Genomic DNA, 46,474 nt, shown 5'->3' with positions numbered 1-46,474 from the left:
TTCGTGAAAATTCGTGTGTATTCGTGGCTCGCTTATCATCACATCACAGTTCCTTTTCTTTTCCCACGTATGCCCAAAGCAGCTCATTCCCGAACTTCAGCGATAAACAAAAAAAGGCCCCATAAGGGCCCTTTTTCAAACAGTTTAAGCAGAAGCGATTAAGCGCCGGCTTCCAGTAGTTCTTTCAGATTTGCAAAATCCATATCCAACTCACGTTTGGCAATATGTGCTACAACAGGTGATGCCACTTTAAAGAAGCGCCCCACATCAATACTCAGCGTACGTTGAATAGTGGTGGACTCACCATTGTCTTTAAAGTTCATGCTGGCTTCCATCGGGAATGCGCCGGTTGTACTTTTTGCTGACCACGCACTGCCATCGCTACTGCGTGCAGTAACTTCCCATTCCTGCTCAATCACGCGGCCAAGGAATTTCTCTTTAATAAAATAGATTGTACCAACGGTCGGAGATCCTGCTGTCTTCTTCTCTGACTCCAGCACCGAAGACTGCCACATCGGGTCATTGGCATTATCATCAACAAAAGCAATCACATCCGCAATCGGTCGATTGATTTCTACACTGGCTTCTAATTTACTTAACGGCATTTCTCTCTCTCCCTTTTGAATATTCCCTTCATAGTAGCTTCTCAGCTTAGCCCCTAGATATAAGGGCTAAGCTGAGCACTACAAAATCACTCGCGCAATAGTTCAGTGATACCTGTTTTAGAACGGGTCTTTTCATCAACAGTCTTCACAATCACAGCACAATAGAGGTTCGGACCACCTGATTTACCCGGCATAGAGCCGGATACAACAACAGAATATGGTGGTACTTCACCATAACTTATGGTGTCAGTCGCACGATCATAAATGCGGGTAGATTGACCGATATAAACACCCATCGAGAGTACAGCGCCTTCACGAACAATCACGCCTTCAACCACTTCGGAACGTGCTCCGATAAAGCAGTTATCTTCAATAATGGTCGGGGTAGCCTGCAGTGGTTCCAATACACCACCAATACCAACACCACCGGAGAGATGTACATTCTTACCAATCTGAGCACATGAACCTACGGTTGCCCAGGTATCCACCATCGTGCCTTCATCAACATAGGCACCAATATTCACATACGATGGCATCAGCACTACTTTGTTAGCAATATATACGCCTTTACGAACGGTTGCAGAAGGCACTACACGCATGCCACCTTTGCGGAACATATCTTCGCCCCAGTTGGCGAATTTCTGTGGTACTTTATCGTAATAGTTGGTTCCACCACCGGAGATCACCTGATTGTCATGTAATTTAAAATAGAGCAGCACAGCTTTTTTCAGCCACTCATTGGTTACCCATACGCCGTCATCACCTTTTTCAGCAACACGTACGCCACCATCATCCAACAGTTGGATGGTATGCTCCACAGCTTCGCGCACTTCAGCACTGGCAGAATGCAAATCCCATTCCGCTCTGCTGTCCCATGCGTTTTCAATTATTTGTTGTAAATGATTCATGCATTCATCCTTGTCTGCTTTTGTTTGTGGATAGACGATTATATCCTCTCAGGCTCAGCAATCCAGTATGGAGTACCGCCACCTCGGACAATCACATTAAAATATCCTATATATTGTCTTTACTTTGCGTAACTTCGCATCCTCTGCGATGTAAATATTTACGCACGTTCATGCTATTGCCCAGACCCATTCTCCAGACTTATCACTATTTCCAGTGGGCGCTCATGACTAAGAAATTCGATATTAGACATGCTTAAACCATAGGCTCCTGCCAGACCGAATACCGCAATATCACCGACATCAGCAGCTTCAATCGCTACATTATTCGCGAGTTTATCGGCCCCAGTACACAACGGCCCACCGAAATAGACAGATTCCTCTGATACCGACTCCTGCCCATCAAACAATTTCTCACACCCCATACGTACAATTGCCAGAGGATGATTGATTGCCAATGCTGCAGGCCTGCGAAAATGATTGATACCACCGGCACAAATCACCTGTTTTTTTCCACGGGACTCTTTGATATCGAGAATCTCCGTACAGAACCAACCTGAATCTGCCGCCAGATAACGCCCCAACTCCAAGAAGAAGGTACGCCCTTCAAAACCGTACGTTTTAATCAGCTCAGCCAGACCATTCGCATAGGCTTGTGGATCAAAACCATGGCCACTTTCCAGATAATCGACACCGAAACCACCACCGAAATCAATGATATCGCAGATCACACCGGCATAGTCCGCTTCAATCTGTTTGGCCATACCGAATACCAGTTCACAGTTCTTGAGCAGGTCCGCCACATGCAGTACGCCGGATGCGGCATAGACATGCAAACCACGGAAATTCAATGCATCAAGCGCTAAAATTTGCGGCAGCACTGTAGTCAGTTTCTCTTCATCAACGCCGAATTTTTTCGAACCACCGGAGAATGTGGTCTGCGCTTCGTGAATATCAAAATCAGCATTGATACGCAGTAGCACATCCTGAGTTTTACCCAGTTCAGCGGCAATCGCATTCAACCTGTGCGCTTCTGTTAATGATTCGATATGGACAGTACGAATACCTTTCTCAACTGCCCAACGTAGCTCTTCATGTGATTTTCCGGGCCCTGTATAAATCAACTGGTCGGATGTAAAGCCAGCAGCAACCGCTTTTTCAGCTTCACCAAGGCTGGCAATCTCAATACCACGAGCACCGGACTCTTTTGCAGCCGCAAGAAATGCTGCATGCGGATTGGCTTTCATGGCATAAAACACTTCAACACCGGCAGGCATGATGCGTGAAAAACAGGTGATATGACGACGCATAGCACTGGTTTCATACACATAACAGTTTAGCGTGTCACCACCAGCGGCGTGCTGACGCAATGTCTGTTCAACCTCATTCGGAATATTCATCTTAAATCCTCACTGCTTTTAGACGACGGGCAAGTTCAGCTGCTTTTTCAGGCCCGTCAACAAGGGCTGCACGTATATACCCCGCCCCGGGATTCACCCCATCGGCATCATCAGCACTGAGATACGAACCGGGCAACACGATCACCGACTGCTGCTCATATGCAGCCACCGCAAAGGCTTCTTCATCTACCACTGGCAACCACACAAAAAAGGAGCCGGGAGGTATGCCGGCCTCATCCGTACCATAAACATCAAAAAACGCCTTTAAGCTGGCACGGTACACGTCCAGATGTTGCGCCACATGTGTTTCATCTGACCATGCCGCCGCCGCAACGGCTTGCAGGGGCAGCGGAGTAGCCGGGCCAGTGTAACTGCGCATTTTTGCAAAACGTGCAATCAAGCTTGCATCGCCTGCAATAAGACCGGAACGCATGCCCGGCAGCGCCGAACGTTTCGATAAAGAATTCATCACCAGACAACGACTGAAACCTTCACGCCCGGATGACTCGGCCACTTCCAACAGACCAACAGGACGTTCCTGCCAATAAATTTCCGAATAACATTCATCCGATACAATATAAAAATCATGTTTATCAGCCAGTGTCAGCAACTGCTCAAAATATGCGCTATCAGCAATCCAACCGGTCGGGTTTGAAGGTGAACAGACATATACCAGCGCGGTATTGGACCAGGCATCTTCTGGTACAGCATCCAGATCAGGTGCAAAACCTGTTTCAGCCGTGCATGGTAAGAACACCGGATCCCCACCAGCTGTATATGCAGCCCCAAGGTAGATCTGATACATCGGGTTCGGCATCAAGACATTCGGTTTCCTTACCGCTTCCGGATTAATCAATGCATGCGCAATGGCAAATAACGCTTCGCGTGTGCCATTGGCCGAGAGCACTTGCGTGAGTGGATCCACATGCTGCAAAGCAAAACGGCGCTCCAGCCAACTGGCGATCGCCTGGCGCAACGGCAGTCCGCCCACCGTGGATGGGTATTTGGAAAAACCACCCAAATGTTGTGCCAGCGTATCGGCAACAAATGGAGGTAGCGGCAGACGTGGTTCACCGGCTCCAGCATCAATCGAAGTGATATCCGGATTCGTATGGTGTCCGGCAAACAGAACCTTGAGCCGTTCAAATGGATAAGCACCCAACTGATCAAGGCGAACCTGTCGGGATTGTTGATTTCGATTCACTGTATTCGAGCCTACTTCTTTCTTAAATCTACTGCTTGAGCACGGATAAGCTTGCTCCATGGGCCAAAGTTACCGGCAACATCTACAGCGCGGATACGGAAGAGAAATTCAACTGCATCCGTTTTCAAATTAATGATTCTATATGTCTCTTCATTCACCTGCCGGGCAAGTGCTGGCTGTTCATAAAAACGACGCCAGAAACCCGGACACTGGCAATACGGATCCACCTTGGTGCGATCAATTTCATACCCCACACCCTCTGCACTGCCTTTGAGCACAAAGTCCAGGCGCAACACATTACCAACAACCCCGGAACGCAAATCAACGATTTGAGGGGTGACAGCGTCATCTACAATCGCCTGCGGCACTTCTTTGCGCCCACAACCATTTAAAAACACTGCCAGAATCAAACACAGCCATACACTACGACGCACTATTGATAACATATTACTCTCCGCTTCCCATTGTAGAATCAGAAGCAGTTGCTCCTGTCGCCAAACGCTGCTGCCACAGAGCAACCTGCTGCAACACCTGTTGAGGTGCAGTACCGCCTATATGGTCGCGCGCTGCCACGCACGCTTCAACAGAGAGTTCACGTACCATCTCCACATTCAAACGCGCATCAATAGCTGCACAGGCAGCCGCATCCATGGCATGCAACTCAATTTTTTCTCGAATACAATGACCTACTGATTTTCCAACAATTTCATGCGCATCACGGAAAGGAACACCGGCACGCACTAAGGCATCAGCAAGATCTGTCGCAGTAGCAAAACCGGAAGATGCAGCCTTATGTAACACCTCTTTATTCACTTTCATACCCGGCAACATATCGCCAAACACACGCAAACAACCTTCCAGATTATCAAAGGCATCAAACACGGCCGTTTTATCTTCCTGCATATCTTTATTGTAAGCCAACGGTAGACCTTTCACCGTCGTTAAAATTGCCACCAAACCACCAATAATGCGGCCGGACTTACCACGCACCAGTTCCGGCATATCCGGATTTTTCTTCTGCGGCATGATCGATGAACCGGTACAAAATGCATCGGGCAGATCAATAAAACCAAACTGGGCACTCATCCACAAAATCAGTTCTTCAGAAAAACGTGACAGATGAATGGAGCAGATCGAAGCGGCAGCAAGCAGTTCCATAATATAATCACGGTCAGAGACTGCATCCAGAGAGTTGGCCGTTGGCGCATCAAAACCCAACAAATCAGCAGTCATATAACGATCAATAGGGAATGTTGTACCGGCCAGCGCGGCTGAGCCAAGCGGGCACTGATTCATACGCTGACGCGCATCAAGAAAACGCGCCGCATCACGTTCAAACATCTCCACATATGCCAACAGATGATGACCCAGTGTAACAGGCTGTGCTGTTTGCAGATGCGTAAAACCCGGCATAATACTGGCCGCATGCTCTTCAGCCAAAAGCACCAGAACCGATTGAAGATGGCGCAAGCGATCTATCATCCCATCTGTCCGGCGACGCAGATACAGACGGGTATCGGTTGTCACCTGATCATTTCTGGAACGGGCTGTATGTAAGCGTTTACCGGCATCACCAATAAGAGCTGTTAAGCGCGATTCAATATTCATATGCACATCTTCAAGGGCAATGGTAAATTCAAGTTCACCACTTTCTATCTCGCCATACACAACATCGAGACCGCGTAAAATAGCCTTCAAATCTTCAGATGATAAAATCCCCTGCTGACATAGCATTTTGGCATGCGCTTTTGAACCTGCGATATCTTCTGCATACATACGCGCATCAACATCGGTGGAGGCATTAAAGGCTTCTACAAATTCATCAGTCGGGGATTCAAAACGACCGCCCCATGGTTTTTCAGACATGTTTGTCACCTGCTTTTAAAGATTTTGCAACTATAGCTATGCAATGAAGATAACGGAAACGTAACGGCTAATAATGCGGCGGCGGCACTTCTTCATCGGGCCTGGCCAGTCCTGAACCGCTGGCTTGTTTAAGGTGATCACCGAAACGCACCATCTGTTTTTCAAGCTGATCAATCTGCTGCTGCTGACGCACCACCACATCATTCAATTCATTAATCAGATGATCCTGATAAGATATTTTTGTTTCCAGTTCAATCAATCGTTCTTCCATCTGCGCACACTAACCAAGAAAGCACGCTAATGCAGCGTCCGGATAGCAGCGTAGTCGTATTAAAATACTTAAAAGCGTTTACCGCTGAGGACGCAGAAGGTGAATTGTGCTTGCGCAAGAGAGACTCCCCTGGGGGAAAGTTACGCAAAGCAAAATCAAAACATTAATAACGTGAAGAAAGTTTTCTAATACTTTATGGCTGCTTGTTTTTCCTCTGCATATTTTACGGTGAAAAATACTGAATCATGTTCGTAAAACAGGGGGTATTTTAATGCGAATGCAGTGCCCCGGATAGACAGCCCGCAGCCTGCGAATATAGTCCTCACTCCATCAGGAGAGAGATTATGAATGTACTCATTGCTTATCATTCCGATTACGGCAACACACAGAAAATGGCCTCAGCCATCGCAGCAGGCATAAATGTCAGCCAGAGCGGTGCGCAGATAGTGTTAAAGAGTGCTGCAGAGACGGGTTTAGATGATCTTATCCATGCAGACATCATTCTTTTTGGCACGTCTGTGCATATGGGGTCTATGGCCTGGCCGATGAAAAAGCTGATTGATCAGGCTGGAAAGCTATGGATGGATGGTTCACTGGAAGGCAAAGTCGGCGGCGTATTTGCTACCGGTGGCGGTTTTGGTGGTGCCGGAGGCGGCGTTGAGCAGACCATGATTTCTCTCTATTCCAACTTTCTCGAACACGGCATGATCGTGATTGGATTTCCCAAATCATTACCCGGTTATGCCGATGGCGGTCTGCAATGGGGACCTTATGGCCGTACAGGCAATCATGAAGGCATGCCATCAGGCATCAGTGATACAGCCCTCGCCGCCGCACGCAGTTATGGTGCGCATCTTAGTGAAACTGCTGCACGTATTATTGCCGACTAAGTTTTCCAATATCAAATAAAACAGGCCGGAGGATTATCCTCCAGCCTGTTGATTTAAGCCGCTACAGTATTAAGCGGTGTTTAACGTTTCACTTGCATCAACGATGAAAGCATCTGATCGGTAGTCAGAATGGTTTTGGAGTTGGCTTCATAACCACGCTGAATAATGATGAGTTTCACAAATTCCGCCGCCAGATCCACATTGGACTGCTCCAGTGCGAATGGTGAGATGGTGCCCATACCACCGGCTCCAGGCAGACCCAGTACCGGCGTACCTGATGCGATACTTTCCTGTAGCAGGTTATTACCGATATGATTTAACACCGCATCGTTCGGAAAGTTCGCTAGCGCCACCTGATACAGGCCACGACGCTGACCATTGGTGAATACACCAAAGATTTTACCGGATGAATCTGTTTCCAGTTTATCAAGGAAGCCGGATGCAAAACCGTCACGTGTCATCTGACGGGTCGCAAATGAGCCGGCCACCTGCACAGTTGCTTCAAGACCGGTACCTGTAACACCCTGCCCTCCATCGGCTAGGTTTACGGGATAAAGGGTTCCCTGACCTGCAGCATTACCAAAATCCAGAGAGACAGTACTTGGAGCAGCACCGCTCCAGTTGAATGTTAGAGCGGGTGAATTTTCCTGCACCAACTCACCGTTAGGTCCGAACACAATGGATTGTGGACCTACTGCAGCAACAACAGCAGCAACGGCAGCAGTACCACCGGTTGATGCTGCCAATGTACCAGCTGTACCAACCACATCGGTAGCACCATAATTAACACTAACAATCGTACCATCACTTAAGGTGATTGCCTGAGTGCCGCCAGCAGCAAACGTTCCCGTACCACTGACTCCGGCCACACTCGATGTAACAGTAATTAAACCAGCACCATCAGAAGCAATGCTGTAGGTAGCACCCACTGCCGATGCCTGGAAGTTTGTAACCGCAGTACCTGCTGCTGCAGCAGTACTAGCCACTGTGAATGCACCACTGGTCGTATCAGCAACTGCAGCGACTGCAGGCGTTATGGTTGAAGCTGCCGCTGAACCACCGCCAATGGGTGTAGCTACACCAGCTGTACCACCGGCCAGGTCGCCACCATCAACAGAAGCATGCCAGTCCCAAACGGTATTGCCTGCAGAATCCTGGCCAACTTTAGTATACTGCAAACTCGTAGCATGGGTCTGACCAAGAGAATCAAACACATTCACTTCTGTTTTATAATGGAATGTGGCCGGATTATTCGGATCAAACACAGTACCGGTAGCCAACACTGTTGCATTGGAATCCAATGTAACCGCAGCAGTGACTGCAGTGGTTGCCTGCGCCTGAGCTGCCAGATTAGCGAAGGTAATATCACCAACATTACCACTTGCCGTGTTGGTCACTTGATCCACAGGAAACCCTTGAACCACGTTACCCTGTGCATCAATCAAATTAAAATCTTTATCCAGAATGAATGCACCAGCTCGGGTATAAGATAACTGACCTGTGGCCGGATCGCGCATGGCAAAGAGTCCGTTACCATTGATCGCCATATCTGTAGGGCTGGTGGTGTTCTGCAATGACCCCTGCGCAGCATCACGGGTAATCGACCCGATACGCACACCATTACCTACCTGGTTAGCAATATTAGACCTGGATACACCCACTGTTTGTGAAAGCACATCTGAAAAGTTTACATTCTGGCTCTTAAAGCCCAGAGAGTTGACGTTGGAAATATTATCACCAACTACGCGTACAGCCTCACCAAACGATGATAGACCGGAAGCGCCGATATATAGTGCATTATAAATACCCATGATTTACTCCTTATGTTTATTACCGTTTGTGTTCTATTACAAACGGAGTTCTGTGATATTTGCGATGGATGTAGCGACACCACCCACCATTAACTCTGTGCCAGCTGTGTTAAATCGAACCGCATCCACCTGTCCTGTGCGCTGAATCGCATACCCCACTTCAGCACCATTGATATTGAGTGGCGAGAGCTGCACGCTGTAATTCCCTTGAGGTGCAATAGCTCCGGAATCCAAAGTACCGTCCCAAACCATTGAAGTAGCTCCAGCTGGAAGGTTATTAAACTGCATCGTACGAACCGGGTTACCGGCACCATCAAAGACGAAGGCCAACACATCTGTTGCAGGTTCATCCAACACAGCCGTAAAGTTCTGGTTTGTACCATCATACAGTAGCTGGTTTTGATTCACTGTTACTGAATGCCCCAGATAAGAGGCTCCAGTGCCTGGCTGAGCGACTGAAGAAGAAGCACCACCACCGGCAGCAACCATCTGTTCGAGATATTTATTACTCTGTGTCTGTTGCTCTACCATATTAAATTGCGCCAACTGGGATGACATCTGTGTGGCATCCTGAGGTTTCAAAGGGTCCTGATTTTCCATTTGTGCAACCAGTAACTTCAAAAAGATATCTTTCTGACCGATATCGGTCTGTCTGGTTGTAGTTGTCGCTGTAGCCGAGCTCGTGCTGCTGATATTCGTTGCTAACATATAGCTCTCCTAAACCCGGATGCTCAGGCCGGAACCTGTCATCGCCTGTTGTGTCTGTGTTGGCAGGGAACCGTCAACCATCACTTTTTCCAGTTGGTTGGCTCCAGCTTGTGATCGCGCTCCATGGCCATCACCACCTGATGATGCCTGTTGACCCTGTGAATCCATGGAAAAACCGGATAGATCAAAACCCTGCTGTGCCAATGCCGTCCTTAATTGCGGTAATTGCTGTTCAAGTGCTGTACGTGTCATGCTCTGGTCCACAATCATGTGCACCTGCAAATGTTTAGATGCATCACTTTGCAATGAAATTTGTATTTTTCCGAGATTGGCTGGATCAAGTTGAATCTCTAAACGAGTCTGACCATTTTTGGCTGACTGAGCGATATGGTTCATGCTATCAAAGACAGACAAAACCGGTGCCGCTTTGCTGGTCAAATAACTCTGGAAATTCGCATTTGCAGATGAAGATGAGCCTGTTGACTTCACATCGCCCAGCATGGAAGAGGATGCCTGTGTACCTTGACCACCCTTATTATCCGAGAACTGTGAACCTGAATCACCCAACGATGCTTCAGACATTGTGACCTGCACCCCGGATGCAACAGCATTTGCATTGATCTGCTGAGCCTGTTGTGACTGGTGAGCCTGAACTGCTTTAGCATGTTGAAGGTGTGCACCGACAGCAGCTCCCATCACCTCGGCAGGAGTTTTCGCAACACTCTTTTCACCCAATCCCTGTTTAGCCAGGCCGATTAAATCAGCTTTTTTATCTTCTAGACCTGCGCGATCTGTACTATCCGATTTATTCAACGTGGGCTGTGCATTCGCCTCCAGTTGCCCGATACCTGTGAGTGAAGCTGCCTTAACACTCTGCTCAGCCCCTTGACTCTTTTGCGCCAGAGCTGAGATATCAGTAGCAACTTTATCAGAAACCAAGCGTGTTGATTCCGAATCCAAAGCCTGAACCTGCTTGCCCAGCTCTCCATTAAACTGAGACACAGGCATACCATCTGCTTTAGCGGACATGCCCTGAGCCTTCTCGTTCAACACATTATTACCCAGATCAAGCTTATCCGCACCTTTAATGAAGGCCGTTTTGTCAGCTCCCGGCTCAGCACCTTTTTCAGCACCTTGCGTTCCAACTTTTCCATGTGCCTGTCCAGTGACTTGGCCCTCAATCAACAGTGAAACCTTGCCAATTGTATCGCTCTTTTTAGTCTGGGATGCCTGATCAATAATCACATGAGCTGCGAATAAAGGAGTCGCACTTTCATCTATCTTCTCTTTGCCCTCTGCTTTCTCTTTTGTAGCCAAAGCCAATAGAAGTTTACTTTTCGCAGCCAACACAGGATCAGTTTTCTCAGCCAAAGAAAGCAAACCTTTGGCCTTACCCGAATTAGCTGCACTAAGTTGAAGCCCTTTGCCCTTACCAGAGGTTTCAGCATTCTTCTCTAGCATGGCCAGTAATTTAGCAAACAAGCTATTCTTACCGTGCTTCGTGGATTTACCCGAAATGCCGGATAGGCCGGTTCCATTTATTTGTTCTATCATGCCATACCTAAGCAGGAAGAATGCCAAGGATAAAACCATTAAAAATCAAACACTTAACGCATAAAAAACCAAAAAGGAAGGAAATGTTTTCCACCAACAAGGAAAAACTTTCCACCATGGTCATACTTGCCGGGCTATAAACTATGACCATAGTGAGCCCTCATGAATATGATCAGGATATACAACAATGATTGAACTATGGGATCAAATTATCATCTTTTTTCACGCTTATGGCTGGTGGATCGCTATTGCTTCAATCATTATGTTTATCGTCAGTATTGCATCTATGCCATTGATTCTTGCGCGTATTCCAGTCGATTATTTCACCCTACCAGGACACCAGCGCCTGCGTCAGGAGCATCAACAACGCCACCCTGTGCTTCGATTGTTACTCGCCTGTATAAAAAACACGCTTGGTGCACTGCTACTCACGGCAGGTATCATTATGTTATTCACCCCGGGACAGGGTTTACTGAGCATACTGTTCGGTTTAATGATTATGAATTATCCGGGCAAATACCGCTTAGAGTGTGCGATCATTCGGAAACCACTTATTTTTAATACCATCAACACCATGCGTAAAAAGCAGAATTACCCGGCCTTATTGCACCCGGATCTGTAGATCAGAATTAAAGCCCTGCTTCCACTCGAATCAAAGCAACCTTGGCGTTCTTCAATGCCGGATCCCCTGATGGTGATATGATATATTGGAAGGCCGGCTGAATTGCCAACCAATCGGTCAACTGGGCACGATAGGTAATTTCAAACACGGTTTCATTTTTTTTAAATCCCCTATTGGCCAGCAAGTAGGCCTTTGAAAAATCTGCACGTGCCATAGCCACCCCTGCTTCATCATCCCCACGACCTGGAATAAACCCACTGACATGCAGGCCTGCTCCTACATAATTCTTAATGTTTTCAGCACCGCGCTGAGCATAACCCAGTTGCAGAAAAGCGCCCAAAGCACGTTCATCCCACTGCCAAAGCGGCTGATCCACCACCAGATAGGCGCCACTCAAACCGAGTCCACCACCCTGTCTTGGTGCCTTGCTATGACGCCATGCACCCACCTTATAGGCTGCATTTTCATCAACGTATGCTGCTTCAGCAATATAAAGATAACCTTCAGATGCCTTCAGCCCGCGTGTGGCAGGGTCACCATCGTAGCCGGCCACGTGCAACGACACATGCTCTCCGACCTGCAACGCGATGCGTGCCGCCAGACCGGCCTCCGGCCAAAGAGAGGTCGCTACATTGCCGCTGATATCAGGCCCGATACCAAACGATGAGTTGGTAAACAACCCACCATATTCTGTGACATCAAATTCGGAGTTCAGGTCATGGGTGCCAAGCAACAGGGACAGCACCCCATCCATCATACTCTGCTCAAACCATAGCTGCTGCAGGCGCGTACGATTACCATCGGCAATATTGCTTAGCGTCTGAAAATCACCAACCAATGCCGCACTGGGGTCACTGCCGTGATTCACAATAAACTCCACATAGGCTGTGCCACCCGGCCACCAACCCAGTTTTTCCGTATCAACCGTAGTGGTCAGCGTTCCAGCCGCTTCATAGCGCATGCCCTTACGCAAACCGCCACCGCCATTATTACGTACGGCTTCTGCGACATAACTGAGCTCAGCCATCACAGCAGGAGAAATATCCTCTGCTGTAGCTGGTGTTGCCCCCAGATATAATCCACACAACGCAAAAAGACTGACTCTTTTGATATAGCTTTTCATATTATTCTCTATAATCCTTTATCAAATATTGAACTATGACGCGTAATTACTGCTTCAACGGCTTGGCGATTAGTTTCGATGCCAAGCGCTTGCATGGAAGTCACCGGGCTATCTGTCATGCCACATGCCACAATACCGGAAAAATGTGTTAAATCAGGATCAATATTCAGAGCAATGCCGTGATATGTGATCCATTTGCGACATCGCACACCGATGGCAGCAATCTTTTTACCATCCACCCAAACACCAATACCACGTTCATCACGCCCGGCCTGCACACCAAATTCAGCCAGCGTATTAATCATCATCTGCTCCAGACGATGCACATGTTGATGCAAATCCTGATGCCTGCGTAGATCTGCAATGACATAACAGATCAATTGCCCAGGCCCATGATAGGTCACTTCACCACCACGACCGCTGGCATACACATCAATGCGTTCACCACCCACAGTCCGGTGCAATACATCCTGTTCGGAACCGGAGGTGCCAATGGTATATACCGGTGGATGCTGTGTGAAAATGAGACTCGACTCTGCTTTACCGGCTAAAATATCGGCAACCAGTGCTTCCTGTTCTGCAATGGAATCAGGGTAATCTTGACTGTCATGGTGACGTATATGCATCCGCCGAGTTTACCTTCAAGGCTTCGCATTGACCAAGGAAGATCGTAGCTTAGAATCCAGCACCCCTCGAACACACCAGAGGCTAGGAGATGCCAGTTATGAGTAATAAGAGCAAGGACACCGAACTCTCCTTTGAACAAGCACTTGATGGACTCACGGCCCTGGTTGATAAACTTGAATCCGGTGAATTACCGCTAGAAGAGAGCGTGGCTGCATTTGAACAGGGCGTGAAGCTATCCCGCCGTTGCGAATCACTGCTGGATCAGGCCGAACAGCGTTTACAGATTCTGGATAGCGATACAGATCAGTAACATGCAAGCACCTCAATTTCTCTCAACATATGCCAGCGATGTGGATCAAGCTCTTGCATCCATGCTTGATGAACGATCATCCGTGGTCGCCCCTGCTCTGCTTGCTGCCATGCGCTACAGCCTGCTGGCTGGCGGCAAGCGTATTCGTCCCGCCCTACTGCTCGAATGTTATCAGACCTGTGGTGGAAGGGAATCAGGCTTGCCTAGTGTTGAGACAATCATGCCTGCCGCACTGGCCATTGAATGCATTCACACCTATTCATTGATTCACGATGATCTGCCATGCATGGATGACGATGACCTCAGACGCGGCAATCCAACATGTCACAAGCAGTTTGATGAAGCGACCGCTGTTCTTGCCGCAGATGCCTTGCAGGCGTTGGCTTTTGAACTGCTAGCCAGCGCAAATATCGACAGTGACTTACGCTGCAAGCTTATTCATTCATTGGCCCTTGCATCTGGATGCCAGGGGATGGTGGGGGGACAGGTGCTCGATATGCAGGCCGAAAGTGATAGCGAAGGCATGGATCTACTGACTGTAGAACGCATTCATCTGCACAAAACCGGAGCGCTATTGTGCTGGTGTTGTGAAGCCGGTGCACTGTTAGCCAACGCCAGTGAAAAACAATTTCAAGCATGTTCACGCTATGGTAAATCCGTTGGCCTGCTGTTCCAGATTGCCGACGATATTCTCGACACTACAGCCAGTTCGGTTGCATTAGGTAAAAGCGCAGGTAAGGATGAGGCTCAGAACAAAGCAACGTATGTATCTGTACTGGGTTTGCAACGTGCCCGTGAACTGGCCAATGAAATGCACGAACTGGCCATCGCAGCCTGCGAACCCTTGGACAGAACAGATGCAAAAACATCAACAGACTCAACAGCAGCAAACAATAACAAGTCCGATCACCTGCAGGCGCTGGTGCATTACATTCTGGAGCGTGGTCAGTGACATTCCCAATGCTGGAAAAAATTCATAATACAGCTGATCTCAAAGCGATGTATGAAGATCAACTACCAAAGCTTGCCAAAGAGATGCGGCAGTATCTGATTGAAACCCTGGCACCTATTGGCGGCCATCTGGGCGCAGGTCTAGGCGTGGTTGAGCTGAGCATTGCCCTGCACTACATCTTCAATTCACCACAAGACAAAATCGTCTGGGACGTAGGCCATCAGGCATATCCACACAAAATTCTCACCGGCCGTCTCTCCGGTATGCCAACGATTCGTCAATATGGTGGTCTTTGTGGTTTCACCAAACGTTCCGAATCCGAACATGATCCCTTTGGTGCAGGCCACGCATCCACTTCGATTTCTGCTGCATATGGCATGGCCGCCGGGCGCGACCTCAACCATGAAAACAATCACGTCATTGCCGTCATTGGTGATGGTGCGTTAACAGGCGGCATGGCTTTTGAGGCACTCAACCATGCTGGCGCGCGCAACAACCGTCTGCTGGTCATCCTCAACGACAACGAAATGTCGATTGCCCCGAATGTCGGTGCGATGTCCTCTTATCTGGCGCGCATTATTACCGGCAAACCCTATACCCAGGCAAAAGACACAGCCAAACGTATTCTCGATAAACTGCCAGGTGCACTCGATGCAGCCAAGCGGGTTGAAGAACATGTCAAAGGCATGATTACGCCCGGCACCCTGTTTGAAGAGATGGGCTTCAGATATATCGGCCCGATTGATGGCCACGATTTCAATCACCTTTTACCAACACTAACAAATTGCAAAGACCTTGATGGCCCGATCCTGCTTCATACGATCACTAAAAAAGGCTTGGGGTTTTCTCCCGCCGAAGAAGATCCGGAAACATGGCATGGCCTTGGCCCTTACAATATCCAAACGGGCAAACCCAACAAAAGCACCGGCACACCACCAAGTTATACCGAAGTGTTTGCTGAAACGCTGGCTGACTTAGCTGACACCGATGACCGCATTGTTGCCATCACCGCCGCCATGCCGGGCGGCACAGGCCTGACACGTTTTGCCAGACGGCATCCGGAACGTTGCTTTGATGTCGGTATCGCCGAACAACATGCGGTAACCTTTGCCGGTGGTTTGTGCGTGGCTGGAAAACGTCCTTTCGTCGCCATCTACTCCACCTTTTTACAGCGCGCGTTTGATCAGATTATCCACGATATCTGCATTCAGAATCTCCCCGTCACCTTCTGCATGGATCGCGCTGGTATTGTCGGTGCTGATGGCGCCACCCATACCGGTATGTTTGATATCGCATTTCTGCGCAGCCTACCGAATATGACCATCATGGCTCCCAAAGACGAAATGGAACTTAAACACATGCTGTCGACTGCCTTAACTATTGATGGCCCTGTCGCCATTCGCTATCCACGTGGCAATGGTTATGGTGTTAAAATCACTGAACCTGAAGCCTTAAGCATCGGCAAGGCTGAACTCTTAGAAGAAGGATCCGACGGTTTGATCCTGGCTGTTGGTAGCCGTGTTGAAGATGCCCGACAAGCGGTGCAAATCCTGCATGATGAAGATGATCGCGCCTTTACCCTGCTCAATCTTCGTTTTATTAAACCACTTGATGAATCCACAATTCTAGCCCATTTACAGTCAGGTAAACCACTGGTTGTCATCGAAGAAGGTATTCGTCAGGGCGGCATTGGTGAGCAAATTGCAGCCCTTGCCCTCTCATCCGGCTGGAGTGGTCAATTCATCCACATCGCCATGCCAGACAGCTTTCCTACACATGGAACGCAGGCTGAAATTCTACGTGATCTGGAGCTCGATACCGCAGGTATTCTCAAGCAACTGCGTAGCAATTAATTCGTTCTTTATGGCAAAAGCTAAAATCAAAAAAGTGCGATTGGATCACCTACTGGTTTCACGTGATCTGGCCGAATCCAAAGATCGTGCCCAGCGCCTGATTATGGCTGGTCTTGTGTATGTTGCAGGTCAGAAATCAGATAAAGCCGGTAATTTAATCGCTGAAAATGCTGAAATCGAGGTGCGCGAAGTGCTTCGTTATGTCTCACGCGGCGGTCTGAAACTTGAGAAAGCCATCGAGGTATTCCCCTTTAGCGCCGAAGGCATTGTCGGTCTGGATGTCGGCGCCTCCACCGGTGGTTTTACCGATGTACTCCTTCAGAATGGGGCAGAAAAAGTATATGCCGTTGATGTCGGACATAGTCAGCTACACTACAAACTTCAGAACGATGAACGTGTGATTAATCTGGAAAAGACACATGTACGAAAACTGACTGCCACCCTTATCCCGGAACCTGTTGATGCACTGGTGATTGATACCTCATTTATCTCCCTGACCAAGGTACTGCCATGCGCATGGCCATTTGTGAAAGCTGGTGGCTGGTGCGTGGCACTGATCAAACCCCAGTTTGAAGTTGACCCCAAACATCTGGTCAAAGGTGTAGTCCGTGAAGATGAATGGCGTCAGTGGGCCATCGACCGCGTCACCGCCATGGTCGAATCCGAACTGGCTGGTGCAGAAATCATCGGCATCACCGAATCCCCCATCCACGGCCCCAAAGGCAATGTGGAATATCTGCTGGGCCTAAACAAAACCGGCTGAGCTCATAGTCAACCCTAGGAAGCGTTGATTCACTCAGAGCTTCAGCCCATCACCCTAAATAGACCCCATAGCTTATAATGCAGCATATTCCAACAACTCGCCATATATTGCGACTAGGTTCGTTTAATAAACTTATTTCGCCGTAAGTTACGAATTGACAATATATCATCCGCAATATATAACTCGTCATAGATTACGACATATAATAAATATGGCGACTTATTCGTCAAAGGTGACGACTATGAAAATAACAAAGCAGCTTTCAGATGAAGCGATACTGGCTGAAGTAGGCGCCCGCATTACTCACCACCGTCTCAGGCTGCACCTGACTCAGGTCAAACTGGCCGAACTGGCTGGCGTTGGTAAACGCACCCTTGAGCGCGTTGAAGCAGGGGCATCGACACAGATGGTGAGCGTGGTCCGTATTTTTCGAGTACTGGAGCTACTATCGAGTCTGGATATCGCTATCCCGGAGGCTCAAGCAGGACCAATGGACCTGCTCAAACTCAAAGGGAAAACTCGCCGCCGTGCGTCAGCAAAAAAAGACTCGGATCAACCGAACGATACCTGGCAATGGGGTGATGAGTCATGAGTAGCATTGCTGAAGTCAAACTCTGGGGCCGCACTATTGGTGCAGTATCACTAAATGATGGTGATGAGGTCGCCTCCTTTGAATATGACCCTGCCTTTGCCCGCAGTGGCATCGAAATATCTCCGCTCGTCATGCCTCTATCCAACCGAATTTATCAATTTCCGGCATTGTCTAGACAGACATTTCACGGGCTACCTGGATTGCTGGCCGATGCGCTGCCGGACAAATTTGGCAATGCCCTCATTGATGCCTGGTTGGCCACGCAGGGGCGCGAATCATCTTCGTTCAATGCGATTGAACGTCTCTGCTATACCGGTGCAAGGGGCATGGGCGCATTGGAATTTTCTCCTGCACTGGGGCCGAGATACGCACGCAGTCACCGGATAGAGGTAAAGCATTTGGTAACACTTGCTTCAGACATTCTAACCCATCGAAACAGCCTGCAAACCTCATTTTCTGATGATACCAAGGCGAATGCATTGGCCGATATTCTACAGGTGGGCACATCAGCAGGCGGTGCCCGCGCCAAGGCTGTCATCGCCTGGAATCCGATAAGCAATGAAGTACGCTCCGGGCAACTACCTGCAGATAGTGGTTTTGAGTACTGGTTGCTTAAATTTGATGGCGTAAACGGCAACAAGGACAAAGAGCTGGACGACCCTAAAGGCTATGGCGTGATCGAGTACGCCTACTACATCATGGCAAAAAAGTGCGGCATTGATATCAGCGAATGCCGCCTGCTTGAAGAAAACAACAGATCTCACTTTATGACAAAAAGATTTGACCGCTTGGAGAATGGAGAGAAGCTACACATGCAGTCGCTTTGTGCGCTGGCACATTTCGATTTCAATATGGCGGGCGCCTACAGTTATGAGCAGGCACTCCAGACTATTCGCAAACTGAACTTGTCCATGCCTGTGATTGAGGAGCAGTTTCGTAGAATGGTGTTTAATATCGTGGCCCGCAATCAGGACGATCACGTCAAAAACATCGCCTTTCTGATGAATAAATCCGGCCAATGGCGCCTCTCACCAGCCTTTGATATCACTTACAGCTACAATCCGGCAGGCAATTGGACAGCAAAACATCAAATGAGCATGAACGGAAAAAGAGACGCCTTTACGATGGCCGATTTTAAGGCGTGTGCAAAGGTAGCCTCAATGAAACGAGGAAGAGCCGAAAAAATCCTCCAAGAAGTGCAGGCTGTTGTCTCGCAGTGGAAAACCTTTGCGAATGAGGCGGGCGTGCCCGAATTAACTCAAAACCAAATTCAGCAAACGCTTCGCTTGAGCCCATTCTAAATCGAGCGTGAATCGGCTTGGAAAACTAAGGCCTCACCATCCCGCTTGCGCGAAACAAGACGCAAGCCCATACCTCATTCATCTCGCTGACCAAGGTATTGCCGTGTGCATGGCCGTTCGTCAAAACAGGTGGCTGGTCTGTGGCGCTGATCAAACCTCAATTTGAAGTCGACCCTAAACATCTTGATCGTGGTGTAGTGCGTGAAGATAAATGGCGTCAGTGGGCCATAGAACGCGTCACCGCCATGGTAGAATCCGAACTACCTGGTGCCGAGATCATCGGCATCACCGAATCCCCCATCCACAGCCCCAAAGGCAATGTCGAATACCTGCAAACCGCCTAAGCCCGGCACCACATATCCAGTTAATCCACCCAAAATATCTTCTGCTAAACAAGCACTACGTTTGACGCCTCAGAAACCGAAGCCTAATATCGTTTTGTTCAGCAATGGGGAGTGTTAAATAGAATGCAGATCGGGTCCGCAGCTATAGCAAAAATATCAGAAATGATCTGTGGTGATGCACCATTTCAGTTTTTCCCTTATAGAAGCTCATCTTACTTGACCAGGTTCTTTGTCGATTTAGATCTTGATTATGTCCATGACGGATCAACAAGAAGGGTTTGGGTTAGGGAAGCTCTTGATGAATTAAATAACAAACAATCTTCTGATAATATGCCGTCACCCGAAATGATAAAGGTCATAGAATATCTATTACATCCTGACCATTTTCTGTTTGATGATAAAGTTGATCGTGATAAAGCATTAGATGCCATTAGTTCATCACTGAAAACGAACGACCTAACGATATCAGTTCAAGCCAACGGAACTGTTAGACTGCTTCCTGTAAACGGGGAATTTATTTCAACCTCATTTGAAGAAGTCCCGACAGAGCGTGTAATCACATTCAAGCCAAGTGTATTTCAGGTACCTGCAAAAAAGCCAAATGAAAAACTTATATCAGTAATGATGCCATTTAATACTGGTTTTAACGGCACCTACTCTGCAATAACTCAAGTAGCCGAATATATGAGTCTTGAGTGCCTGAGAGCTGATGACATTTGGGATAACTCAACTTTCATACAAGATGTATTTGATTTGATTTTTTGCTCCAAGGTTGTTGTAGTAGATTTTACTGGCAAAAATCCAAACGTAATGTATGAGACAGGCATTGCTCATACTCTTGGCAAAACGGTTATTCCGATTACCCAGTCGCTTGACGATATACCTTCGGATTTAGGACACCATAGAGCATTAAAGTACTACCCAAATGAAGAGGGATTGAGAAATTTAAGTAATGAATTATATAAACGGCTTAAAGTTATTTACCACCAAAACTCGTAACAAGGCGCGCAAGAAAAGACGCGCTGACGCGCGCCACTTGGCTTGGCGTTATGTCGCTATGAAAGCTCGGAGAGTAAATGAAAGAGTCTGAAAATGATTGGCGCATGCACAATATTATTCATGTAGGAGAGGATTGTAGAAATCCATGGACAGGAAAGACTATCCCTAAAGGGACTCAGATTACTTTCGTATCAGTAGTTCCAATAAAAAAGAAAAAGCATTTAACTATTGCCCTTCCTAACGCAACAGCACTATGTCTTAATATTTCTAAACGATCTTGGGCAAAGGCGAAAGAGTTAAGAAAAGATGCCAAAATAGATAGCTCATTAAGATCTGAGGTCAGTTTTGAATCTCATTCAGATGCATTTGATTATATTGAAAGAGTAATGGAATCAGTTGTTATGGCGTTTACTGCTCTGGAAGCATTCGCAAACGAGATCATCCCCGACGACTATGAATATCACAGCCATCGAAAGAGTGAAATCATATTGGAAACTATGAATAAAACTCAAATTGAAAGATGGCTTTCTTTAGATGAAAAGTTAACGTCTATACTACCCGAAATTTTGGAACTTAAATCTCCGAAAGGAAACCAAAGCTGGCAAGGCTACCAAAAGCTTAAAAAAGTACGTGATAGAATTATTCATATGAAAAAGGAAGACCGCCGATCATCAGGCCCAGAAATCCCTACATTGTGGCATGAGTTATTTAAAGTGGGATCTCCATTTGTTCAAGCAAAGGATATTATTGATTATTTTATTAAGGCTGTGGAACCTAGCCCAAGATGGCACAACGAATACCCAAAATAACAAAAGCATCGAGAGGGGCTTCTTCTTCGTCCCACTCCCTTCGTGCAGGTCGTTAAATAATTAGAAACCGCTGAGGAAACCACTCCACTTAAACTCGGTCATTTCCGTGGTCGTGTGAAACTCTGACGGGCATTTTCGACTTGGATTCTGATTACGCAGCCTCCCACATGGTCATTGATCATACCCATCGCCTGCATGAAGGCATAGATGGTGGTCGGGCCGACGAATTTCCAGCCGCGTTTTTTCAGCTCTTTGGAAAGGGCAATCGATGCTGCTGAGGTGGATGCGGTTTGCGGCTCTGCAAGCTGTTTGGGCTCGGGCTCATAAGACCAAACGAAGGCGGCCAGCGAGCCTTCCTGCTTGATAAGTTCCTGCACGCATTGGGCATTATTAATGGTCGCTTCGATCTTGCCACGATGGCGGACAATGCCTGCATCTTGTAGCAGACGTTCGACATCGTGCTCGTTGAAACAGGCGACCTTGTTGAAATCAAAATGGTGGAAGGCGGCACGAAAGTTCTCGCGTTTGGCGAGTATGGTGCGCCAGCTCAGACCCGACTGAAAACTCTCCAGGCAGATCTTCTCGAACAGACGCTGATCATTATCAACCGGAAAGCCCCATTCGCTATCGTGATAGGTAAGAAACTCCGGTACAGCGGCGCACCAGCTACACCGTGCTTGCCCATCAGGGCCATCTATCGTGTCGCTCATATGTCGGCTCCTTGTCTCATGGGTCAGCCAAGCAGGAACTTTAAACGTTCATACTGCTTCGTCCTACAGTTCGATATCCGGCAGGTTATCCGCCACATCCTGAAATGTCCTGCTGCTTATCAGCACTTTGACCACTTCTGGCAATGGTTCGGCGTAAATAGTGGGCAGGTCGGCTTCGCCTTCGCTGATGATCGGAAAAGCGAGCTGTTCGACTGGCGGACCGAACTGAGCATCCACACCCGCCTTATTGCCCCGCGCATCGATACGGAACCAGCCGTGACCTTCCAGCCAGACCGCATTCAGGCCATGCAGGCAGAACGGTGGTTCGTCGTTATCAATGGTCAGCCGCTGATAGCATAACCCTGCCGGAATACCATTGGCCCTGAGCAGGGCGGCCAGCAGGTGGCTTTTGGCATAGCAGTAACCGGTGCCGTGTTGCAATACATCCGATGCAACGCAGGTGACCGGGTTCATTTCATAATCCCGGCTGTGCTTGATCTCATCCCGGACAAATTCAAAGCAGGCTTTGGCTATCTCTTCAACCCCCTCCCTGTTCTTAGCGAGTTCTTTTGCCTTGTCCAAAACTTCAGACTGCTGCCAGTCAATAAAGCGACTCGATTCAAGATAACTACTCATTCCTTTTCCCCTTTACCTGCATGGTTATCAACCATGCCAATCAAAACCTGCTCCAGCATCTGTAACAGTTGCTCAACGTCTTGCTTCTGAACATTCAGGGCAGGCATGAATCTCAGGGTATGTGCTCTGGGTGCATTAATCAGAGCACCCGTCTCAAACATCTGTTTAACTACGTCGACTGCCGAAAACTCTCCGGTATCCATGGCAAGCAGAAGCCCCGACCCTCTGACTTCACCCAGGCCATATTTGGCGGATAATTCATATAAGCCATCGCTCAATAGTGCTCCCATTGTGCTGACATGCTCAAGAAAACCGGGGGCGAGGATAGCATTCAATACCGTTTGTCCAACCGCTGTCACCAGCGGGTTGCCGTTGAATGTGCCGCCCTGATCGCCCGGCTCGAAACAGGCGATCTCCTTTTTAATCGCCATAGCTCCCAGCGGCATACCACCGCCCAGGCCTTTGCCCAGTGTCATGATATCCGGCTCTACACCGCTCTGCTCATAGGCAAACAGTGTTCCTGTCCGCCCCATGCCGGTTTGCACCTCATCAAAGATTAACAGCAGCTTGTGTTCATCAGCCAGTTTTCTTAAAGCCTGCAAATAGGCGAGCGAAGCCGGATGTACGCCGGATTCGCCCTGAACCAGCTCCAGCATTATGGCAGCAGTGTTCTTATTGATGGTACTTTTGATGGCATCAATGTCATTCCGCGGCACTTTAATAAAGCCGGAGGGTTTGGGGCCGTAAAGGTTTTCCCACTCCGCTTTACCGGATGCAGACATCGTGGCCAGTGTCCTGCCGTGGAAACCATTTTCCAGGCTAATAATCTCAAATGCGCCCTGTTTGTGTATAGAGCCCCACTTGCGGGCAAGTTTAATGGCACCTTCATTGGCTTCCGCACCACTGTTGGTGAAGAAGATCTGATCGAAACAGCTGTGTGCCGTCAATGCATCGGATAACTGCACCATCGGTGCATTGAAGAAACCGGGGCCGGCATGGATTAACTTGCCGGCCTGTCTGGTGATGGTTTCAACCAGCATGTCAGGTGAGTGGCCAAGGCAGTTCACCGCCCAGCCCTGGACGAAATCAAGGTAGGTCTTGTCTCTGCTGTCCCAAAGCCATGAGCCTTTACCTTTTACAAAGGTGATATCCGGACGTTTGGCTACGACCATGACTGAAGGGTAGGGATTGATATAATTGTTCATGATGATCTCCATTGCATTTGTAATCTTGAATTCAGGGCATAAAAAAAGGGTCACAGACATTGTCTGTGACCCTTAAGAAACCCGTATCAGAACTGGTTAGTTGTTATTCGTAACCCGGTTCGTTTTCTTTATAGCACAGACTGGTAGACCGTGCGCACGTCGCATAGCAACGGTAGCACAGTTTAAACGAACGCTCATGCGCAGCGATGTCTGTACGAAATTCATGTGCGAATCATTTATGCCAGCGGAGTGAGCGTCAAGTTTTTTTGTATGGAAAGGTTTCTGACTGGGCATTCTTGCCACACCGATTTCAGATGCCATATTTACACTCGACCCGGCTTCACCGACCTGATAACTCGCATAGTTTGATGATACTTTTCCAATTTCTGGTTGTTGCCGAAACAGCAAGTTTGTTTTCCAGAAATGTATTCGACAACTTGCTTTTCCCATAACCGTTCGGGCAATAAAGATATACTTCACTTCCGTGAATCGTCAGCTTTTCCGGTGCCTTTACATACTGTTGTAATGTTTCCTGATTCTCTCTTGAAGGCTCTGACTGCAAGAAGGTGACGAATATTTTCGTACCGTTAGTTTCAATTTTTGCCTCCTCATAGGGGCAATTATCAAAGACTTCTATTAGCTCTTGTTCGGTCCGAATAATAACAGGCACATGAAAACCATATTTAGCTGTGATTGCCTGTTCGATAGTATCTTTTATATCATTCTTATCTATCCCTGATGATTGAAAAATAACATTACCACTTTGAATATACGTAGTGACATCTTCAAAACCCAGAGAGTGATACAGTTTTTTCAGATCAGCCATCAAGACCTTCTTCTGGCCACTTACATTGATTCCCCTGAGTATGGAAATATATTTCATTGGATACTCCTCAAGCCCCTAATGTTCCGCTTAACCTGACCAGCAGAGAAGGGTTTTATATGGGACTATGGGACTGCACATTTTAAGCAGCCCCGCTTGAGATCAGAGTGCTTAGTATTGTTGCTCCAGGTGATCAAGAAGGGCTTCGGCGTTGGCGACAAGCATCTGGTAGGCATCTTCAAAACCATGAGCACCACCGTAATACGGGTCGGGTACATCAGCGATGTCGTCCTTATTTTCGAACTGGCGCATCATCAAAATACGTGATTCCGGCACACCCATGCGCAGCAGGTTACTGCGATTATCAGCATCCATGGCAATCAGCCAGTCCCAGCTATTACAGTTACGGGAGGTGATTTGTTGAGCGCTATGCCGACTTAAATCCAACCCCTTCTCTTGTGCCTTGGCGGCAGAACGTGGATCAGCAGGCTTTCCAATATGCCAGTCACCCGTACCGGCAGATTCAAAGTGATATTGATCTATTGATCGCTGTTCTGCTACGGATTTCACCACCACTTCAGCCAATGGGGAGCGACAAATATTACCCAGACATACAAACAGTACGCGGGTTTTATTTGACTCATGCATGTGCGTTTCTCTCCGCTTGTGACAATTGTAAATAGACCGGCGTTGGGTAAATCGGCAGATCCACCTCATCTGCATTCAAACCTGCAGAAACCAGCTCTGTCTCCATCGCTAGGGCCGCACTTCGATCCAGCGAGAATGGCAGACGTGTCCAGTGCTCTAATGCGACTGGAGGTTCGCCATGACAACAGAAATGAGCTGGCGGCAGTGTTTCAACATCAGCCCATGTCATACAGCTATCAGCATGGAGCTGCTGCTGACGCTGATAACAGCCGGTAAAGGCTTCACCTGCACGGGCATCTTCAAGCACCCAAACAGGCCCATCCACATCTGCCTGACGGGCTGTAATCGCCAACGAAGAGAGATGATAAATCGGTAATTTTAGACCGCTATTGATTCCAGCCAGCGTTGCTGCAGCAATACGCAAGCCCGTGAATGAGCCGGGGCCAGCCCCCAGTGCCAGCGCATGCAACTGATGCCACTCCAGCCCTGCTTTTTTGAGCAACTGTTCAAGCACAGGCACAATAGTGGTTGAACGCGTTTTTCCGCTGGTGTTTTCTGCAGGTTCCGACACATATACACGCCCGTCTTTAATAACAGCAGCAGATATATCTCCACACGCAGTATCAAGGGAGAGAATATTCATTCCATCACTCACACAGATAGGTTTTTAATGCCTCGCGCAGCGCCGGCCCATATGCTTCATGCTGCAAACCAAGGAGTGCATTCGCCACCAAAAAACCTTCAGGATGGCCTGCATCAAACCGCTGACCCTCAAGCACAACACCATGCACTGGCTCTTCCTTTGCAAGTATTGCCATAGCATCTGTCAGCTGAATTTCACCACCTGAGCCCGGTTGAACATCCTTTAATATCTCCATCAAACGCGGCGTAAAAATATAACGCCCCACGATAGCCATATGTGATGGTGCATCTTCAATAGATGGTTTTTCCACCATGTCAGTCAAGCGCAGTAAACCGTGACCTTCCGCCTCATAAGCAACAATACCATACTTGTAAACCTGATCAGCCGGCACCTGAATCAAACCGACCACCGAATGTCCGGTTTTATGATACACCTCAGCCAATTGCTGCATGGCAGGCTTTTCATGCACGATCAATTCATCCGCAAGATGTACACCAAAGGCTTCATCAGCAATCCAGTGCTCCGCACACAGCACCGCATGACCCAAGCCTTTGGCTTGTTTTTGGCGCACATAAACCACTTCGGCCATACGCGCAATACGCGACACTTCTTTGTATAATTTACTTTTTCCTGCTCTTTTAAGGTTCGCTTCAAGCTCAGCAGAAATATCAAAATGATCTTCAATCGCTCGCTTACCACGACCGGTAACCATGATAATATTATCCATGCCTGCAGCCAGCGCTTCTTCAACGCCGTATTGAATCAATGGCTTATCAACGATGGTCAACATTTCCTTAGGGCTAGCTTTTGTCGCGGGCAAAAAACGCGTGCCCATGCCTGCGGCTGGAAAAATAATTTTACGTAATGGTCTCATGATAGATAGCCCCTAAGAAGCAAAAAATGCTCAGCCTCTCTCTCCAATCAAAGCGGATTATAACTTAACGCCGCCGACAGTATAGCATGGTTTTAAATCAAGTGAGACGACCGTATGAATGAAGACCTGAAAGATACATATTTACACCCAGGAAACAGAATACTGTTACCAGGAAGCCGGCTACTGCCCACCAGGCCAGCGCCTTACCATGCCAACCATGTGATACACGCGCATGCAGATATGCACCGTAAACCAACCAGACTATCAAAGCCCATGTCTCTTTAGGATCCCAGGACCAGTAACCACCCCATGCTTCAGCAGCCCAAGCAGCGCCAAGTATAGTTGCCAGCGTAAAGGCCGGAAAACCTACCGCTACAGCTTTATATGCCAGTTGATCCAGCTGCTCCAGACTCGGGAAGACGGCCAACACTTTAGCAGTACCACCTTTGGCTTCCAGCCTGTAACGCACCAGATAAGCCATGCCTGCACCACAGGCTACAGCGAACGAACCATAACCAACAAAGTTCATAGGCACATGAATTTTCATCCAGTATGACTGCAGAGCCGGCACCAATGGTTTAATCAGCCCCTGACCTACAGAATCCAGCCAGATACCAAAGAACACACCCGCAGCAACTATCGACATCACAAACGCACCCATTGCCCGAGCATTATAACGGCGTTCAAACGAGAGATAGACAGCAGCGGTGATAATAAACATGAAAATAAACACTTCGTACAGATTAGAAACCGGAGCATGCCCAATTTCCATATCAAACAGATAGGACTCATGCCAACGTAACAGCAGAGCAGTACCGGCAGCGAAAATACCCAAATAGGCGGTTCCCGTTGCCAAACGGCCTATAAATTCAGCAGGAGCAAACAGATATGCAATATAGGTCACCGCAGAAAAGACCAACAGCATGTTCATCGTCATTACAATGCTTGGTGCCAACAGATTGGACTGATCTTCATAGGTAATAAATTCACGTGCTGGTTCAAATTGAGCTGCGATCACAGCCAATGTAACCATCAATAACATGCCATCAAACCATGGCACAGTATTACCTGCAACTTTACCCTGTAACATGGCCGGTTTCATGGCTGATACAATCATCGCCACACCACTGCCTAACAGCGCGCCTGTTCCGCCCCAGATTAACCCCTGCATACTGAGAATCTGATAAAGGAATGCGTCTTCGTTGTAACCACTCTGCCCATACATAGCCAGTCCTGCTATGCCGAGCGCCAAGCCAATATAGGCGTAAAAACGCATCAGAGCGATGCGACCCCCATTCATACTACTATAAAAAGATATTTCAGCTGTACTGCTAGTCATATAGTTACTCCTTAAATCTTAGGCTTGAAATCTTGATCAAACTGCGTGAACAAATCATTAAACGTTTGTTTAAATGCCATATGATTTCGATTGGTTAAACCTGCAAAAACTACGGTTATTCCATCATTTTCAGGTCGTATCACCAACCACAGTTTACGATGTGGCATATAAAACATAATACACAAGCCAATCACCAGAATACCACTACCAACCCAAACCACATTCATGCCCGGGTCTTTAGCCAACTGTAAACCGGTATAATATACGTGAGTGTAATCATCCAGCATTGGAATATATGGCCATGGAATTTGAGGCAAAGTCTGCATTGCTTCCATGGTGCGTACTGCCATCTCCTGAAAGTTTTCAGGCCGTTCATCACCAAACACATCCTGCATTGCCATTTTAAAGGCTGAGCGCATGCGTTTCGTTTTCTCTTGCGTAACATCCGTAGTGCTGAGATGGCTCATAAACGCATGAAACAGTTTCCACTCTTGCGGGTTGGTTAAATCAAGCCCCAGTCCCACCGACTGAAAATCAGCTTTATCACCGGATAAAGAAACCTGCAACCATGATCCCATATTTTTACCTTTAATATCAAAAAATGGATTCATATACGCTTTAATCTTAGCGGGTTTCAGACCCGGCCCACGAATTTCATAGATCACAGATGGCCCGAGATCTTTAAAGTTTACCGGCTCACCAGGGTTTGCCATATTTTCAACATTATAAGGTTTAAAATCCGTCACCTTAAGCGTTATGCCTGTTTTTTCATCCGTCCAGCTCTTATAGACACTTGTTTTAGCTGTACGTGTCTCCGCCGTTCCATCCATATTATATAGTTTGAACGTGATATCAGAACCGCCATCACCAAAGCTGGCCTGATAGATATAGACATCTTTATACAATAGTGGCTCATTGACAATAATGTCGGTTGTCAGCACTTCTTTACCATCATCAATAATGGTTAAATTACTACGAAACTCTTTAGGTGCACCTGTTGGAAAAAAGTCAATTACAAAAGAGTTACAACGCACCTCAAAAGGCATATCCAACGTCGCTGTATCCGTTCCCTTTAAAAATTCAATCGTATGACCCTTGGCTCCTTCTGGCACAGCCATATTACCACGGAAACCAAACTCCACACTCATCCAGCCACCAATCAAAATAATCAACATTGCTGAATGCACGCTGATATAACCTACTTTTTGAAAACGCCCCTTATCAGCCCGAACATAATGTACGCCGTTCTCTTCAGTCTGTTTGAATTCCCAGCCATACAAGCGGCTACGAAATGTCTCTTGCAAGGAATCAATGGATATATCGGATGTTAACGGCCATTGCTCTTGCAGTTTCATTCGAGCCAGAGCACGTGCACTGATTGTTCCTTTTCGTGCGCGCATCTCTTTTGTAAATTTTGGCACATTGCGCCACAAACAGGATGAAAGTGAAACCATCAGAAAACCAAGTAGCGTAATAAACCACCAGGTATGATACATATCGAACAGACCAAGCGAGCGAAATACCCAATACCATAATGGCCCAAATTGTTGCAGATAATCTGTCTGGTTCTGATTTTGTAACAACACCGTGCCAATAACAGAGGCAATGGCCAATATCATTAGTAAGATAATAGCCAGTGACATCGAACCTAATCGTTGCCACAGTTTTTTTAATAGTTCAGGAAGTGATTGCATGGGCGGCATGTTAGCCATTCAATCCTGCCACGTCATGCTCTAAGCACAGTGCAATGATTACGCCATACACGCATGATTTTTGAGGCTTTTCCCGAACTTTGATCACAGGTAAGTCTGGCACTCAAAAAAGTGGAAAATCGTAGCTCTGTTTTGCGATCAGGTTTATAGGTTTTTTTCTTTTTTCGATTCAAGCTGGACGACAACAATAGACCGCCACAAGCTTTAGCCAGCACTCTGGTTGTCTCAGATGCATCTACACGAATAGCCAAACTGGCGTTTTTATAGCATGCGGAATGCAGTCCGGGTTTGGCCGGAATAATCAATGTCACCGGCCCCGGCCAGCATGAACGCGCCGTTTTACGTAAGACCGGTGAAATATAACGCGCCTGCCGCAAGGCTGTTTCAATAGAATCAGCCAGCAGTAAAAATGGCCCTTGTCGTTGTTTGAAACGCTGAAGTTGTCTAACACCTAGTTTGCTATTTGGATTCGCGGCAATACCCGGTAACGTGGCAGTGGCATGCGCAATACAACCACCCTGCCGGAGTATCCGAGTGATACGCAAAGCACGAAGCCTGTTACGCACACTCACAACATTGGTCAAAACTAGTCTTCTGCGAGAATGGATTCAGCCTGTGCAACACGGTCAGCTTTGAGTTTTTCACTCAATTCCTCATCCGTTTGCGCCAACATTTGCACAGCCAGCAAACCTGCGTTTTTAGAACCATTTATGCCTACAGTGGCAACAGGTAAACCAGGAGGCATCATTACCGTTGCATGCAATGCATCTTCACCCTGCAGCGGACCGGATGCGATCGGCACACCAATCACAGGCTTGACTGTTTTCGAACAAACTACGCCAGCCAAATGCGCCGCCATACCCGCGCCACAGATAAACACCTGACAACCGGCTGCTTCTGCATCCATGACAGCCTGCATTGTTGCTTCCGGTGTCCTGTGCGCAGATCGAATCATCGTTTTATACGCCACACCGAACTCTTCCAGCACTATTTCAGCTTTCTGCATGATGGGGCGATCAGATTTACTACCCATCAAAATCAACACTTTGATGTTTTCCATGTTAAACCTCATATTTCAACGCCGCGGTGTGCAAAGTAAAGACGAAAAAGATCTCCCCTCCTATGCTACTCTCCGGTTACGTTATGTTTTTTTGTTCACTGCACCACTTACTCTGCGACAAGGTGACAAGGCTTGCGCAAGATCAGGTGAATCGCGAAACGCGAAATAAGCACCGACTGCTTAGCTTTTCATTGCACCCTATCGCGCCATATAAGCAACGCCCATTGCTTTTCTTTTTTGAGCTATCGCGCAACATAAGCAACACCCATTGCTTGTTTTTTATTACATACTATCGCGCTGATTAAAGCAGCACCCACTGCTTTAATCAGCTTGCTCTTCCTGTGCTACAGCACGATAGCCAATATCACGACGGTAAAAACCACCCGGCCAATCCAATGATTCCAGTGCCGTGTAGACTTTACGCTGTGCTTCTTTTGCACTCACAGCTACTGCTGTCACACCAAGTACACGTCCACCAGTATTGACAATAGCACCATCTTTTTCAGCTGTGCCGGCATGGAATACCGTAGCACCTGAAGCTTCGACCGCATCCAGACCACCAATAGGCTGACCTTTTTTAAAGTCTGCAGGATAACCTTCAGAAGAAACAACCACGCATAACGCAGTGCCTGCATCCCATTCCAATTCCACGCCATCAAGCCGTTTTTCAGCAGCGGCCAGCAATACTTCGCCAAGGTCAGATTTCAATCGGCTCATCAGTGGCTGACATTCCGGATCACCGAAACGCACATTGAACTCCAATGTTTTCACACCATCTTTTGTCAACATCACGCCAGCATACAAAATACCGATAAATTCCGCGCCCTTCTTCTTAAGTGCTGCAATAATTGGCTTGGCAATGGTTTCCAGCACTTCATCTGCAACAGCATCTGTCACACATGGAGCAGGGCTATAAGCCCCCATACCACCAGTATTCGGACCTTTATCACCGTCCAATAGCGCTTTGTGATCCTGTGAAGATGCCAATGGTAAAATGGTATCGCCTGAAACAATGAACAGACAACTGGCCTCTTCACCCACAAGACACTCTTCAATAATAACCTGTGAACCAGCCTCACCGAATGCATTACCGGCTAACATATCACGCGCTGCGGCAATCGCCTCTTTTTCAGTCTGAGCAACAATCACGCCCTTGCCTGCCGCCAGACCTGAAGCCTTAATTACAATCGGAGCACCCCATGAACGAATGGTCTCCACCGCCTCTTCGACATCCACATGCACTTCAAAACGCGCCGTCGGCACACCCGCTTCATGCATCAAGCGCTTGGAAAATGATTTACTGCCTTCAAGATTTGCTGCTGCTTTATCAGGACCAAACACAGCAAAGCCGGCTTCACGCAATTGGTTACCCAGCCCGGCCACCAATGGTACTTCTGGCCCAACCACAACCAGATCAGGTTTTTCCGTGGTAGCCAAAGCCATCAATCCAACAATATCATCAGCGGCGATATTCACACAGCGTGCTTCCCGGGAAATACCAGGGTTTCCCGGCGCACAGATCACTTCGCCTACCGAATCTGAACGTTTTAATTTCCAACATAAGGCGTGTTCACGACCACCACCACCAACAACTAAAACTTTCATTGTTTCTCCTGATTACTATCCAGTCTGGATGATGCCTGAGAGCATCTCTTACCCGATGGGCGAACCATAACAAGATATTTTAAATTATTAAGCATATGTCATTTATTGAAGAGGGAAACCGTATTAAAACGGTCTGTTTTTCACCGTCATGATTCACTGTAAAGCATGCAAAAGAATCATGACAGAGATCAAAAGATGCACGCCGAAGCATAAAAATAAGGATTGATCTGTCTTCTCTTTACTTTGTGCAGCCTGTGGTAAAAGCTTTTAACGATTTTAATGTCATTATCCTGCAGGGAGCCCTGCTATACCAACAACGGATCAGCACAAAGATACATTATGATTCAAGCGCTGTAAGGATACCACGAATAATATCTGTCGGTGTTGGCGGACAGCCATGGATAATCACATCAACGGGAATAATATCACTCACCGCACCTGCAATAGCATAATTATCACGTCCGAACACACCGCAATTGGCGGCGCAATCACCCATAGCAACCACTAGCGCTGGTTGCGGCATGGCATCGAAAGTCATTTTCAAGGCGGTTTCCATATTGCGAGTCACAGGCCCCGTCACCAACAGCATATCGGCGAAACGCGGACTGGCAGTAAAACAGATGCCGAAACGTTCAATATCATAATAGGCATTGTTAGCGGCATGAATTTCCAGTTCACAACCATTGCAGGATCCGGCATCAACTGCGCGAATGGCCAGTGAACCGGCAAAGCGTTTGCGGATAATCGGCTCAAGCTTCTCACCAACCTGTTCAATATCGTTATTTGCATCGCCCAGTGGCTCGGTGATCGTACCTACTTTGACCAGCTGTTTCAGAATTCTCATCATACGTCGTTACCCGAATAGGAGCAGTTAAAGGATTTATTATTGAGTGGAAAATCGGGCACAGGCACTTCACGCACTGCCAGTTCCAGCCCCAGCCAGTTGATTACAGATGGATCGCGCACGAAATAGCGATCAATAACACCATTTTCACCAAAACGTAGCCAGCAAGCTATCTCACCGCGCCATGCTTCAATGGCAGAAAAACCGGAAACACCCGCTTCAGGCGCATGCCATTGAGTCTGGATATCTCCTTCGGGAAGGTTTTCCAATAACTGGATAATCATACGCGCCGAATCAGATATCTCTTCAAAACGTACCCACACGCGGGTCGCCACATCACCAAGTTTACCCTGTGGAACATTCACATCCAAATCATCATAAGGCGGGTAAGCTTCTTCGATGCGTTCGTCCGGATAGTCACCCGATGCGCGTCCGGCATAACCGAGTAGCCCGATATCGCGGGCATCACTAATACTCACAGACCCCGAGCCTATAACCCGTTCCTGAATCGACGGGTTATCTGCATAAATGGTGCGTAGATGCTCTACCTCGGCAGCCAACTGACGGGTATCATCAATCAGTTCGCTACTTTCCTGCTGGCTCAGATCGATCGTCACGCCGCCAGGGGTAATGGTGTCCATCATCAGTCGATGCCCGAACAGACGAGCATGTTGGCGCGCCATATCCTCACGCAGTCGCAGACACTGATTGTGCATGAAAGAAAAGGCGGCATCATTGCAGATAGCGCCTATATCACCGATATGATTCACCATGCGTTCCCGTTCGCACAAAACACCGCGCAGATAACTAGTCCGTTTAGACACCCTGATATCAGCAGCATATTCACAGGCCTGGGCAAAGGCCCAAGCATGCCCAACAGTGGAATCACCGGAAACGCGTGCAGCCAGCCGTACACCCTGTTCAGCAGTGCGTCCTTGCATAGATTTTTCTATACCTTTATGCACAAAACCCAAACGCTGTTCCATGTTCAAAATCTGTTCACCGACAGCCAGAAAGCGAAACTGACCGGGCTCGATAATGCCCGCATGCACAGGACCTACCGGAATTTCGTAAACGCCTTCGCTATCACTTTGTACAAACGGATATTCTCCCTCCGCCCGCTCCATGCGGGTATTCCGGTCAAAAGAGCGCAGCAACGGGTAGGCATATTCAGGCCAGTGCTCATGTTTGATCCAGCGCCGCTCATCAGGAGTGTTCGTCACCTCAATGCCGAACATGTCCTGTATATGTCGCTCCATGCGGGAGGCTGCAATATAATGCTTGCTGATGGACGGAATTTCACGGCGTGTCTTGCCCAGCAGGGTACGTACAAGCGCATGCCGATGCTCAGGGTGAGCAAAAGACATATAGACGTATGTACCCTCATCCTGTTCATGAAAACCGCCTTCGGTAGCCCATACAGCCACCAGCCGCATCTCCAGTCGACGCGCTGTTTCCGCCGCCTTTTCCCAATCAATAAAACGAATTTCCAGGCAGGGCATTTGTTTAGGATGATGATCAGCCAGGTAATTGGTGTACATACCATGCTCACTCAGCTGTTCGGCAAACCAGGTGTTTACCAGATGCTTCATGCACCACCTCCTGCTGCCGTTGCAGCCATGGTAATCAGCGTAGCTGCCTGATGATACCAGTCAGCTAGAAAGCCCGGAATAGCCAGACCCAATAACAGTGCCAGCGACAGATGGATATAGACCGGTGTCATATTCACATGCACATGTTTGGCATAGTCCGGCGTTTCACCATAGACCATCGGTTGCACAAAGCGGAACAGACCGGCCATAGCTACCAGCAGCCCCAATAACAGCGGTACGGTTGTCCACGGGTAAGATTCGAGCGCGGCAGTAAAGATCAGGAATTCACTGGTAAATACACCGAACGGAGGAAAGCCTGCAATAGCGGCCACGCCGACCAGCAGGCCCCAGCCAATGCCGGGATGATGACGAATCAGGCCACGGATTTCGGCCACCTTCTGCGTACCCATTGCCTGAGCAGCATGCCCGACGGTAAAGAAAATGGCCGATTTCACCAGTGAATGCACGGTCATATGCAGCAATGCAGCAAAGGTAGCCAAAGAGGTACCGATACCGAAGGCAAAGGTCATTAACGCCATATGTTCAATAGATGAAAAGGAAAACATACGCTTGATATCCCGCTGTTTATGCAGGGACAGAGCAGAGACTGCCAGTGACAACAGACCGAAGCCCATCATGATATGGCCCGCCATTTCTGTACCGGTTGAGCCATCCACCAGCATTTTACAACGCACTAGCGCATACAGGGCCAGGTTCAGCAACAGGCCTGAGAGCACAGCCGATACCGGTGTTGGGCCTTCACCATGCGCGTCCGGCAGCCACGCATGCATCGGCGCCAACCCCACTTTCGTGCCGTAACCCACCATCAGAAAACAGAATGCAATACTCATGACGGCCGGATCCAGCTGGGCGGCATGAGCGTATAGAGCTGTCCAATTCAATGCTTCATTGCCATGCCCCAGCACCGCTGATGAGGTGAAAAATACCAGTACTGTACCGAACAGGGCCAGGGCGATGCCCATGCCACACAGGATGAAGTACTTCCATGCCGCAGCAATCGAGGCTGGCGTACGGTACAGCGATACCAATAATACAGTTGCCAGCGTAGCCAGCTCCAGCGATACCCATAGCACACCGATATTATTGGTGGTAAATCCGAGCAGCATGCCGAACTGGAACAGTTGAAACATGCTGTGGTACAGACGTAGACGCATCACATCGACCCGCCCGTTTTCCAGTTCATGTCGCATATAAGGGCCGGAAAAAATGGTAGTGGTCATGCCAACAAAGGCGGTAAGCACCACTAAAAATACATTATAAGCATCCAGATGGAACCAGCCGTCCATGGCGTCTACCGATTTCACACCAAGCACTTCCAATGCCAGCAGAACACTAAATATAAAGGTGGATATGCCTGTTACAACATTGAGCCGAGCGGCCAGACGAGGATTGTTGATCAGGGCCAGCAGCAGACCGCCCAACAGCGGAGAGAGCAAAGTGGCGAGAAACAGATTCATTCGTCATCATCCTTGTGGATCAGGTGTGCATTCATCGTATCCACTTCCAGCGAATCAAAGGTGGTGCGTATCTGGAAAAAGAACAGCCCGAAAATCAGTGCGGCTATCAGTACATCAAAGGCGATACCTATTTCCACGACCAATGGCATACCATTGGTGGCACCGATAGCAGCAAAAAACAGGGCGTTTTCCACGGCCAGAAAGCCAATCACCTGAGTGATGGCTTTTTTGCGTGTAATCATCATCAGCATACCAAGCAGCACACAGGCGGTAGCAATCGCCATCGAGTCTCGCGTCATTAGCAGCGATGTTTTTTCAATCGGCTGAATAATGTGAAATGAAAACAGGGTGACGCCAAGCGCCACCAGCATAGTTAGGGAGCCGTTCATCAGCGGTTCAACTTCACGATGTACATGTAACTGACGAATGACCCGCCTCAACAACCAGGGTAAAAGCATACCCTTCAGAAGCAGGGCCATGAGGGCTGAAATATACAGCTCCTCATTATCGGTACCGTAAGCAACGATAGCGGCAGTGGCGGCCAGCAATAGCCCCTGACCGGCAAACCAGTGTAGTACGGATAACATACGGTGCTGGGCAAGCAGGGCAAAGGATGTGAGTAACATCAGGGCTGCGAAGCCATCAACCAATTGCTGAACGAGTGCGGCACTCATGCGCCCACCTCCAGCATATAATAGGAGAGCAGCCCCAGAAACGAAATCACAAAAGCGCCACTCAGATATTCAGGCACTTCAAACAAGCGTAGCTTGGCCATACTTGTTTCAAACACAGCCAAGACAAACAACAGTCCCGCCACTTTCACCACCCACAGGCCCAGTGCAATTACCACCCCGGTCAGGTCTGCCTGTGCTGTCATCCCCCACGGTATGAACAGATCCACAATCAGGGTAGAGAAAAGTAGTAGTTTTACCATGGCTGCCCACTCCAGCAACGCCAGATGTCGGCCGGAATATTCAAGAATCATCGCCTCATGGATCATGGTTAGTTCCAGATGCGTAGTCGGGTTATCAATCGGAATACGCCCATTTTCCGCCACAGCGATCATCACCATAGCGACCATGGCGAAGGCCAGCGATGGATGCAGGGCAAATGGTGAGTTAAGGGTATGGGTAATCATGGTCGTCAAATTGGTGCTGTGTGCAGATAACGACAGCACAAAGATACTCATCAGCATGGCCGGCTCAGCCAACGCCGAGAATGTCATTTCACGGCTTGCTCCCATGCCGCCGAAGGCCGTGCCGATATCCATACCAGCCAAAGCCAGAAAAAAACGAGCCAGTGCCAACAGTGCTACCAGCGCAATCACATCGGCTGTCAGCGACAAGGGGGTATCCACCAGCAGAGCCGGTACCACACTGGCGGCCATGAGCGTGGCAGTGAATACAATATAGGGTGCAAAACGGAAGACCCATGATGCGTGGTGCGCCATCACCACTTCCTTTTTAAACAGCTTGCGCAGGTTGCGCCAGGGTTGCAGCACCCCTGCACCTCTACGGTTTTGCAGGCGAGCCTTGCAGGTCGAAACGAAGCCGGCCGCCAAGGGCGCAAATAGCAGCAACATCACCGCTTGAATGATTTGAACAGAAGCCGAACTCATATATACACCGCCAACAGAAACAGGATCGTAATAAACGTGTAAGCCAGATAAGCGTGAATGCCGCGCTGATGCTCATGCTGGAGCAATTTTGCGGCATATAGCGTCAGCTTGCCAATAGGTTGATAGAGATATTGCACTGCCATATCACCGATATGCACCGCATAACGCACATTATCAGCCAGCAGCTTATGACGGCTTCGCTCAATATTCAGATCTTCTTCAGGGCGATAAATACCGGCAAAAATGCGGCGTAGTGGTTGTGAAAAACTGGTCGCATTATACTGCATGCGCGCATTCACATGCGGGTTGCCGCAGCTCCACATGACACTGCGGCGAATGGTTCTTCCTTTGGGATGCAACAGCCAGAACGCCAAACCGCCGAGTACCAGCATACCAATCAGAACAATGGGCGCGGAGTAGGAACTGTGTGCAATATCAATCGGTGTCAGCCACAACCAGCCATGTGCATGGATAGAACCTGCCAGAGAAGCATGCAGCAGCAATTCCGGCACGCTATCCATTAACGGAATAAACAGCACCGGTAACAATCCGAGCAACAGGCAAAACACCGCTGGAATAGCCATGCCCACTTTCATCCAGTTATCGACTTCATGGGCCGATGCCGCCACTTCAGTGCGCGCATGGCCAAGAAATACGACGCCGAACACCTTAACAAAACAGGTGGCCGCCAGAGCCCCGGCCAGAGCCAGCATGGCCGCCGAGAAAGGAACAATGGCGGTGAGCAGCGCCCCGCCCAGCTGTGGCGCCATCAGTGCCGTCTGAAAAGTCAGCCATTCCGAAACAAAACCATTGAATGGTGGCAATGCCGATATCGAAAGGCACGCCACCAGAAACAGAGCCGCCGTCCACGGCATACGATGAATCAGGCCACCCATGGATTCCATGTCGCGCGTACCTGTACTGTGCAATACGGCACCTGCTCCCATAAACAACAGGCCTTTGAACAGGGCATGGTTGATTGTGTGGTACAGCGCTGCAACCAGTCCCAGCGCAGCCAGCATCGGATGCCCGAAATGGGCCAACAGCATGCTAAGCCCGAGACCAATCAGGATAATACCGATGTTTTCTATTGAGTGGTAGGCCAGCAAACGTTTTAGATCATGCTGCTGTAAGGCCATCAATACACCGGTTATCGCTGATGAGGAGCCGGCAGCTAGCACCAGTGCGCCCCACCACCACTGAAAATCACCCGGCCCCATCAAGTCCCAACAGACCCGGATAAAGCCGAAAATAGCGACCTTGAGCATAATACCGCTCATCAGTGCCGATACATTGGATGGTGCCACCGGATGCGCCTCCGGCAACCAGCCGTGCAATGGAACGACACCGGCCTTGGTACCAAAGCCGAAGCCAGCGAGCAGAAATGCTGCCGAAGCCCAAAATGGTGATATAGTCGCGTCTCGCATGGCGCTAAATTCAAATGATCCGGCTGCGGCGTAGAGCACAGCAAAACTACCGAGAATCAACAGGCCCGCCAGATGGGCCATCACCAAATAAATATAGCCTGCTTTTCTGTTTTCCAGATTTTCATGCTTGAATGTCACGAGAAAGTAGGATGATACGCTCATCAGTTCCCAGAATAACATGAAGGTGAACGCATCATCGGAGAGCACAACGCCCAGCATACCCAGAACAAACAAAGGCATGAAGATAGCCAGCGGTGTTAAACGGGGTTCATCTCGCAGGTAACCCTGTGAATAGATTGCCACGGGGAATAGCAGTGAGCCAATGACCAGGCAAAAGAAGGAAGCGAGCGCATCCAGACGCACATGCATAGGCAGCCAGGGCAATCCCAATGGCAAGATCAGTGCGTCACCGCCCAGTACCAGCCCGTAAATGCCGGCGATCATGGCCAGCAAGCCTGTGACGGCGAGCAGCAGGCTCAAGCCTGTACGCTGGGCAACCGGTTGTCGCAGAATCAGTGGTGCCAGTGCTGCAACCAGAGCCGTACTGCATGCAGCCAACGCGAGCATGATAGCGGTGTTCATTGCATTCTCTCCTTGCTGATCATCATACTGCCAATCCTGTGACCAGTCCTGCTACAGGCAGACGAGGCTGCGTAACGGATAACTGTGTGCTTAAGGCATTGCCCTGGGTCAGGGGCACAAAATGGTAAGCAGCAATAGACTGTTTGATGGATAGCAGCGCTAGCAGAAACAGAATGGTATAAAAAGTATAGGCCAGATAGGCACGGATATCCTGTTGGTGCAGGCGATCCAGTCGTTTTGCCAGCGATAACACATAATCCGCTACCGGCTGATACAGCCTCTGAACCATCATATCCTGAATATGCACGATATAACGAACCTGTTGCGTCAGTAGTGTGTGGAATGGTCTGGCGATATGGGTCTGTTCTTCGGGCTGATAGATGCCTGAAAATATACGCCGCAAGGGCTGCGTGAAGGCAGTGGCATTGTACTGCATGCGTGCATTCAGATGCGGGTTGCCGCAACTCCACATAACACTGCGGCGTATGGTTCTGCCTTTGGGATGCAATAACCAGAACGTCAGCCCACCGAGTAGCAGCATACCGGCCAATATGATCGGAGCAGAGTACGAAGCGCGCCCTGTGCCTACTGGCGTCAGCCATAACCAGCCGTGTGCATGCACAGAATCGGACAACGAGGTATGCAGCAGTAGCTGGGGAATAGCATCCAGCACAGGAATGACCAGCACCGGAGACAAGCCGAGCAACAGACAGAGCAGTGCCGGAATAGCCATACCCAGTTTCATCCAGTGATCCACCTCATGAGCATGGCTTGCTGCTTCGCTGCGGCTACGACCGAGAAATACCACACCGAAGGCTTTGACAAAACAGGCGGCTGCCAGTGCGCCGGCCAGTGCCAGCATAGCGGCAGAAAACGGAATCATGGTGGAGAGCATCGTGCCACCGAGTTGCGGCGCCATCAGTGCTGATTGGAAAATAAGCCATTCGGAGACAAAACCGTTGAATGGCGGCAGCCCGGCAATAGCGATACAGGCCACCAAAAATAGCGCAGCAGTCCATGGCATACGATGAATCAGTCCGCCCATGACCTCCATATTTCTCGTGCCTGTGCTGTGCAGTACTGCGCCAGCGCCCATGAACAGCAGACCCTTGAACAGTGCATGGTTGATGGCGTGATAGAGGGCACCGATTAACGCCAGCGCAGACAACATCGGGTATTCGAAGCGGGCCAACAACATACCCAGTCCCAGACCAATCAGGATAATGCCTATGTTTTCAATCGAAGAATAAGCAAGCAACCGCTTCAGATCATTCTGTTGCAAAGCCAGCAATACGCCGGTCACTGCCGAGCCGGAGCCTGCAGCCAGTACCAGCATTCCCCACCACCACTGGAAGTCGCCCGGCCCCATCAAATCCCAAACCACACGGATAAAACCGAAGATAGCGACTTTGAGCATGATGCCGCTCATCAGCGCCGATACATTGCTTGGCGCGACCGGATGCGCCTCCGGCAACCAGCCGTGCATGGGAACCATACCAGCCTTGGTACCAAAACCAACGCCTGCCAGTAAAAAGGCAATCGCAGCCCATAGTGGTGAGATAACCGCTTCACGCATAGCTGCAAATTCAAACGATCCGCTGGCAGCATAGAGAATTGCAAAGCTTCCTAGAATTAGCAGACCGGCCAGATGTGCCATCAACAGATAAATATAACCGGCTTTACGGTTTTCAACATGCTGATGTTCGAAGGTTACAAGGAAGTAAGAGGACACACTCATTATTTCCCAGAACAGCATAAACGTGAAGGCATCATCCGAGAGCACCACGCCAAGCATGCCGAGTACGAACAACGGCATAAATACTGTCAGCGGCGCGATGTTTGCCATCCCGCGCAGATAGCCCTGAGAGTAAATGGCTACCGGCAGTAACAGTGATCCTATGAGCAACAGGAAGAATGATGATAACGCATCGATACGCAAATGCATGGGTAACCACGGCAACCCGAGGGGCAGCGTGAATTCACCGCCGCCGACAAGCAGGCCAGCAAGACCAGCCATACAGGCGAGCAGCCCTGTAATAGCCAGAAGCAGGCAAAGCAGAGTGCGCTGCAGGCAGCTTCTGGAACAGCATACAGGAATCATGGTTGCCAATGTGCAAAATACACATGCAGCCAGTGCCGCATTGAGCGACAGCATACTGCTCACCGGGAGCGTACCATCAGCAGTTCACAGCATTCTTCAAAGGGATTACGCCAGTTGTGCGGCTTGCGCGCATCATAATAAACCGACTGGGTTTCATGCACCTCGTACTCGCTGCCATTGTGTTCCAGCACGGCACGGCCCCGACGCGCCCAGACGAACACCTGCGCACTGTTAATACCGTATAGCGATTCATCGAGTTTCCCGGCCGGTTCCAGATGCACAAGCATGGGCTCAAAACCGGCTGGCCGGTGTTGTGCCGTCAGCGGTACAAAGCTACTGCCACCCTTGAGCGGTACAGCGGTACGTTCGTCGAGCGCAAAAATCTCAACATCGGTGTCTTCTACTCTATCGAGAAAAAAGGCAGCCACTGTTCTACCCAATCCATCAGCCAACTTTTCCAATGTAGCAACAGAAGGTGATGCTTGTCCTGACTCAATTTGCGACAACGTTGCAGGACTCACACCCGCAGCATCTGCCAACGCCCGCAGACTTAAACCCTGTTCTTTCCGTAACAACTTTATACGTTCCGCCACATTCACCATGGTTTGAATTGTATTCATTATAACGAACACTCGTCAACTATTATGAACACTTGGGACAGTAACATGGAAAACAGGCACATAAAAAAGGCCCCGGTATAAACCGGAGCCTGAAATATGTTCTCTAGGGAGAAACAGTTGCCCGAAGGAATCAAAAGGGAGGGAGGAGGAGATCCGCTCCGGACAGCACGAACGATGCAGCCATCGCATGAGCCCCTAATGAATCAAATATTAAAATCCTTTTATCGTTCAAACAGGATGATGACTTTTTCGAAGTCATCAAACTGAATAATCATCAGTGTTTAAAGTGACGAATACCAGTGAAAATCATTGCCAAGCCATGTTCATTGGCTGCTGCAATCACTTCATCATCACGGATCGAACCACCCGGCTGAATCACTGCTTTTGCACCTGCATCAGCTAAGGCATCGACACCATCACGGAACGGGAAAAACGCATCCGATGCAACAGCTGACCCCTGAATGGAATCACCACCATGATGTGCTGCGATACGGGTAGAGCTCACGCGGTTCATCTGTCCCGCTCCAACACCTAAGGTCACCCCCTCTTTGACAAAGACAATAGCATTGGATTTCACATGTTTAGCAACAGACCATGCAAACAACATATCGTTCCATTCAGCTTCTGTTGGCGCACGCTTGGTCACCACGGTACAAGCATCACGATCAAGAATGTGTGCATCACGTTCCTGCACTAACAGACCACCACTCACACGTTTGAATTCCAAACCGCCGGTAACCGCTTCAATGGACGGAGCAAACAGCAGGCGCAGGTTTTTGCGTTCTTTCAATATTGCACGCGCTTCATCTGTAAAACCGGGCGCAATCACAACTTCCATAAACGTTTGCGCAATCAATTTCGCGGTCTCCGCTGTGAGTTCACGATTAAACGCTGCAATACCACCAAAAGCAGATACTGAATCAGCTGCACGTGCACGCTCATAGATCTCGGCCTGCGTACCACAACCCATCGCCACACCACATGGGTTGGCATGCTTAACGATCACAACAGCTTCTTCATTCAAATCGCGCACCAGTGCAAAGGCAGCATCAGCATCCGCGATATTATTGTAAGACATCGCTTTACCCTGCAATACTTCACAATCAGCCAATGACAAACCTTCATCTTCGATATCAGCGTAAAAAGCACCATCCTGATGCGGGTTTTCACCGTAGCGCAATGTGTCAGGTGTCTTGATAAACTGACGCGTGAAAATATCAGGGAACTTACGCTTGGAGCTATCCGGGTTCAGAGCTGAGAAATGATTGGCAATTGCGCCATCATAGGCTGCTGTATGCGCAAATGCCTTGGTCGCCAGCGCACGACGTACACCTTCACTTAAAGCATTCGTATCCATCGCATTAATAACCACATCATAATCAGCAGGGTCAACCACAATCGTTACAAACTTATGGTTCTTGGCAGAGGCTCGCACCATGCAAGGGCCACCGATATCGATATTTTCAATCGCATCATCCACAGTGCAGCCTTCTTTGGCCACAGCTTCGCGGAATGGATACAAGTTCACACAAACCAGATCAATTTGCTCAATGCCATGCTCTGCCATGGAGGCCAGATCCCCATCATTATCACGACGCGCCAGGATACCGCCATGCACTTTAGGGTTCAGTGTTTTCACACGACCATCCATCATTTCAGGGAAACCGGTGTAATCAGACACATCACGGCATTCAATACCTGCAGCACGCAACAACTTGGCAGTACCGCCGGTTGATAAAATATTCACACCTCGCTCTACCAGAGCTCTGGCAAAAGCTTCCACGTTGGTTTTGTCTGACACACTAATTAGTGCCTGTTTAATTGATGTCGCGGGGATAGAACTCATTCGGTCACTCCAGATAGATATAAAAGGGAGCGGCAAGCTACCTGTTGCTCATTTGTTGGCAACTGAAAGCAGACAAAACAGATTCAAAGCAACAGCCGCTTCACCCCCCAAATCAGAAGGCAACGTTCTTATTTTCTACTCGGCGAAGAACTTGATGCTCACATTCACATGATTCAGCATTTCTTTGTTTACTGCATCCATGATCTCAGCAATACCGTAACCTCTTTCACATCACCCCATCTCACAGAGAAATAGTATTTCACCATAGCTAAGATAAACTAACAGCTAACTGTTTCGGAAGTTTTTTTCTTCAGTCAGTATAATTCTCAGTCATGCCGATCACGATATCCCGGAAATTATCCCGTAAACTCTTAGGTTCCAATACCTCAACATTGTCACCAAAACCTAAGAGCCACCAACGTAGTTCAGATGTATCCTGTACAGAGGCAGTTATCTTCATTCTCCCATCACTGTGTTCAATAACTGTCTGGTCATCAGATAAAGAGCGTTCTCCAAGATGGAAAGCAGCATCACTTGAAAATAGAACTTTCAGCTTGATAGTTTCACCTATGGCAAAATCCAGCTCTCCTGAATCGATGTATTCATCCAAATTAAAACCACCTGGAATCTGGCATGGAACATCCAGCCGTTGAGCTGTTTTCATCCGATGCAAAGGTAGCAGTTTAATTTCCTCATAATCCCAGTAGGTACATACCAGATAAATCAGACCATCCTTCAAAATGATCCCGAGAGGGTTCAACTCATGCTCTTTCGCACTGCTATCATTCCGTCCGCAATATGAAACCCTGATTTTCCTATTCAACAGCAGTGCATCATATACCGTCCCCTGAACTTCAACCTGAACGGTAGGAGGTGTGAGAAATTGGCCACGACGGAGCACCCGTATTTTATTACGCCAAACCGGTATGCCAGTATCGGTTGGAATCGCATTCAGTACCTTTCCTGCCATGTCAAAATGCGGTTGAAGGTGTTTCAATGACTCTCTTGGTAACATCGTTCCCAGATATTTTTTTGCCAGATAAAAAGCCAGCGCTGTATGCGTGTCCATTCCAGGCACATCCATCACATCAGAGCCGCGCCTCCATGACCAGCCATAAGGCTTATCTCTGTCATCACAGATAAGAGGAAATGTGGCGGACAGCTTGGTCAAATCGCGCTGAATCGTTCGAGCAGTTGTATTAAACCCTTCAGCAGATAAGCGCTGCACCAAATCAGTTGTAGATATCTTGGATGGATGACGTGGAATCAAATGAAGCATATCCCACTGACGCATCAATGTATCATTCATCATTTATCTCCTTCAGGGCATTCTCTTTCATCCGCTTACGATCATAGTCTTTGGGTGACTTCTGCACCTGAGTTGGTGGCAGGCTCTTTTCCCTGACTTTCAAATCACCGGGGCGAATCGTTCCTACGTTGATAGTTTTCATTTTTAGGCATGGGGAACTCTTTGCAGTAAGGCATCGACAATCTTCACCATCGCCAGCGTATCCAGCTTGCAGTATTCCAGCAGATGATCGGAAATCTCCTGCCTTTTTTCAGGATCAGCACTGGCTGCCTGCATCCATGCCAATTGGGCAT

The 46,474-nt window shown here is 48.6% G+C and carries 46 protein-coding genes; 11 read left to right on the top strand and 35 right to left on the bottom strand.

The genetic code is table 11. The features are described 5' to 3' along the window. Nucleotides 1-158: 158 nt before the first annotated feature. From D8Y20_RS10025 to D8Y20_RS09995, 7 genes are all read right to left on the bottom strand, one after another. Complete coding sequence (locus D8Y20_RS10025) at nucleotides 159-605, bottom strand: SRPBCC family protein (RefSeq protein ID WP_121543311.1); 447 nt, start codon at nucleotides 603-605, stop codon at nucleotides 159-161. A gap of 86 nt (nucleotides 606-691) precedes the next feature. Then, nucleotides 692-1,513, bottom strand: a complete 822-nt coding sequence (gene dapD / locus D8Y20_RS10020) for a 2,3,4,5-tetrahydropyridine-2,6-dicarboxylate N-succinyltransferase (protein WP_121543309.1) — start codon at nucleotides 1,511-1,513, stop codon at nucleotides 692-694. Nucleotides 1,514-1,686: 173 nt separating this feature from the next. After that, nucleotides 1,687-2,910, bottom strand: a complete 1,224-nt coding sequence (locus tag D8Y20_RS10015; protein WP_121543307.1) for an alanine racemase — start codon at nucleotides 2,908-2,910, stop codon at nucleotides 1,687-1,689. A gap of 1 nt (nucleotide 2,911) precedes the next feature. After that, nucleotides 2,912-4,114, bottom strand: coding sequence for an aminotransferase class I/II-fold pyridoxal phosphate-dependent enzyme (locus D8Y20_RS10010; protein ID WP_121543305.1), 1,203 nt, complete (start codon nucleotides 4,112-4,114; stop codon nucleotides 2,912-2,914). Nucleotides 4,115-4,125: 11 nt separating this feature from the next. Then, complete coding sequence (locus tag D8Y20_RS10005) at nucleotides 4,126-4,560, bottom strand: hypothetical protein (protein WP_121543303.1); 435 nt, start codon at nucleotides 4,558-4,560, stop codon at nucleotides 4,126-4,128. A gap of 1 nt (nucleotide 4,561) precedes the next feature. Then, the gene (gene argH, locus D8Y20_RS10000; protein WP_121543301.1) at nucleotides 4,562-5,980 is read right to left on the bottom strand and encodes an argininosuccinate lyase; all 1,419 of its coding nucleotides are present in this window, start codon (nucleotides 5,978-5,980) and stop codon (nucleotides 4,562-4,564) included. A 67-nt stretch (nucleotides 5,981-6,047) separates the two neighbouring features. Then, complete coding sequence (locus D8Y20_RS09995) at nucleotides 6,048-6,251, bottom strand: SlyX family protein (RefSeq protein ID WP_121543299.1); 204 nt, start codon at nucleotides 6,249-6,251, stop codon at nucleotides 6,048-6,050. A 344-nt stretch (nucleotides 6,252-6,595) separates the two neighbouring features. On the opposite strand from D8Y20_RS09995, the gene D8Y20_RS09990 reads away from it, so the two are divergent. Then, on the top strand, nucleotides 6,596-7,141 hold the full coding sequence (locus tag D8Y20_RS09990) for an NAD(P)H-dependent oxidoreductase (RefSeq protein ID WP_121543297.1): 546 nt from the start codon (nucleotides 6,596-6,598) through the stop codon (nucleotides 7,139-7,141). 80 nt (nucleotides 7,142-7,221) lie between these two features. On the opposite strand, the gene D8Y20_RS09985 is transcribed toward D8Y20_RS09990, so the two are convergent. Genes D8Y20_RS09985 through D8Y20_RS09975 form a run of 3 tightly spaced genes read right to left on the bottom strand, consistent with a single transcriptional unit; the run spans nucleotide 7,222 to nucleotide 11,214 of the window. Beyond that, nucleotides 7,222-8,952, bottom strand: coding sequence for a flagellar hook protein FlgE (locus D8Y20_RS09985; protein WP_121543295.1), 1,731 nt, complete (start codon nucleotides 8,950-8,952; stop codon nucleotides 7,222-7,224). Between the two features lie 36 nt (nucleotides 8,953-8,988). Next, on the bottom strand, nucleotides 8,989-9,660 hold the full coding sequence (locus tag D8Y20_RS09980; RefSeq protein WP_121543293.1) for a flagellar hook assembly protein FlgD: 672 nt from the start codon (nucleotides 9,658-9,660) through the stop codon (nucleotides 8,989-8,991). Between the two features lie 9 nt (nucleotides 9,661-9,669). Beyond that, the gene (locus tag D8Y20_RS09975) at nucleotides 9,670-11,214 is read right to left on the bottom strand and encodes a flagellar hook-length control protein FliK (protein ID WP_161957618.1); all 1,545 of its coding nucleotides are present in this window, start codon (nucleotides 11,212-11,214) and stop codon (nucleotides 9,670-9,672) included. Nucleotides 11,215-11,401: 187 nt separating this feature from the next. Here D8Y20_RS09975 and D8Y20_RS09970 point away from each other — a divergent pair, with 187 nt between their 5' ends. Then, entirely contained in the window at nucleotides 11,402-11,836 is a 435-nt protein-coding gene (locus tag D8Y20_RS09970; RefSeq protein WP_121543289.1) for a PGPGW domain-containing protein, read from the top strand. 7 nt (nucleotides 11,837-11,843) lie between these two features. On the opposite strand, the gene D8Y20_RS09965 is transcribed toward D8Y20_RS09970, so the two are convergent. Beyond that, nucleotides 11,844-12,959, bottom strand: a complete 1,116-nt coding sequence (locus D8Y20_RS09965) for a carbohydrate porin (protein WP_121543287.1) — start codon at nucleotides 12,957-12,959, stop codon at nucleotides 11,844-11,846. 8 nt (nucleotides 12,960-12,967) lie between these two features. Then, a complete protein-coding gene (gene lipB / locus D8Y20_RS09960; protein WP_121543285.1) occupies nucleotides 12,968-13,585 on the bottom strand; it encodes a lipoyl(octanoyl) transferase LipB in 618 nt (205 codons plus the stop codon). Nucleotides 13,586-13,683: 98 nt separating this feature from the next. On the opposite strand from lipB, the gene xseB reads away from it, so the two are divergent. The 9 genes from xseB (at nucleotide 13,684) to D8Y20_RS09915 (ending at nucleotide 21,509) form a co-directional block, all read left to right on the top strand. Further along, nucleotides 13,684-13,896: an exodeoxyribonuclease VII small subunit gene (xseB, locus tag D8Y20_RS09955; protein WP_121543283.1), complete on the top strand. Its 213-nt coding sequence runs from the start codon at nucleotides 13,684-13,686 to the stop codon at nucleotides 13,894-13,896. A gap of 1 nt (nucleotide 13,897) precedes the next feature. Beyond that, nucleotides 13,898-14,848, top strand: coding sequence for a polyprenyl synthetase family protein (locus tag D8Y20_RS09950; protein ID WP_121543281.1), 951 nt, complete (start codon nucleotides 13,898-13,900; stop codon nucleotides 14,846-14,848). A gap of 8 nt (nucleotides 14,849-14,856) precedes the next feature. Next, entirely contained in the window at nucleotides 14,857-16,701 is a 1,845-nt protein-coding gene (gene dxs, locus D8Y20_RS09945) for a 1-deoxy-D-xylulose-5-phosphate synthase (RefSeq protein WP_370050680.1), read from the top strand. 10 nt (nucleotides 16,702-16,711) lie between these two features. Then, nucleotides 16,712-17,464 carry a TlyA family RNA methyltransferase gene (locus D8Y20_RS09940; RefSeq protein WP_121543277.1) on the top strand — a complete coding sequence of 251 codons (753 nt, stop codon included), beginning with the start codon at nucleotides 16,712-16,714 and terminating at the stop codon, nucleotides 17,462-17,464. A gap of 241 nt (nucleotides 17,465-17,705) precedes the next feature. Next, nucleotides 17,706-18,056: a helix-turn-helix domain-containing protein gene (locus D8Y20_RS09935; protein ID WP_121543275.1), complete on the top strand. Its 351-nt coding sequence runs from the start codon at nucleotides 17,706-17,708 to the stop codon at nucleotides 18,054-18,056. Continuing rightward, nucleotides 18,053-19,357 (top strand): type II toxin-antitoxin system HipA family toxin, encoded by a 1,305-nt coding sequence (locus tag D8Y20_RS09930; RefSeq protein WP_121543273.1) that lies wholly within the window; start codon nucleotides 18,053-18,055, stop codon nucleotides 19,355-19,357. Before D8Y20_RS09935 ends, D8Y20_RS09930 begins: the two co-directional genes overlap by 4 nt. A gap of 98 nt (nucleotides 19,358-19,455) precedes the next feature. Next, complete coding sequence (locus tag D8Y20_RS09925) at nucleotides 19,456-19,701, top strand: hypothetical protein (RefSeq protein WP_236075388.1); 246 nt, start codon at nucleotides 19,456-19,458, stop codon at nucleotides 19,699-19,701. A gap of 123 nt (nucleotides 19,702-19,824) precedes the next feature. Beyond that, entirely contained in the window at nucleotides 19,825-20,700 is an 876-nt protein-coding gene (locus D8Y20_RS09920; protein WP_121543271.1) for a hypothetical protein, read from the top strand. A gap of 77 nt (nucleotides 20,701-20,777) precedes the next feature. Beyond that, the gene (locus D8Y20_RS09915) at nucleotides 20,778-21,509 is read left to right on the top strand and encodes a hypothetical protein (protein ID WP_121543269.1); all 732 of its coding nucleotides are present in this window, start codon (nucleotides 20,778-20,780) and stop codon (nucleotides 21,507-21,509) included. 98 nt (nucleotides 21,510-21,607) lie between these two features. Here D8Y20_RS09915 and D8Y20_RS09910 read toward each other — a convergent pair whose 3' ends face one another. The 23 genes from D8Y20_RS09910 to D8Y20_RS13735 form a co-directional block, all read right to left on the bottom strand. Beyond that, nucleotides 21,608-22,219 carry a DNA-3-methyladenine glycosylase I gene (locus D8Y20_RS09910; RefSeq protein ID WP_121543267.1) on the bottom strand — a complete coding sequence of 204 codons (612 nt, stop codon included), beginning with the start codon at nucleotides 22,217-22,219 and terminating at the stop codon, nucleotides 21,608-21,610. Nucleotides 22,220-22,282: 63 nt separating this feature from the next. Then, entirely contained in the window at nucleotides 22,283-22,855 is a 573-nt protein-coding gene (locus tag D8Y20_RS09905; RefSeq protein ID WP_121543265.1) for a transglutaminase family protein, read from the bottom strand. Further along, the gene (locus D8Y20_RS09900; protein WP_121543263.1) at nucleotides 22,852-24,060 is read right to left on the bottom strand and encodes an acetylornithine transaminase; all 1,209 of its coding nucleotides are present in this window, start codon (nucleotides 24,058-24,060) and stop codon (nucleotides 22,852-22,854) included. The genes D8Y20_RS09905 and D8Y20_RS09900 overlap by 4 nt, the downstream gene beginning before the upstream one ends. A gap of 340 nt (nucleotides 24,061-24,400) precedes the next feature. Beyond that, nucleotides 24,401-24,943, bottom strand: a complete 543-nt coding sequence (locus D8Y20_RS09895) for a DUF1697 domain-containing protein (protein WP_121543261.1) — start codon at nucleotides 24,941-24,943, stop codon at nucleotides 24,401-24,403. Nucleotides 24,944-25,054: 111 nt separating this feature from the next. After that, nucleotides 25,055-25,531, bottom strand: coding sequence for a low molecular weight protein-tyrosine-phosphatase (locus tag D8Y20_RS09890; protein ID WP_121543259.1), 477 nt, complete (start codon nucleotides 25,529-25,531; stop codon nucleotides 25,055-25,057). Then, a complete protein-coding gene (gene tsaB / locus D8Y20_RS09885) occupies nucleotides 25,524-26,174 on the bottom strand; it encodes a tRNA (adenosine(37)-N6)-threonylcarbamoyltransferase complex dimerization subunit type 1 TsaB (protein ID WP_121543257.1) in 651 nt (216 codons plus the stop codon). The genes D8Y20_RS09890 and tsaB overlap by 8 nt, the downstream gene beginning before the upstream one ends. 4 nt (nucleotides 26,175-26,178) lie before the next feature. Beyond that, nucleotides 26,179-27,048, bottom strand: coding sequence for a UTP--glucose-1-phosphate uridylyltransferase GalU (gene galU / locus D8Y20_RS09880; RefSeq protein ID WP_121543255.1), 870 nt, complete (start codon nucleotides 27,046-27,048; stop codon nucleotides 26,179-26,181). A gap of 97 nt (nucleotides 27,049-27,145) precedes the next feature. Beyond that, on the bottom strand, nucleotides 27,146-28,387 hold the full coding sequence (gene ccsB / locus D8Y20_RS09875) for a c-type cytochrome biogenesis protein CcsB (RefSeq protein WP_121543253.1): 1,242 nt from the start codon (nucleotides 28,385-28,387) through the stop codon (nucleotides 27,146-27,148). A gap of 11 nt (nucleotides 28,388-28,398) precedes the next feature. Further along, nucleotides 28,399-30,099 carry a cytochrome c biogenesis protein ResB gene (locus tag D8Y20_RS09870; RefSeq protein WP_121543251.1) on the bottom strand — a complete coding sequence of 567 codons (1,701 nt, stop codon included), beginning with the start codon at nucleotides 30,097-30,099 and terminating at the stop codon, nucleotides 28,399-28,401. A gap of 14 nt (nucleotides 30,100-30,113) precedes the next feature. After that, nucleotides 30,114-30,683, bottom strand: a complete 570-nt coding sequence (locus D8Y20_RS09865) for an L-threonylcarbamoyladenylate synthase (RefSeq protein ID WP_236075387.1) — start codon at nucleotides 30,681-30,683, stop codon at nucleotides 30,114-30,116. Nucleotides 30,684-30,685: 2 nt separating this feature from the next. Further along, nucleotides 30,686-31,159, bottom strand: a complete 474-nt coding sequence (gene purE / locus D8Y20_RS09860; RefSeq protein ID WP_121543249.1) for a 5-(carboxyamino)imidazole ribonucleotide mutase — start codon at nucleotides 31,157-31,159, stop codon at nucleotides 30,686-30,688. Between the two features lie 321 nt (nucleotides 31,160-31,480). After that, nucleotides 31,481-32,764, bottom strand: a complete 1,284-nt coding sequence (gene purD / locus D8Y20_RS09855; protein ID WP_121543247.1) for a phosphoribosylamine--glycine ligase — start codon at nucleotides 32,762-32,764, stop codon at nucleotides 31,481-31,483. 337 nt (nucleotides 32,765-33,101) lie between these two features. After that, on the bottom strand, nucleotides 33,102-33,611 hold the full coding sequence (locus D8Y20_RS09850) for an NADH-quinone oxidoreductase subunit B family protein (RefSeq protein WP_121543244.1): 510 nt from the start codon (nucleotides 33,609-33,611) through the stop codon (nucleotides 33,102-33,104). After that, complete coding sequence (locus tag D8Y20_RS09845) at nucleotides 33,608-35,200, bottom strand: NADH-quinone oxidoreductase subunit C (RefSeq protein ID WP_121543242.1); 1,593 nt, start codon at nucleotides 35,198-35,200, stop codon at nucleotides 33,608-33,610. Before D8Y20_RS09845 ends, D8Y20_RS09850 begins: the two co-directional genes overlap by 4 nt. Then, nucleotides 35,197-36,678 carry a hydrogenase 4 subunit F gene (locus tag D8Y20_RS09840; protein ID WP_121543240.1) on the bottom strand — a complete coding sequence of 494 codons (1,482 nt, stop codon included), beginning with the start codon at nucleotides 36,676-36,678 and terminating at the stop codon, nucleotides 35,197-35,199. The genes D8Y20_RS09845 and D8Y20_RS09840 overlap by 4 nt, the downstream gene beginning before the upstream one ends. After that, nucleotides 36,675-37,352: a formate hydrogenlyase gene (locus D8Y20_RS09835; RefSeq protein ID WP_121543238.1), complete on the bottom strand. Its 678-nt coding sequence runs from the start codon at nucleotides 37,350-37,352 to the stop codon at nucleotides 36,675-36,677. The genes D8Y20_RS09840 and D8Y20_RS09835 overlap by 4 nt, the downstream gene beginning before the upstream one ends. Next, nucleotides 37,349-38,296, bottom strand: a complete 948-nt coding sequence (locus tag D8Y20_RS09830; protein WP_121543236.1) for a respiratory chain complex I subunit 1 family protein — start codon at nucleotides 38,294-38,296, stop codon at nucleotides 37,349-37,351. Before D8Y20_RS09830 ends, D8Y20_RS09835 begins: the two co-directional genes overlap by 4 nt. Further along, nucleotides 38,293-40,305: a hydrogenase 4 subunit B gene (gene hyfB, locus D8Y20_RS09825; protein ID WP_121543234.1), complete on the bottom strand. Its 2,013-nt coding sequence runs from the start codon at nucleotides 40,303-40,305 to the stop codon at nucleotides 38,293-38,295. Before hyfB (D8Y20_RS09825) ends, D8Y20_RS09830 begins: the two co-directional genes overlap by 4 nt. Nucleotides 40,306-40,327: 22 nt before the next feature. Then, nucleotides 40,328-42,460 (bottom strand): hydrogenase 4 subunit B, encoded by a 2,133-nt coding sequence (gene hyfB, locus D8Y20_RS09820; protein WP_121543232.1) that lies wholly within the window; start codon nucleotides 42,458-42,460, stop codon nucleotides 40,328-40,330. Nucleotides 42,461-42,465: 5 nt separating this feature from the next. After that, nucleotides 42,466-43,026, bottom strand: a complete 561-nt coding sequence (locus D8Y20_RS09815) for a helix-turn-helix transcriptional regulator (RefSeq protein ID WP_236075386.1) — start codon at nucleotides 43,024-43,026, stop codon at nucleotides 42,466-42,468. A 274-nt stretch (nucleotides 43,027-43,300) separates the two neighbouring features. Beyond that, complete coding sequence (gene purH / locus D8Y20_RS09810; RefSeq protein ID WP_121543230.1) at nucleotides 43,301-44,872, bottom strand: bifunctional phosphoribosylaminoimidazolecarboxamide formyltransferase/IMP cyclohydrolase; 1,572 nt, start codon at nucleotides 44,870-44,872, stop codon at nucleotides 43,301-43,303. Between the two features lie 310 nt (nucleotides 44,873-45,182). Further along, on the bottom strand, nucleotides 45,183-46,181 hold the full coding sequence (locus D8Y20_RS09805; protein WP_201265614.1) for a YafY family protein: 999 nt from the start codon (nucleotides 46,179-46,181) through the stop codon (nucleotides 45,183-45,185). Continuing rightward, nucleotides 46,174-46,323 (bottom strand): hypothetical protein, encoded by a 150-nt coding sequence (locus D8Y20_RS13735; RefSeq protein ID WP_201265613.1) that lies wholly within the window; start codon nucleotides 46,321-46,323, stop codon nucleotides 46,174-46,176. Before D8Y20_RS13735 ends, D8Y20_RS09805 begins: the two co-directional genes overlap by 8 nt. Nucleotides 46,324-46,474: the final 151 nt, after the last annotated feature.

The sequence above is a fragment of the Mariprofundus sp. EBB-1 genome, from assembly GCF_003665155.1.
Taxonomy (GTDB): domain Bacteria; phylum Pseudomonadota; class Zetaproteobacteria; order Mariprofundales; family Mariprofundaceae; genus Mariprofundus.
This window is presented reverse-complemented; position numbering and strand designations above follow the sequence as displayed.

Excerpts from the sequence above, each read along its gene's own strand:
- D8Y20_RS10025 (WP_121543311.1), bottom strand. The coding sequence starts at position 605 with ATGCCGTTAAGTAAATTAGAAGCCAGTGTAGAAATCAATCGACCGATT.
- dapD (WP_121543309.1), bottom strand. The coding sequence starts at position 1,513 with ATGAATCATTTACAACAAATAATTGAAAACGCATGGGACAGCAGAGCG.
- D8Y20_RS10015 (WP_121543307.1), bottom strand. The coding sequence starts at position 2,910 with ATGAATATTCCGAATGAGGTTGAACAGACATTGCGTCAGCACGCCGCT.
- D8Y20_RS10005 (WP_121543303.1), bottom strand. The coding sequence starts at position 4,560 with ATGTTATCAATAGTGCGTCGTAGTGTATGGCTGTGTTTGATTCTGGCA.
- argH (WP_121543301.1), bottom strand. The coding sequence starts at position 5,980 with ATGTCTGAAAAACCATGGGGCGGTCGTTTTGAATCCCCGACTGATGAA.
- D8Y20_RS09995 (WP_121543299.1), bottom strand. The coding sequence starts at position 6,251 with ATGGAAGAACGATTGATTGAACTGGAAACAAAAATATCTTATCAGGAT.
- D8Y20_RS09990 (WP_121543297.1), top strand. The coding sequence starts at position 6,596 with ATGAATGTACTCATTGCTTATCATTCCGATTACGGCAACACACAGAAA.
- D8Y20_RS09985 (WP_121543295.1), bottom strand. The coding sequence starts at position 8,952 with ATGGGTATTTATAATGCACTATATATCGGCGCTTCCGGTCTATCATCG.
- D8Y20_RS09980 (WP_121543293.1), bottom strand. The coding sequence starts at position 9,660 with ATGTTAGCAACGAATATCAGCAGCACGAGCTCGGCTACAGCGACAACT.
- D8Y20_RS09975 (WP_161957618.1), bottom strand. The coding sequence starts at position 11,214 with ATGATAGAACAAATAAATGGAACCGGCCTATCCGGCATTTCGGGTAAA.
- D8Y20_RS09970 (WP_121543289.1), top strand. The coding sequence starts at position 11,402 with ATGATTGAACTATGGGATCAAATTATCATCTTTTTTCACGCTTATGGC.
- D8Y20_RS09965 (WP_121543287.1), bottom strand. The coding sequence starts at position 12,959 with ATGAAAAGCTATATCAAAAGAGTCAGTCTTTTTGCGTTGTGTGGATTA.
- lipB (WP_121543285.1), bottom strand. The coding sequence starts at position 13,585 with ATGCATATACGTCACCATGACAGTCAAGATTACCCTGATTCCATTGCA.
- xseB (WP_121543283.1), top strand. The coding sequence starts at position 13,684 with ATGAGTAATAAGAGCAAGGACACCGAACTCTCCTTTGAACAAGCACTT.
- D8Y20_RS09950 (WP_121543281.1), top strand. The coding sequence starts at position 13,898 with ATGCAAGCACCTCAATTTCTCTCAACATATGCCAGCGATGTGGATCAA.
- dxs (WP_370050680.1), top strand. The coding sequence starts at position 14,857 with ATGCTGGAAAAAATTCATAATACAGCTGATCTCAAAGCGATGTATGAA.
- D8Y20_RS09940 (WP_121543277.1), top strand. The coding sequence starts at position 16,712 with ATGGCAAAAGCTAAAATCAAAAAAGTGCGATTGGATCACCTACTGGTT.
- D8Y20_RS09935 (WP_121543275.1), top strand. The coding sequence starts at position 17,706 with ATGAAAATAACAAAGCAGCTTTCAGATGAAGCGATACTGGCTGAAGTA.
- D8Y20_RS09930 (WP_121543273.1), top strand. The coding sequence starts at position 18,053 with ATGAGTAGCATTGCTGAAGTCAAACTCTGGGGCCGCACTATTGGTGCA.
- D8Y20_RS09920 (WP_121543271.1), top strand. The coding sequence starts at position 19,825 with ATGCAGATCGGGTCCGCAGCTATAGCAAAAATATCAGAAATGATCTGT.
- D8Y20_RS09915 (WP_121543269.1), top strand. The coding sequence starts at position 20,778 with ATGAAAGAGTCTGAAAATGATTGGCGCATGCACAATATTATTCATGTA.
- D8Y20_RS09910 (WP_121543267.1), bottom strand. The coding sequence starts at position 22,219 with ATGAGCGACACGATAGATGGCCCTGATGGGCAAGCACGGTGTAGCTGG.
- D8Y20_RS09905 (WP_121543265.1), bottom strand. The coding sequence starts at position 22,855 with ATGAGTAGTTATCTTGAATCGAGTCGCTTTATTGACTGGCAGCAGTCT.
- D8Y20_RS09900 (WP_121543263.1), bottom strand. The coding sequence starts at position 24,060 with ATGAACAATTATATCAATCCCTACCCTTCAGTCATGGTCGTAGCCAAA.
- D8Y20_RS09895 (WP_121543261.1), bottom strand. The coding sequence starts at position 24,943 with ATGAAATATATTTCCATACTCAGGGGAATCAATGTAAGTGGCCAGAAG.
- D8Y20_RS09890 (WP_121543259.1), bottom strand. The coding sequence starts at position 25,531 with ATGCATGAGTCAAATAAAACCCGCGTACTGTTTGTATGTCTGGGTAAT.
- tsaB (WP_121543257.1), bottom strand. The coding sequence starts at position 26,174 with ATGAATATTCTCTCCCTTGATACTGCGTGTGGAGATATATCTGCTGCT.
- galU (WP_121543255.1), bottom strand. The coding sequence starts at position 27,048 with ATGAGACCATTACGTAAAATTATTTTTCCAGCCGCAGGCATGGGCACG.
- ccsB (WP_121543253.1), bottom strand. The coding sequence starts at position 28,387 with ATGACTAGCAGTACAGCTGAAATATCTTTTTATAGTAGTATGAATGGG.
- D8Y20_RS09870 (WP_121543251.1), bottom strand. The coding sequence starts at position 30,099 with ATGGCTAACATGCCGCCCATGCAATCACTTCCTGAACTATTAAAAAAA.
- purE (WP_121543249.1), bottom strand. The coding sequence starts at position 31,159 with ATGGAAAACATCAAAGTGTTGATTTTGATGGGTAGTAAATCTGATCGC.
- purD (WP_121543247.1), bottom strand. The coding sequence starts at position 32,764 with ATGAAAGTTTTAGTTGTTGGTGGTGGTGGTCGTGAACACGCCTTATGT.
- D8Y20_RS09850 (WP_121543244.1), bottom strand. The coding sequence starts at position 33,611 with ATGATGAGAATTCTGAAACAGCTGGTCAAAGTAGGTACGATCACCGAG.
- D8Y20_RS09845 (WP_121543242.1), bottom strand. The coding sequence starts at position 35,200 with ATGAAGCATCTGGTAAACACCTGGTTTGCCGAACAGCTGAGTGAGCAT.
- D8Y20_RS09840 (WP_121543240.1), bottom strand. The coding sequence starts at position 36,678 with ATGAATCTGTTTCTCGCCACTTTGCTCTCTCCGCTGTTGGGCGGTCTG.
- D8Y20_RS09835 (WP_121543238.1), bottom strand. The coding sequence starts at position 37,352 with ATGAGTGCCGCACTCGTTCAGCAATTGGTTGATGGCTTCGCAGCCCTG.
- D8Y20_RS09830 (WP_121543236.1), bottom strand. The coding sequence starts at position 38,296 with ATGAGTTCGGCTTCTGTTCAAATCATTCAAGCGGTGATGTTGCTGCTA.
- hyfB (WP_121543234.1), bottom strand. The coding sequence starts at position 40,305 with ATGAACACCGCTATCATGCTCGCGTTGGCTGCATGCAGTACGGCTCTG.
- hyfB (WP_121543232.1), bottom strand. The coding sequence starts at position 42,460 with ATGCTGTCGCTCAATGCGGCACTGGCTGCATGTGTATTTTGCACATTG.
- D8Y20_RS09815 (WP_236075386.1), bottom strand. The coding sequence starts at position 43,026 with ATGAATACAATTCAAACCATGGTGAATGTGGCGGAACGTATAAAGTTG.
- purH (WP_121543230.1), bottom strand. The coding sequence starts at position 44,872 with ATGAGTTCTATCCCCGCGACATCAATTAAACAGGCACTAATTAGTGTG.
- D8Y20_RS09805 (WP_201265614.1), bottom strand. The coding sequence starts at position 46,181 with ATGAATGATACATTGATGCGTCAGTGGGATATGCTTCATTTGATTCCA.
- D8Y20_RS13735 (WP_201265613.1), bottom strand. The coding sequence starts at position 46,323 with ATGAAAACTATCAACGTAGGAACGATTCGCCCCGGTGATTTGAAAGTC.